The organism is Streptomyces sp. SS8, from assembly GCF_054072955.1.
The window spans coordinates 1-50139 of the sequence record NZ_JBSVCZ010000035.1 but is presented as its reverse complement, the minus strand read 5'-3'; the positions used below and the strand labels follow the sequence as shown (position 1 = coordinate 50139).

Here is a 50139-nt window from a genome sequence, read left to right as displayed (position 1 = left end):
GTCCAGCCCGCACGCCACCCGGCCTCCTCCCCGGTTCGCCCCGACGGGAACGCACTCCAGCCGGAACCGCGCCGCCGTGCGGAGGACGGCCTTCTCCACCTCGCCGCTGGACTGGCCCCGGAACCGGAACCGCGCGCCCACGTGCTCGTACCCGCCCACCCGCGGGACGACATGGCCGACGGCCGGGATCACGGACGCGTAGGGGCCCTCGCCGGGGCTCGGGGCCTCGGGAAGGGCCCAGGACGTCACGCGGCAGGGGGCCGGTACGGGCGAGGGCACCAGCAGCCAGCCGCCCGTACGCCAGCGGTCCGGCACGGGGAGCGCCGGGCGGCGGCCGAGCTGGACGTCGGCGGCGGCGTGCATCAGGTCGATGCCGTGCACCTCACGCCAGACGAACGGGATCTCCGCCCCGCCGACCCGGTAGCCCGCCTCCAGGAACCGGACCGTGCGCCGGCCGTCGGGTGACGTACCGACGAATGCCTCCAGATGGAAGACCCAGGGCTCCGGGCCGAGTGCGCGCGCGACCCGGTCCGTGAAGCCGGAGAGCGACGCGAGGAGGTCCGGATCGTCGACCTCGACCGAACCGAGTGCCTCGCCCCTGGTGAAGTCCACACAGGTGTTGACGTAGCGGGACGCCCGCCAGGGGCCGAGCCCGTCGCCGGTCCACAGGCCGTCGATGTGGAAGACCGCGTCGGCGCAGAACTCCTGCACCAGACGGGGCTCGGGAGGCAGGGCGCGCAGCGACGGCAGGTCGGCGGGACTCTCCAGGAGTACGACGCCCCGGCTGGCGGTGCCCCTGCGCGGTTTGACCACCACGGGCCAGCCGTGGCGGTCGGCGAACGCCCGGACCGCCGCCTCGTCGGGGGCGTCCGCGAAGGCGGGAACCGGTATGCCCGCGCCCTCGGCCGTCCGGTTCATGACCAGTTTGTCGCGGAAGCGGGCCAGTGTGCCGGGGGTCTGCCCCGCACAGCCGAGCCGCTCGCGTACGAGGGCGGCGGTGTCCAGATCGCCCTCGTTGAGGGCCACCACCCTCTCGGGCGGACCGAAGCGGGCGCGCAGCCCGCTCACGGCCCGCCAGACCGCGTCCGGGTCGTCGGTGGCCGGGACCACGTCGACGGCCGCCGCGCGGACGGGTACGGAGTCGAGCGCCGTCCGCGTGGTCACGTAGGTGACCCGGTGGGCGCGGTGGTCGAGATACTCCTCGTAGTGGGCGTGCCGGTCGCGCCAGCGGTGGATGACGACGATGTGCCCGCTCATGAGCGCTCCGCCTCGGCGGTCGCCATGTCCCGGACCCGGCCCACCGCGAAGGTCGCCGAGACCACCGCGGCGCGGGCCGAGCCGAGCGCGCCGCGGGCCGCCTCCAGATCGCCGCCCGGGAGCTGGGCCACGACGTCGGTCGCGCAGTCGATCAGGTGCAGAGCGGCCCGGGCGAGCGGCTGGTCGCAGGTGTACCGGTCCTCGACGAGCCGGCGGACGGAGTTCAGTTGGGCGACGGGATCCGGTGTGGAGCCCTCCGCCAGGACAGTGGAGGTGATCGTGTTCACAGGAGGTTCCATCCCAGGGAGCGTGAGGGTGCGGGGGCTTGCCCGGGCCCGGGCGGCCGGGCCCTCGAACGGGGCCCGGCCGCCCGGCGGGCACGGTGCGGAGGGGAAGCGGCGGGCGGCGGCCTTCAGCTGGTCCTGAAGCGGATCCTGTCGTTGGCGGCCTCGCACCTGGCGACGGCGTCGTCCGCGTCGCGCCCGGAGGCGATGACGTATCCGGAGACGCAGTCGGCGACGGTCAGCAGCGGCGGCACGGTCTCACCGACGCTCTTGCCGATCACCGCCGCCACCTCGGTGTCCGTGAACTCGTCCAGATAGGGCAGGAAGACGTGGAGCTTCTCGCCCCTGGGGACGTGGCGGACCTCGTCGGCCGCGTCGTCGGCCACCTCGATCCCGGTGATCGTGCCCGGCTCCGGGGTGAAGAACCGGACCGCGGCGCCGCCCAGGGGCTCGGGCGGGGTCTGCGGCAGTTCGTCGATGCCGAGCGGCACCGTGAGGAACATCCGGTTCAGGTCCAGCCCGAAGGCGCGGCGGACCAGCTCGGGCGCGCCGCTGCCGGCCAGCCGGGCGTGCGACTCGAGGACGCGCGGGCCCTTCTCGGTGAGGACGAACTCACTGTGCGAGGGCCCTTCGGTGAGGCCCACGGCGTCCAGGACCCTGGGGGTGAGGTCGCGGAGTTCGGCGAGCCACGGGGCGGCCTGGCGGCTGGGGGTGCTGACCTCCCACTCGACGTACCGGTCGTTCATGCGGTACTCGGAGTAGCCGATGGGCAGGTGCCGGCCCTCGTGCGAGAAGGAGTCCACACTGACGACGGGGCCGTCCAGGTACTCCTCGGCGATGACCCCGGAGACGTCCGCCTCGCTCAGTGCCCGCCAGGCCCTCTCCGCGTCGCCGGGGCCCTCCACGGTGTGGATGTGGAGGCTCGCCACGCCGTCCACCGGTTTGACGATGATCCGGCCGCCGGTCTCGGCCCGGAACGCCTCGATCTCGGCGGCGCCCTCCACCCTGCGGTACCGCACCGGGCTCAGCCCGTGCCGGTCCAGCAGCTCCCTGGTCAGCGCCTTGTCCTTGAGCGCGCGGGCGGTGGCCTCGGTGACGCCCGGCAGGCCCAGCGAGTCCACGACGAAGCCGGTGGACTCGGCGGCCGGCTCGGTGGTGGTGAGGACGCGGTCGAAGGGGCGCTCGTCGTGCAGCGGCTTCAGCGCGTCGAGGACTGCCTGGCCGTCGGCGATGGGGGCGTGCACGATGCGTTCGCAGTGCTCCGCCACGGCCACGTCGTAGGCGCCCTCCTCGTGGACGAGGACGACGTCGATGCCGAGTTCTCTCGCGCCCGTGACCGGTGCCGGCCTTCCGCCGACGACCGCTACGCGGTACTTGCCCATGACGTTCCCTCCGGTGGTGTGCGGTATGCGCGGGGTGTGGTGCGTTCGGTGTGTGGTGCGTGCCGGGCGTCAGGCGGCGTAGCAGCGGCGCAGCCAGCGGGCCCTCACGTGGGGGCGCGGGGTGAACGCCTTGCGGCGGTGCAGCACCCGGCGGTTGTCGAAGATCATGAAGTCGCCGGTCTCCAGGACCAGTTCGGCCGACGGCACGGTCGGCAGGACCGTGCACCACCGCTCCAGCGCCCGCTTGGCGGCGTCCGTGACACCGGCCGTCGTCCCGCGGTCGTAGCGCGCGCGGTGGCGGCCGTCCGGGCCGATCTCGAGGACCTCGGTCCGCACCAGCGGCCCGGTGGCCTCCCTGTCGTTGGAGTCGGGCGCGCCGATCTCGAACTCCGCGGCCGTCAGGCCGAGCCGGGTCTCCTCGTCGAGCCGTACGACGACGTCGTCGAGCGCCGCGATCTCCGTGGGCACCCGCTCCTCGTTGCGCACGGCGAAGAAGGTCAGGTACGGCGGTGTGTACAGCCGGGGGTCCGAGCCGGGCGGTCCGAACGGCTGGTGCGGGTTGTCGGTGTGCCAGAAGAACTCCGAGTCCGCACCCCAGGAGCTGGTCGTCCCGGAGGCCGCCGGATTGGGCACCACGTTGCGGACGAGCCGGCCGCCGTTCTCGTAGCGGACGGCGAACGGGGTGCACCCCAGGATCCGTATGAGACCCAGGTGGATCGCGTTGGTCACGGCGAGCTCGGTCTCGTCCCCGAAACCGCTCACCGGTGTGGGCGGGAACTCCTGCACCGGCAGGTTGGAGAGCAGCAGCGCGTGGGAGCCCGCCGCGGTGAACACCTGGATTCCCTGGAGGATGTCGCCGGGCAGGTGGCGCCGCAGGGCGTACGCGCCGATGCCGGCGAGTATGGCGTCGTCGAGGTCCGATTCCAGGCTGGTCTCCGAGACCCGTGCCGAGATCTCCTTGTCCAACAGGTCCCGGACGCCGTCCTCGACGCGATACCGGGCGAACTGGAGCAGGCTGGTCATCGATGTCTCCGTTCAGTCAGTTGCACGCCTTTGTGCGCCGCTCAGCGGACGGGCGGCGGGGCCGAAGGAATCCAGTACGTGTCCGTACTCCGGTTCCAGCGGCGGGCCAGGGGGTCTTTGACGAGCCGGCCGAGCAGGCCGGCGGGCGTCACGAGCAGGTAGTAGAGGATGAGGAGCAGGAAGGTGCGCATGGACGTTCCGTTCTCTCGGCGGACGGTGCGGGGCCGGGCCTGTCCGCCCGTGCGGGGCCGGGGCCCGGGGGCGCGACGACGGCGGGGCGGCGGGACTGCTTACGTCGCGGGGCCCGCTCGTCCGGCGCGGCTCCGCGGACGGGCAGCGGGATTCGTCAGAGAGGCCCTAGTCGAGCGGGATCTCGTCGCGCCAGTCGGACGCCTCCGTCCAGGAGGGCTGTGCGTGCTTCTCCAGCAGGAAGTTTCCGAGCGCCAGCATGTCGATGTCGGTGCGCATGAAGCAGGTGTAGGCGTCGTGCGGGGAGTTCACGATGGGCTCGCCGCGCACGTTGAAGGAGGTGTTGACCAGGACCGGGCAGCCCGTGCGGGCCTTGAAGGCGGTCAGCAGCCGGTGGTAGGCGGCGTTGCCGTGCTCCGTGACCGTCTGCACCCGCGCCGAGGAGTCGACGTGGGTGACGGCCGGGATGGTGGAGCGCCGCACCTTCAGCAGGTCGAGCCCAAAGGCGCCGCCGTCGTCGGCCTCCAGCCGCTGGGCGGCGGCGACCTGTGAGACCACCAGCATGTAGGGGCTCTCCTGCGGCAGGTCGAAGTAGTCCTTGGCGTCCGGTGCCAGCACCGCCGGCGCGAACGGGCGGAACGACTCCCGGAACTTGATCTTCAGGTTCATCGTCGACTGCATGTCCGGATTGCGCGGATCCCCGATGACGGACCGGGCGCCCAGCGCACGCGGCCCGAACTCCATGCGCCCCTGGAACCAGCCGACGATCTTCCCTTCGGCCAGCCCGTCCGCGACCGTCTCGGCCAGCGTGGTGCTGTCCAGCCGCCGGTGCGGGATGCCGTTGGACTCCAGGTACTCGGCGATCTCCTCGTCGCCGTAGGCCGGGCCCAGCAGCGCGCCGCTCATCGCGTCGCGGCCGGTGCGGGTGTGGTCGCGCCGCGCGCCGCGCTCCAGGGAGACGGCCTGGGCCGCGCCGAGCGCGCCCCCGGCGTCGCCGGCGGCGGGCTGGATCCACACCTCGTCGAAGATCCCGGCGTCGACGACCTTGCCGTTGGCCACGCAGTTGAGCGCGACGCCGCCGGCCATGCACAGTCTGGACTCACCGGTTCGTTCGCGCGCCGTCCTGGCCAGCCGGAGCACGACCTCCTCGGTCACCGCCTGCACCGAGGCCGCCAGGTCGAACTCCCGCTCGGTGAGCGGACTCTCCGGCATGCGCCGCGGTCCGCCGAAGAGCCTCTCGAAGCCGCGTCCGGTCATCACCTGGCCGCGCAGGTACTCGAAGTAGCGCATGTCCAGGCGGAAGGAGCCGTCGGGCTTGACGTCGATGAGCCGTTCGCGGATGAGGGAGGCGTAGCGCGGCCTGCCGTACGGCGCGAGGCCCATGAGCTTGTACTCGCCCGAGTCGACCTTGAAACCGCAGAAGTAGGTGAACGCCGAGTACAGCAGGCCGAGCGAGTGCGGGAACCGCAGCTCCGCCAGGGGCCGCAGTTCGGTGCCGCGGCCGTGCCACAGGGTGGTGGTGGCCCATTCTCCGACGCCGTCGATGCACAGGACGGCGGCGGACTCGTAGGGGCTGGGGAAGAAGGCCGACACGGCGTGCGACTCGTGGTGGCGGCGTACGGAGAGTTCGGGCACCCGGCCCCTGCCCAGCGCCGCGAGCCCGGCGCGCACGGTGTCCGCGGTGCGCAGCTTGCCCTCGCGGCCGAGCCAGGCGGGCAGGGTGTCGCGGAAGGAGGCGAAACCGGTGGGCGCGGCGCCGGCGAAGGTGGCCAGCACCCGGCGGAACTTCAGCCGCGGGTCCTCGTAGTAGGCGACGGCGGAGACGTCGTCCAGGCTCACGCCCTGCTCGTCCAGGCAGTACGCGATCGCGCGGGAGGGGAAGGAGGGATCGTGCCGCCGCCTGCTGAAACGTTCCTCCTGTGCCGCGGCGACCGGTACGCCGTCGGCGACCAGCGCGGCCGCGCTGTCGTGGTAGAAGGCGGATACTCCGATGATCAGGTCAGACATCGCCGTGTTCCTCCACCGGGATCGGGCCACACCCCTGTGTGGCCGGGCATGTGTACGTCGCCGCGCGCAAGGACCTCACCGCCGCCGCCCCGAGAGGCGGCCTCGGCGGGCCGCCAGGCGCGCGCCCACGCCACTCGGTGGATTCAGTGACCGGTAGCCCACCCGCACCCGCTCCCAGACGTCCGCCCGGTTGCCGGGCCCGGGCGCCTCGGGAAGCGCGGCCAGCAGGGTGTCCACAGCGTCGGCCGCCCAGGCGGAGTGCCCGGTCGCGACGTTGTCGATGGTGTTGTGGATGTCCACGAAGCGCGTGCTGAAGCCGTACTCCTTCAGGGCCAGCCGCGCCCTGCGGTACGTGCCGCCCACCCCCGACAGCTCCATCGCCAGGTTCAGTCCCAGCACCTCGGGCAGGAACGTCCGCGGGAAGCGCCCCACGCACAGCCAGTACACCGGCAGCTCGAACGACTCGTCCCGGAAGCCGGGCCACCGGGCGAACTCCGGCGAGGCCGTCGGCGGCAGTTCCACGTCCATCTCCCCGAGCACCTCGCGGTAGATGAGGGGATGGTTCAGACGCGGCTCGCCGTTGCCGAGCTCGTCCCAGTACGTCTCGAAGAGGGAGTGCCCGATGCCGGACGACGCCTGCTCGTAGTCGGTGAACCCCTGCAGCCAGCTGCCGTCGATCAGGGTCAGCGGCGCCGTCTGCACCGTGTCGTCGACGAGGGCCTCCCTGGACGGCAGCGGAACGGCCGCGTTCTCCTCGAACTCGGCGCCGTGGCGGTCGTGCTGGGCCTGCAGCCAGGGACGCAGCCCCTCGTGGCCCCAGCGCTCCGGCAGCGGCATGGTCCCGCGGTCCATGCCGTACCGGGAACGCGCCAGCCAGCCGGCCACGTACTCCATGGCCCAGGAGCGCAGTGCGGGGGTGTCGGTGCGGCGCATCAGCATGTGGTAGGCCTCGCGCGGGCCCGACGGCGCGCGGCCCTCGGAGCGCGGCCCCGCCCGCAGCGCGCCGGCCACGGCGGCCAGGGCGTCGCCGCCCGTCCCGGCCGCGCCGGGAGGAGCGCCGGAGGGAGCGTCCCCCGCGGACGCGCCGCGGGAGTCCGCGGACGGCCGCGCGGGCAGGGAGTCGATCCACCGCCGGACGACCTCCAGGTCCTCGGGCGAGAAGACCCGGAACATCGGCCCCCGCTCGCCCACCAGCCCCCGCACCAGCGAACTGGCCTCCGAACGCCCGGGCTTGACCAGCCTGCTGCGGGCCAGTGCGTCGAGCAGCGGCCCGGGATCGGTGCGGGACTCCGCCAGCCAGGCCGCCAGCGGCCTGCCCTCCAGCATGAACCGGTGGTGGTAGACGGCGCCCTCGCGCGACCGCATACGCATCAGCTCCGCCATGTCGAACGCGGGGTCCCCGGCCGCCACCAGTTCCGCATGGAGCGCGTCGGACCAGTCGCGCAGGACGGCCAGCGCCCAGCCGAAGCCCTCACGCACCGCGTCGGCGGCCCGGTCGCCCTCCTGCTCCAGCAGTTCCTCCACGGCGGCACGGCACTGCCCGGCCGGCGACGCCTCCTCCCGGCCCCGTCCCTCCGCCGGGTCGACGGCGGTCCAGTCCGTGCCCGTGGGCAGCTCCCTCCGGACCACCGCCAGGGCGGGCAGCAGCCCGACCGACCGCAGGCACAGGTCGGCCCCCAGGATCTCGCCCCGGAAGTCGTCCGGCCGCCGGCTCATCGCCAGGAGCAGCGCCGGGAGACGGAACGCCCCCTCCGCGATGCGCCGGTCACCGGTGATCCGCGCGACCGGCACCGCGTTCTCCGCCAGCCGCAGCCGGCGCAGCAGCCCCAGATAGGCACTGCCCCGGGAGGCGTCCGGGTGGCCCACACCCACGTCGGAGGCGTACAGGGCGAGGATCCTGAGCACCACCGGGCTCTCCGCGTTCCCCGGGGCGCTCAGCCACTGCAGCCACGCGCCGGAGACCAGGGACAGCGGGGCGCAGCCGAGGACGGCCCGGCGGACGAGCACCTCGCGGTACCCCTCCGGGGGACCTCCCCCCGGCTTCCGGTCCTCCCCGGACCTCCGCGCCTCCCCGTCCCCGGGGCCGGGAAGGGCCAGGTACCGCTCGCGCTCACCGGCCGCCCAGGCGGCGGCCCGCCGGACGAGCGCGTCGAGCGAGGCGTCCTCCCCGCGGCGGGCGTGGCGGCGCAGCTCGGTGCGGACCTCCTCGACGAACCCGCCCTCGGGGACGGACGCCTCCGGATCGGCGGCGTACGCGTACACCGCCCGCGCGGAACCACCGCCTCGCGGCGGCCCGGGCGGCCCGCCCGTCCGCTGCCGCGCGGACGGCGTCGCCGAGGCGGTTGCCTCTTGGGCTTGCATCGTTCCCCTCTCCTCTACGTGATCGAGCTCCCGGCCGTGCGGAGCACGTCCGGCCGTCCGGTCAGAACATGGGGTAGATGGATGCGTCGTTCTTGGTCTTCCGCTTGCGCCTGAACAGCTTCGCGACGATCCTTCGCACGAACGACATGGCTGGATGCCCTCTCTCGGATGCGTGTGGTGCTGTCTGGTGGGCGGGGACGCTAGGAAAGGCCGAGGGAGTCGGCGAGCAGGCCGGACACGACCTCCGTACCGTGGTCGGTGAAGTGCGCGCGGTCCACGTACAGCCAGTCCCGCTCCGTCACCGATCCGGCGATCACCGGGCTGATGTCGAGGAAGCGCACGCCCTGCGCCTCGCATGCCGTGCGGAGCGCCTCGGCGTACTTCCGGCCCGTCTCCATCGTGGCGATGTCGCCGTACAGCTCCCAGAAGTTGGAGATCTCGTCCAACTCCCCGAAGACCGCCCTCTCCTCGGGCGAGGGGGACTCCCGCACCCAGGTGGCGAGCGGCTGCAGCACGTAGGTGACGCGCGCGCCGGTCGGCTCCGCCAGCAGACGCAGGGAGGCGAGGTGCCGTGCGGTCAGCTCCACCGCGTAGGCGATGCGCTCACCGAGCGGGGGCACCACGTGCTCCTCGTGCTCCTCGGCCCCGGCCGCTGCCGAGCGGCGCCCGAATCCCCGCTTCGGCTTGCGGTGCCTGGCCCGCAGGTCCTCCATCTGCTCGAAGTACTCGCCGCAGTTGAAGAACGCCCCGTGCTCCCCACGCTGCCACTGCGGAAGCCTGCTGAGCGCAAGGTCGTTGAGGCCCGAGAAGACGACGATCTCCTCCAGCTCCGGAAGCAGGTGCCGGTGCATCAGGAAGAGCAGCAGCTCCTGCATCGAGTTGTGGCTGCGCCCGGCGAAGTTGAGCCACGGGACCGATGGCGCGTACTTGGACCACAGACGCGACGCCATCGTCGCGGCGTCGCTGGTGGCGCCGATCCCGAACGGGGTGGAACTGCCGGCCAGCAGCCGCACCGGCCCCTTCGGCGGTTTCTCCACGGAGCCCTGCTCGGTGGCTCCGCAGGAAATCCGGAATCCCAGCCGGTCGGTGTTCACCGTCTCGGAACGGTATCCGGCCCGATGGAAATACATCAGGTAGGGCAGATAGCGGGTCTCCGCGCGGTCGTCGAAGTCGTCGTACCGCAGCATCTGCGGCGTCAGGAGTTCACGCTGGGAGCTCAAGACTGGGACACTCCTCGGTTGGATGGGCCTCGGTTGGATTGACCTTGCCGAACCGCCTCCGGCCGGCGGGGTTCGCCGCACCCGGGGCCTCCGGAGCGGCCGGGGGCGTGGACGGGGGCGGCGGCACGGCGCGGCGGGCGCGCGGACCTGTGCCGACCTGTGCGGGCCGCTCCACCGCGGCCCGGCCGCACCGCCACCGTCCCCCGGGTCACCGCGCAGCGCCGCGGGCAGCCGGGTCGCGCGCCTCGCGGAGAAGCGGTCCGCGGTGGACCCTGTGCTGCGCCGCCTGGGCGAGGGGGCGCACCACGAGGTGGTCCACGTTCACGTGCTGGGGCAGGCCGACCGCCAGCGCGACGCACTCGGCGACGTCGTCCGCCGTCAGCGGACGGTCGACGCCCTCGTACACGGCGGCCGCCTTCTCCCTGTCGCCGCGCAGGCGGTTGAGGGCGAACTCCTCGGTCCTCACCATCCCGGGGGCCACCTCGACGACCCGGACCGGCTCACCGCACAGCTCCAGCCGCAAGGTCTCGCTGAGCGCGTGTTCGGCGTGCTTGGCCGCGCTGTACCCGCCGCCGCCCTCGTAGACGGTGAAGGCCGCGGTGGATGTGACGGTCACGACGGTGCCCCCCGCCCCCTGCCTCAGCAGCGGCAGCAGCTCCTGCGTCATCCGCAGCGTGCCCAGCACGTTGACGGCGAACATCCGCTCCCAGTCGTCCACCGAACCGGCCTCCACACTGTCCGCCCCCAGGGCGCCGCCGGCGTTGTTGACCAGGACGTCGCAGGACTCCAGCTCGCCGGCGAACCGCCGGACGGCTTCGGCGTCCGTGATGTCCACCGGGCGGGCCCGCGCACCCGTCTCCTCCGCCAACCGGCGAAGCCGGTCCGCGCGCCGGGCGACGGCCACCACGTCGAAACCGTCCTTCGCCAGGCGGCGTACGGTCGCCGCCCCGATCCCGCTGCTCGCCCCGGTCACCACCGCTGTGCCGGCCACCGGACACCACCACCTCTCCGTTACCTGCGCGCTCCGCCGCGCGGACGACCACGCGGAGTCCGCGCAGGGGCGACCACGGCCCGTGCGGCGAATCCACCCGTGTCTGCGATGCCGGCCATCGACGGCAGTCGCGGAATGCGCTTCCTGTGTGCCACCACGGCTTTCCGCACGTCCTTCCGCGCCCTTGGAGCATCTCCGGACAGCGGCACCGGCTGAAGGGGACGGCGTGGTCGGGAACACGCAGTGCGGATTCCCGAAGAACGGACACAGGGAGCGAGCGCGAACAAAAGCCGCACCTCCTCGGACTCCGCCGGCGGGCCGGGACCGGGGGCCCGCCCCCGACCGGGCCGGGACCGGACCGGAGCCGGGGAGGCGGCCCGGGCGCCGCCGCTCCACCCCTCACCATCCGTTAGACTGTCCCCGGCACCTCTGCCGCCACGGGGAGAGGACCGGGGACCCACACCACGGGGACTCCGTCCACCCGCGGTCGGCGGCAGGCACCGACTGCGTGCAGCGGTCCCGGCGGGGTTTCCCGCGGGGATCCCAACGCACCCCGCCTTCGTAGCTCAGGGGATAGAGCACCGCTCTCCTAAAGCGGGTGTCGCAGGTTCGAATCCTGCCGGGGGCACGGGCCGGAGGGTCGGCCCGGGAGGTTTGCCTCCCGGGCCGACCCTCCGTCGTGTTCGAGGCCGCGCCGCATGCGCGCTGCACATTCCTGACCGAGGGCTCGGAACAGCTCACCCTCCAGGAAGCCGCCGCGGAGGCGGGGCTGGGGAACGCCAAAGCGGCCGGAGGTCAGTGGAGAACGCGCGCCGCCCCGCGTCCGGCGTCAACAGAGTGAATCGTGACCCCGGGGACCACTACAGCTTCTCCTCCCACGGGTTGACCACCAGGGCCCCGGTCCGGGCCATGTGCTTGATGTTGCGGGTAGCTACGGTCCAGCCGTTGGCCAGGGCGGTGGCGGCGATCAGGGCGTCCGGTGGGTCGATGCCCGCACCGGCGGCCTTGAGTGTCTTGTGGATCGTGAGGTAGGCGGCTGCTTCCGGCCCGCCGATCGACGCGATGCGGTCGTGGTATTCGTGCCGTACCGCGGCGAGCGCTCGGGCGTAGCGGGCCTGTCGTACGGGATCAGGGGTGGCGGCCACCCCTGCCTCGATCTCGGCAACGGTGATCACGCTCAGAAAGCGGTTGGGCCTGGCCGTGGACCGGAACCAGGTCATGACGCGTGGGTCCGGCCTCGCCCGGGTGGTGAGTTCGGCTACGACGTTGGTGTCGAGCAGGTAGATCACTCGGTGTCCGTCTGTTCGTCGTAGGAGCGGGCGCCGAAGTCCAGCCCCTCGAAGGGGGCGGAGAGCAGGAATTCCTCGAAGCCGTCGTTGCTCAGCGTCACCCAGCGGTGGAGCATCTCGGGCAGCGCCTCGATCTCCGTGTCGGTGAGTTCCGTGTCGAAGTGCCGACGCTGGTCCTCGGGCAGGGACTCCCGGATGTCACGGATGGTCCGCAGCGGATGCGACGACTGGGACGGCGGGTGGGGCCCACCGCTGGGAGCTGTGGTCATCGGCATCCCCTCCGCGCTGGTCGGGTGGCGTAGCGCTGTCGACCCCAGGCTACGGGTTTCCGCCCGCCCGCTCACAGCTTTGCGACCGGAGCGGGCATCCGCCCGGGTTCGGGACTCCGCCTTCGACGGGGTGGTCGCCCGGAACGGATTGCACACACGAGGCCGGGAACCCCTGCGAACACGTGAGAACCACGGAGGGGAGTTCCCCGGTCCAGAGGCCCTGTGGGCGACGTTTCCGCAGGTCACATCCTCGCCGCGAGGAAACTCCTAAAGCGGGTGTCGCAGGTTCGAATCCTGCCGGGGGCACAAGCGCAAAGGGCACCTGCTCAGTCGAGCAGGTGCCCTTCGGCATCCACTGCTGGCATCAGCGGCCGCGGCCGGCAGACCCCGGAGTCGACGGATCAGAACGGCTCGAAGCTCGGCTCGACCGGGCCGATCTCGCCGTCCGCCGCCAGTTCCTCCAGGTCCTCCGGATCCAGGAACTCCAGGGCCTCGGGCTCGATCCCGTGATGACGGTCCAGGCTGCGCAGGCTGTCGACGAAGGACAGCACGAAGCTCGTGAACGAGCCGTCGAAGGTCTCGCAGCCGACCTCGTGCGCCATGGTGACGACCTTCCACCGGTCGGGGTCGGTGTCGCAGGGGAGGAAGAAGTGCTCGTCGCCGCTGTGGTCGTAGCCCCAGGAGATCAGGCCACCGGACGCGGGGTGGAAGGGGTGGGGGTAGTGCTCAAGACCGCTGCTGTCGGCCAGCGCCTTCCGACGCCGCTCGGTGAACGTCCGATGGACCTCGCGCATGCGCGGCAGCAGCGGCCTGGGACCGCGAGGGTGGAAGACGACGAGTTCGCCGGATATCACTCCGGTGCCGTACGCACCCATGAAGGCCTTGAAGTCGCCGGGCAGCGGGCTGCCGACGTACTGCTCCCCTCGCTCCAGTCCGCCTTCTCCGGCCTGCGGGCAGGCTCGCCCAGGAGGGCCCGCAACTCACCCGACGTCGTCATGCACTGCTCCAGACCGGCCGACGGGGATCGAAGCACCAACCCAGCCCCGTGACGGTCTTCCGTTGGGGCTGCCGTCCAGGGTCTTTGCCAGGCGTCCAGCGGCGGGAGAGTGGGCACGCCTCGCCGTCCGGCTCGAAGCGCGTCCCACGCGTTTGAATCCTGCCGGGGCACGGGGAGACGGGCCGGACCGTGATCGGTACAGGCCGTTTTTGACGCCGGGGTTACGCGGCGGCCGCCTTCAGGTTCGACTCGGAGGGGAAGGCGTACGGAGCCTGCTACTCGCGGCGGGCTGATGCCCTGGATGATCCGACCTTCGGTGATCGCGCTGTCCGCGACGGCGCATTCGCCGCTGTCCGGTCCCATCAGGCCATCGAAACCCACCCCTGTCACCGCGCACAAGGATTTTGTTCCCGCGCCGTGGCGCGCGACGGAGCCGGGCCTACGGCCGGACGGTTCCGTGGTCCGCGTCGAAGGTGTCGCCGGTCAGTTTCGTCTTGGCGAAGCTGATCAGCGAGGACACCTTGCCGCCGGGGGTGTCCCAGTACTCGGCGCGCTCCACGTCGACCCGGAGGAGTACCGCGTCCGGGTTCTCGGGACCGCCGGGCAGCCATGCCTCGGCGAAGGTGTTCCACAGTTCCCCGAGCTTGGCGCGGTCGTCGACCACCTGCGCGCGTCCGGTCATCGCCACCCAGGAGTCCCGGGAGGAGAAGGTGAGGGAGACTCGCGGGTCCGTCCCGATGTCGCGGACGTGGCGGGTGTCCCGGGCGGTGATGAACCACAGCTCGGCGCCGGGGTCGACCTCCTGGCGCGCCATGGGGAAGCCGTGCGGGCCGTCCGGGCCGTAGGTGGTCATCATCGCGATGGGCATGTCCCGCATCAGCTCGACCAGCTTCTTCCGCTCATCGGACATGGGCGCCTCTCCGTACGTCGTCGGGGCCGGACAGGGCCCCTCCCGCAGTACCCGGATCGGCGCATCCGACACGGCCGCCGGCCGCTCTCCCCCGCCGGGGAGCGGGCCCCACCGTGCACGCCGGAACCACGACCGCGCGGAATGCGTCCCCGGCGGTGGTCGTGGCGCCACCCGCCGCGCCGCACTCCGGGGCACGCGGTCAGGGGCGCGGCTCGCCGTACCAGCGCCAGGTGGCCGGGCGGGGGCGGCCGGGCAGGTCGGCGCGGCCGGTGCACCACAGCAGGACGGGCCAGGGGTCTGTGGGTACGTCCGGGCCGGCGGGGGCGTCGGGGAAGAGGCGCGCCAGGGCGCGTGCGCACGGGCCGGGCGGCGGCTCCCAGGGGAGCCCGAGCCCCTGGGCCACGTCATGGGTGTGCACCAGGGTCTCCACGACGCCCATGGCGGCGAAGCCCTCCGGATCCGAGGCCCCGTACACATGGTGGGCCCGGACGTGCGGGGGCGTGGTGCGCACCATGGCGGTCAGCAGCGCGCCGCAGGCCTCCAGCACCTGGAGCAGCCCGTCCGGGCCGGCCGCACGGTCGGTGTGGACGGCGTTGGCCGGTCCACCGGGCCTGCGGCTCTCCCAGGCGAAGGGGACGTCGGTCGCCGGCGGGGGCCTGCGCGGGCCCAGCTGGACGGCGTACGCGAAGAGGTCGTCGGCGAGGTGCTCGACGGTCTCCCAGCAGTCCCACTCCAGGGTTCCGGCCATGCGTCCCCAGCCGTCCGCGGGTGCCGGGCGGAGGGCTTCCACGGCCCGGTGCACGGTGAGCTGGAGGTCGTCGGCGGTGACGGGGGACGGGGCGGGGCGGGAGGGGCCGGGTTCGGCGGGCGGTGGCATGGCGGGCACCGTACAGCGGCCGGAGGGGACCGCCCCAGCGGACAACGCGGCCGTACGGCAGGCCCGTCGGCGGGTGGACGTCCCCGCCCCGCGCCGGGCGGGGCGGGGACGTCCACCCCCGGGGGGTCAGCTGTTGGCCGTGTCCCGGACCTGGCCGTAGACCGTGGCGTCGCTCAGCAGCCCGGAGTGCGACAGACAGGCGGTCCTGGTGTTGACCGCGCCCGACAGGGCGACGCTGCTGTCGGGGTTGATGACGGTGTCGCAGGGCGACCACCAGGTGGCGTAGCGCGCCGAACCGGGTGTCTCGTCACCGGAGTTGAGGGAGTTCAGGAAGTTCGACCCGATGCGCATCTCGGTGCAGGAGGTCTGGAAGCACCAGTTGGCCGTGTCGGTGCCGTGGTTGGGGCCGCCGAGGGAGACCCAGGCGTCGATCTTCGCCGCGCCGCCGAGGTTCTTGGCGTAGTAGCGCGAGGAGAGGCCGCCCATGGAGTGGGTGATCACATCGACCTTGCTCGCCCCGGTGGCGGCGAGCAGGCGGTCCACCTCGGTGGCGAGCTGCTGGGCGGTGGTGGCGTTGGACTGGCCGGTGTTGTACGTCCACTGCTTCAGGTGACTGGTGGGCCAGCCGTCGGCGCGGAAGCGGTCGGCCATGGTGTTCCACGTGGATCCGCTGCTGTTCCAGCCGTGGACGAAGAGGATCGGGTTGCTGCCGGGGCCGTAGGCGGAGGGGGACGCCTCGGCCGCCGCGGCCGGGGCCTGGAGGGTGAGTGCGAGCACGGATGCGGCGGTTGCCGCGACGGCCAGTGACTTCTTCTTCACTTCGACCTCAAGTGGGTGCGGGGGGAAAGGGGTTGAAGAGCGGTTGCACCGTGGGGGGGATCGCAGGCTACTGGCCGGTCACCGGCGCCGGGCAAGACCCGTGCACGCCTTATCTGTCGCGTACACGACTTCTCTACGACTGCTCGCCCGCCGGCCCGACGGCCCTCCTCCGCGCACGCAGTACGCGCAGCACATGACCGGGCGACATCAGCCGGGCGGGCGGCTGGAGCATGTGGGCCACCGACAGGAACGTCCGGCCCAGTACGGGGTCGGCGGAGGCCGCCGCGCGGTAGCGGGTGAGGTACCGGTCAAGCAGCCCGTCGGCCGGGCCGCGCCTCCCCTCCGCCTCGGGGAAGCGCAGGTCGCCGCCGGCGGCCAGCAGCCACGGGGTGCCGACGACCTCGGCGGCGGCGCGGAAGAAGCGCCGGGGCAGCCCGTCGGCGTCCCGGCCCGGGCCCCGCTCCCGGCCCCGCTCCCGGGCGAGGAGTGCGCGCAGCACGATCGCCTGCTGGGCCGCCGCCGTCATGCCCTGGCCGTAGGTGGGGTTGAAGCTGCACAGGGCGTCGCCGGTGACGAGGAAGGCGCCGAGGTGGCGGTCCAGCTTCTCGTAGTGGTGACGCACGCTGGCCGGATAGCGCATCCTCACCGGCTCGTTCAGCGGCTCGGCCGTGCGCAGCACCTCGGCCACGTCCGGCCCGGGCAGGGACTCGGCGTAGGCCAGCATGCCCGCCTCGTCGGCCGGGGGCTCCTCGCCCAGCAGGCCGAAGAGGACGACCGCGAACCGGTCCTTCCGTTCCGAGACGATGGCCCCGCCGCGCGGCATCCCGGGGAAGGGCACCAGCGCGACGCCGCTGCGGCCGCCGATGTGGTGGGGTTCGCGCCGGAAGTGGCGGGTGACGTAGACGACGTCGGCGCGCACCCGCGTCTGCCGGGGCCTGGGGTATCCGAGCTCCTCCAGCCAGACCGGGGCCCGCGAGCCCCGGCCCGAGGCGTCCACGACCAGATCGGCGGGGATCGTCTCCTCCCCCGCGCCGTCGTCCTTCCCGGCGCCGGCCTCCCCCCTGCCGCCGGCGAGCGGGCGCACCCGGACCGCGGTGACCCGGCCGCGGTCGGGCGTGGTGACCGGGCCCAGCACCTCCGTCCCCTCCCTGATCGAGACGCCGGGGAGCGCCGCGACGCGCGCGCGTACGTGGTGCTCCACCCGGGGCCGGCTCGCGCCGTACGAGATCACCCCCGAGGGTGCCGGGCGCAGGAGGTGGCCGTCGAGGTACCAGTGGGCCTCGCCCTGGGTGTCCGCGCGGGTGGCCCCCGCCGCGAGCAGTTCCTCCAGGAAGCCGGGGAACAGCTCCTCCAGCGCCTGCGCGCCGCGGGCGAGCAGTACGTGGAGCTGCCGGCTCTGCGGTACGCCGCGGCGCGGGGCCGGGTCGGCGGGGAGCGTGTCCCGGTCGAGCACCGTCACCCGCTCGTAGGCGTCGGCGAGCGCGCGGGCCGCCGTCAGGCCCGCGAGGCCGGCGCCGATCACCACGGCGTGGGACCGGTCCGCCGCCCTGGCGGGTCGGGGGGTGGGGGCCATGGGACAACTCCGTTCCGTGCGGGGCTGGTTCGGCCCCTGGGGCGTCGGGCGCGATGCGGATACGAGGGTAACGACTCCCTGTGCGCGGGCCGTTCCCTTCCGTACCCGGACCCGCCCAACCCCGCCCGCGCGGTCGGCGTGATCGCGGTGCGAATGCGGCGCGGGCGGGTATGGGGCGGGCGGCCGGAGCGCTCAGCCTCCGGTGAGCTGCCAGGCGCCGAGGGCCAGTCCGCCCACCGCGGCCAGGGCGGTGATGCTCGCCAGCGGCCACCGGGAGCGCTCCAGCGCGTCCAGGCGCGCCTCGTGATCGGCCAGTTGCCTGTCGTTCTGGTCGCTGCGCTGGACCATCAGCGCGAGCGCTCCGTCCACCCGGGCGAAGCCCGCCTCGACCGTGCCGCGCAGCCGCTCCAGTTCCACGGCGACGGCGACGGGGCTGTTCGGTTCGGTGTCCGTCATGCGCGCTCCCCTCCGCCGTCCGCCGCCAAAGGCCCCTCGGGGGAGGTGCGCAGCCAGGCCGGCAGCAGGGCCTGCACCCCGGGCACGGCCATCAGCCGCGCGAGCCCGCCGGCCGCGGCCAGGGCTCCCGCCACCCAGGGCAGCGTGCGCGGGATCCCGGCCGCGTCCACGGCGGCGGGGAGGACGACGGCCAGTCCCACGGCGGTCTGCACGATCGTGCGCAGGGCGCGTTTGGCCTCCTGTGACATGGTGTTTCCTTTCTTGCGCGTCCTCCGCGACCCCGCACGGGGAAGTCCATACGGGGTCGCGGGGCGGGGTCGCGGGGCGGTGTCGGTGACCGCGGCGGCAGCGGTGACCGCTGCGGTGCGTTCAGGACACCCGGGGGACCCGCAGCGCCCGCCACGAGGTCTCCCCCGGCCAGCCGTCGGCGTCGGCGCCGGTGAACCCGAGCCTGCGCTGCCATGCGGCGTACGAGCGCCGGTCCGCGTCCGTCCACTGCGGCCCGGGGCCGACCGCGTACTCCGAGCAGCCCTCGGCCACCAGGCGCCGCCCCATCGCGGTGACGATCGGCGAGCGGGGCCGGGTGCGGAACCACCGCGCCCCCGGGAACGGCTGGTGGGCGGGCGGGGAGGCGGGGGCACGGTCCGCCGCGCCGCCTCCGGCGGACGGGGCCGCGGCCAGGAGGCGGGCGATGCGCGAGCGCATCCGGTCCATGGAGAAGCCGCGGGGGTCGATCTTGGTGCGGGTCCACTCCCTGTGGGCGATCACGGAGCGCTCGTTCCAGCCGTGGGCGCGGCACAGGGCGGCCGCGGCCCGGGCGATGGCCTCCAGTTGCTCCTCGGGCCACGGGTCCTTCCCGTCGCCGAGGTTGACCGCCTCGAAGCCGTAGAAGCGGGCGTTGCCGTCGGTGTCGTCGCCGAGCGGGCGCGGGGTGGCGGTCTCGGCGATGACGGAGCGCAGGACGCGTCCGTCGCCGAGCCCGGCGTGGTTGGCGCGGCCGGCGCCCACCAGATGGACGGTGCCCGCCTTGTCGATCACGCCGTGGCACAGCGGGCCGGGCAGGCCGGCGTAGCCGTCGTAGCACAGGTCGACGGTGGCGGCGGTGCCGCGGGTGACGGTGTGGTGGATCATCACTCCGTTCACCGGGCCCCAGGCGCCCTTGTGGTTTCGGTGGTGGCGCCGCCAGTCGCGGTGCTCGGCGGTGTGCAGGCCCTCGTCGCGCAGTGCGGCGAGGAGCCGGCCGGGGGTCAGGGGTACTGCCATGGGTGCCTCCGGTACGGAGAGGAGCCCCGCGCCGGGCGGCGCGGGGCTCGAGCGGACGGTCGGGACGGACGGCAGGGGGGGAGTGCTCAGGACAGGGCCGCCCAGATCGCGTTGGAGTCGGCGACCACGCTGGTCGGGTTGAAGGAGGCCGGCAGCGAGGTCTGCCCGGTGCTCGACAGCCGCCCGTGCCGGATGAACGCGCCGGGCATCCGGGCGCTGCCGGCCGGGGCGTTGCCGATGCTGGCGCCGCGGGCGAAGGCCGGCCCGTTGTTCTTGTCGGCCGGGCCGTTGACCAGCAGGGCGATCCAGTAGTTGCCGGGCTGGGCGGCGTAGGGGGCGCCGAGCGGGATGACGATCGTGCGCCCCTCATTGGCCGGGATCACCTGGGACAGTGGCGCGGTGACCCCCACCCGCTGCCCGGCTCCGGTGTACAGGCCGGCCCAGGAGTTGGCGCCGAGCGTGCCGCCGACGTATCCGGGTGTGTAGAACACCACGTTGGAGACGGTGTGCGGGGCGTGCAGCGGGATGCCGATGAGGTACAGCCAGCCGTTGATGCAGTACTGGGCCGAGGTCGCCGCGGTGGCGGCCGGGTCGAAGGACCAGCCGGCGAAGCCCATGGCGGCCGGCGACCAGGTGCCGGCCGCCGAGACCGCGTCGACGTAGGAGCGGCGGGCGAGCTGGTCGCCGGTGGCCGGGTCGGCGGGGACCGACGGCGGGACGGTGAACGTCTTGGCGCCGCCGACCGTCTGGCCACCGTCCAGCAGGACGGCCCGGCCGGCGGGTACGGCCGAGACGTCGCCCGCGCTCAGCTCGACCGTGCCGGTGCGGCCGTTGACGGAGAGCACCGGCGCGTCGCCGGCGGCCAGGTAGCGCCCGTCGGCGGTGGCCTGGTCCAGCGCTCCGACGTCGGCGGCCGTCAGCACCACCTCGCCGGTCTGCCCGTTGACGGAGGCGACCGCGCCGCCGGTGCCGGCCGGAAGCTGCCCGGCGGGCACCAGCCCCTGGTCGTCCAGCGTGGCGACGCCGCCGGGGGCGCCCGCGAAGGCGGCCGGCACGGCGGCCACGTCGGCGGCGTCCAGGACGATGTCGGCCTCGGTGCGGCCGTTGACCGACCGTACGGCGCCCGGCTCTCCGGGCGGACCGGCCGGTCCCGGTTCCCCGGGCGGGCCGGCCGGGCCGGGGACGGCGACGTAGTCGGGGGCGGCGGGGTCCACCGGGGCGACGTCGGCCAGGTCCACCTGCTGTTCGGCGGCGGGCAGCACGATCCGGTAGCTGCGCTTGCGGCCCACTCCGGAGAGTTGTTCGGTGACGGTGTAGGCCCACCGGACCGGGTTCCAGCCCTCGGCGTCGGTGGCGGGCAGGACGGTGCTGATGCGGCCCTCGGCGTCCAGGGGGGCCACGGTCGGCCCGCCGAGGATGACGTCGGTGGCGGCGTGGGTGAGCAGTGCGGGCGGCCGGAACTCGACGGTGCCGGTCATCGGCCGCCCGTCGGGGGTCAGGTACCGCGCGGTGACGGTGACGACGGGTATGGACTCGGGCAGCATGCGGATGCCTCCTTGCTTGTCGTTGCGGAATGCGGCGCGGGTACGGCGGACGCGGCGGCCGGTCAGGACTGCACGCCGTACAGGGCCAGCGGGCGGCAGCGCACGGTGCCCCCGGCCGCCCCCGCCCTGGCCTGCACCTCGAAGGTGACCGTCGCGCCGTAGTCGGCGCCCAGCACCTCGGTGAACTCCAGTCCGTCCGGCCCGCCCGCCGGGCCCACCTGCTCGCCGTCGCACAGCAGCCGCACCTCGGCGCCCTCGGGTCCCTCCGCCGCGATGCGGCAGTGCAGCCTGGGGTGCTGGACGATGCCGGGGCCGCGGAAGAGGGTCGTCCAGGAGGTCGCCGCGGTGGACTCCCAGCGGCTGACCGCCACCGGCGCGGGCAGCGGGTAGGGCACGTAGGGGCGGGCCAGCCCGCGGCGCCGGGCGTCGTCGGCGACGACCACGTTGCCCTTGCGGTCGAGGATCTGCACCGGCTGGTCGGGCAGGGTGTCCGGGCTGCCGGTCCACACCGTCAGCGCCAGGGAGCCGTCGTCGCGGCGCACCACCAGGCCCTGCTGCGGCTCGCCGCCGGCGCGGTCCGGCTGGACGCGGCCGAGGTAGAGCAGGTCCTCGCCGCCGGGGGTGCGCACCCGCAGCCGGCCGCCGTCGCCGATGACGACGTCGCCGCCGCTGATGCGGTTCATCGGCGGGCTGCTGTTGGCGCTGCCCATCAGGTCCCGCACCTGCCTCTCCAGCTCGCGCAGCCGGTCCAGCAGGTCGGTGGGGATGATCGCCACCGGTCAGGCTCCTTCCAGATAGAGGGTCGCGGTCTCGGGCCCGGTGCGCTGCGGCGGGGTGACGGCCAGCCCGACGATCCGGTACCGGCCGTCGGCCCCCTCCGGGTGCCACAGGTCCCGGATGCGCAGCCGCAGCCGGGCACCCAGCAGGGCCGGGGAGATCCGTCCGTTCATCAGCACGGTGATCTGCGGGATGGTCTCCGGGCGGCGGTGCCGGGCCAGTTCGGCGCGGGCCAGGGAGTCCAGCACGGCCTGGTCGCGTACGGAGGTGTGGTCGGAGCTGGACTCCAGCCGCGGCCAGCCGCCCGCGATGTCGTCGGCGTCCACCCGCCGCGCGGTCAGCGGCACGGACTCCTGGGACTGGTCGGAGTTGTCCGACTCCCCTCTGGCCACCCATACGTTGGCCTGCACGGTGGCGTCCGAGGGCAGGCTGTAGGTGAGCACCGCGCCGGGGTGGTCCAGCACGATGTCGGCGTGCCCGGTGTGGATCCTGGGGTGGCCGAGCTGGAGCCGTTTGACGCGGCGTCCCTGTGCGTCGCGGTGGCAGTGCACGCGCCACTCGAAGCCGTCGTCCAGCCTGGCCAGCTTGTCGATCAGCTCCCGCACCCGGGCCAGGTCGGTGTGGGCGTGGGCGAAGTCCCGCCGCACCCCGGAGGTCTCGCTTCCGTACCGCAGGCCGATGTCGCCGCCCGGCTGCGCCTGTACGTGGTCGACGAGCGCGCGCACGATGTCGAACTGGTCGGTGGCCGTGCCCACCACGTCGCCGGAGAGGATGCGGTGGTCGAGGTAGGAGTCGAAGGTGGCGGCCTGGAACTCGGCCTTCATCCGGCCCTGTTCGTCGGACTGCGGGGTGCACGTCCACAGCACGCCGCCCCACCGCACGTCCCCGTCGCGTTCCAGCCAGACCGCGGTGCGGCCGGGCCGGAGCGCGGCGCGGGCCCGGCGGGCGAGCGCCTCGTCCGGCAGCGGGACGGTGGCGGTGAGCGAGCCGGGCTTGCCGATGTAGTCGTCGTACTTCGCCTCGGTCAGCGGCAGTACGTCCACCACGCGGTCGGTGCGCAGGTCGCAGAAGACGGCGCGGTGGACGGCGGTGCGCCCGCTCACTCGGCCGGCTCCGCGGACTCGTAGACCAGCGTTCCGGCGATCTGCATGTAGGAGCCGGAGGACCAGTTCCACGGCGTGACCGCGTCCACCAGGCCGCTGTGGGCGGCCGCGGTGCCGTCGACGTCCCCCGAGGAGACCTCCAGCTCCAGGTGGTCGGCGGTGGTCAGGCGGATCCGGGCGATGCGCCGCGCCCGGGAGCCGTTCTGCAGCCCGGCGAAGCCGACCGCCTGGCTGGCCCCGGACGCCCGGACGGGCAGCGAGAAGCGCCAGTTGTCGCCCGTCCCCCCGGTGCCGAAGACGGTGGTGGAGCCGAAGTAGACGTTGAAGGAGGCGTGCACCAGGGTGCCGGTGTGCACGTAGCGGCACTCGACGGTGGCGTTGCCGAACGAGGGGGTGCCCGCGCCGGTGTTGGTGGTCCAGCGCGGTGTCCACTCCTGCCACCTGGGGGTGGGCGGGTAGGGCTGCCAGGCGGTGCCGTCCCAGCGCTGGAGGCCGCCGGCGCCCACGTCCCGGTACTGGCCGGGGTAGCTGCCGGGGATGTCCCGGGGCCAGTCCTCCGGCACGATGCCGCCGACGGCGACGGTGGCGCGGCGCAGGTCGCTGACGGCCGAGTTCCAGTCGATGCCGCCGGTGCCCTCCGAGGCGCCCGCGGGCACCAGGACGGCGGCCAGGGCGAGTGCGGCGCGCGGGGTGGCGGGGGCCTGGGGGGTGGCGGCCGGGGTGCCCTGGACGATCTCCACGGCCGCCTCGGTGCGGCCCGAGGAGGTGTCCTGGGTCTCGTCGTACACCCGCAGCACCACCAGGTCGATCCGGGGGTTGTCGGGGTCGCCGTCGGCGAAGGTGACCGGGGTGTACTCGGTGAGGGCGACGGGGTAGGCGCCGGCGGACTCGTCGCCCTGGACGACGGCTCGGCCGGAGGCGACCGTGGCGGTCATGCCGGCGGACTGGCCGTAGACGTAGAGCCCGGACAGCGCCCACGCGCCGTCCGGGGAGCCGGGGATCACACCGTCGCGCGAGGCGAGCTGTCCGGCCGGGGTCATGGTGCCGGTCGGGGCCAGGCGGGTGTCGGCGCGGGACTGGCCGGCGCCGTCCTCGGTGCGGTTGAGCAGCCATGCGGTGCGCACGGGCATGGGGATTCCTCCTGTGGATCGTGCGGATCGTGGTGGGTCGTCGTGGTGCGGGCGCGGCGGCGGGCCGCCGGTCACGGGTCGCCGGTCACCAGTGGGCGTCGCGCCAGCGCACGGTGGCGGTGGCGCCGGGGCCGGGGACGGTGTCGCCGGAGCGGAAGGCCAGCGGGGTGGCTCCGGGCTCCAGCAGGAACAGCTGCTCGGGCGCCGAGCGGGCGGTGGCGGTGTACAGCCGGGAGGCTGTCCCGTTGAGGACGACCGTCCCGGCCTGGGTGTCCACGGTCAGCACCTCGCCGGCGGCGAGGGTGGTGCCGTAGCTCAGCCGCAGCCCGTCCGTCAGCCGGGTCAGTGACGGGCGGTGCACCGGGCCGCGGAACTCGATCACCGGGTGCGCGGCCGTCTCCCCGGAGTTGTGGGCGGTCACGGTGCCGGTGGAGCCGGTGGTGCCCCAGTCCAGCGGCCAGGCCAGACCGGCCTCCGGCCCGGTGTCCGGCCCCGGTTCCGGGGCGCCGGGGGCCGTCCACGCCAGGCCGCTCTCCGGCTGCGGCAGGCGCAGTACGGCGCGCTGCTCGCGGACGCCGAAGCGGCGCGGGTCGGTGGCCACCCACTGCAGTTCGGCCCTGGCCGCGCCCTGCACCACGTAGCCGCGGTCCTGGGGGACGACGCGGCGGCTGACGCGGGCGCGGCAGGCCAGTGTCTCGCCGTGCAGCCGTACCGCCAGCCACCGCTCGCCGCCGTCGGGGACGGTGGCGGCGCGGAAGCCGCGCATCGTGCCGCGCGCCTGCCCGGCGGTGTCCGGCAGCAGCCAGACGGTCGCCGAGACGGTGCGCGGCTTGGCCCAGCGTGCGCCGGGCCATGCGCCGTGGCGGTCGGGCAGGGCGACGTCGCCGGTCTCCAGGTCCGGCAGGTCGTCCCAGCCGGTGATGCCCTTGGCGTCGATCTGGTAGGGGGTGCCGGGGCCGAAAAGAGCCCCGGCCCACTGGATCTGCCCGTCGCGGGTGATCAGTGAGCCGGGGGGAGCGTCCTGGCCGTTGTGGAGTTGTCCGGTGTCGATCACGTTCGGTGTCCTCGCTTCCTGTTCACGGTGCCGCTCCCGTCCCCGCGATCGCATCCGCGACCGGCACCGCGGCGCCCGGCTGCGCGGGGCGGGCGGTGCGGGCGAGGAAGAGCAGGTCGTCGGCGACGCCCAGCGGCCCGCGTTCGGCGGGTTCGGTGTAGTGCTCGATCCGTCCGTCCCGCATCCGCGCGGGGGCGGTGTGGCGGGCGGCGCGGTCCATCAGCCGGCGCAGCGCGGGCAGCGGCAGTACGGCCTCGGCCTCGCCCGCCTCGGCGACGACCGCCGGCACTCCCCCGCTCCGGGGCAGGGCGACGCCGCCCGCGGCCAGTTGCGGGATCCTGGAGATGTTCACGCCGAACTTCTTGCCGAGGACGCTGACACTGAGGCTGTTGAGGCCGTCGATCAGCCAGTTGGCGAAGGCGATCAGCCCGTTGATCGGCGCCTTGAGGACGTGCAGCACCAGTTGCATGCCCGACTCCAGGAATCCGGCGATCCCTCCCAGGACGCGGCGCGTCGCTCCGGCGACCCGGTCGAACCCCTTGCGGGGCCCGGTCGTGAGCCAGTTCAGCGCCGAGCGGACGGCGCCTCTGATCCGGCCCATGGTGCGGTCGGCGATCGAACGCAGCGCGCCGCCCGCCGAGGAGACGGTCCTGCGCATGGTGCCCATGGGGTCGCGCACCATGTCCGCCAGCCACTTCACCACCGCGGTGACGACCGTGAGGTAGCCCCGCACGTAGCCGGTGGCGATCTTCACCACCGTCCGCACGGCGGGCTCGATCACCTTGGCGACCGTCCGCACGCCCTGCGCCAGGGCCGCGCTGCCCTGCTGGATGATCCGCTGTCCGGCCTCGGACCGCGCGGCGGCGTCGACCAGGTAGAGGACCAGCGGGGCCACCAGGGAGAGCGCCAGCCCCCAGGGGTTGGCCCTCATCACGGTGTTGACCAGTTTCATCACCCCGGCGCCCAGGCGCAGTCCGACGCCGAACACGCCGCCGAGCCGGCCGAAGAGGCCGGCGCCCTTGGAGATGCCGCCGGAGAGCGTCGCCGCCTGCGCCGCGCCGCTCCTGATCCGTTTCAGCTCCCGGTTCGCGGCGGCCGCACGCGGCCGGGCCGCGGTCAGTTGCGGGTGCGCGGCGCCCGCCCGGCGCCCCAGGCCCGCCAGCCCCTGGCCGGCGGTGCCGGCCGCGGGGAGCGTACGCCGCAGTTCGGCCGCGGAGCGCTGGGCGGATCCGCGTACGGCCGCCGCCGCCCGCTGCGCGGCCCGCACCGCCCGGGTGTTGGCGGCCAGGGACTGGCGGGCCTGCCCCAGTGCTCCGCCGAAGCCGGCGAACGCGGGCCGGGCCAGGGCCAGTTGGTTCAGCGGCACGGCCCTCCACCTCCCTCCGGGTCTCCCGTTCTCCCCGTTCCTTCCGCTCCTTCCGCTCCTTCCGTCCCCGGGTGTGGTGCGCGTCCGGCCCTCATCCGCGGGCCTTGGCCAGGAGCATCAGCGCGTCGGCGGTCCGCTGCGGGTCGCCGGTCTCGGCGGCGTAGTAGTGCTCGATGTGCAGTCCGCCGGCTCCGGCCGCCGCGGCTCCCGTGCCGTAGGGGCCGGGTGTGCCCCGGTCCGCCCGGGCGGCGGTCGGTCCCAGCAGCGACCCCAGCTTGGACAGCGGCAGTACGGCCTCGGCCTCGCCCGCCTCGGCGAGGATCGCGGGCACACCGCCGGATCGGGGGGTGACGACACCGCCCTCGGCGAGTCTGGGGATGGTGGGCAGGCTGACGCCGAAGGTCTTGCCGCCGACCATCGGCACCCAGCCGGGGATCGACACCTTGATGCCGTTGATGCGCCGGATCGCCCGGTTGATGATGTCGATGACGCCGTTGACCGGCCCCCTGACGCCGTTCTTGACCTTTCCGAAGGCCCGTGAGGCGATGTCGGAGAGCCGGCCCCAGATCTGGCTCATCCTGTCCCGCACGGCGCGGAACGCGGCCGGGATCGTGGTCCTGATCCAGTTGACGACGGGCTGGACGACCCTCTTGATGCCGTTCATCACGGCGCCGATGGTGTTGCGGACGGCCCGGACGGCCGTGGTGATGACGGCCTTCCAGATGGCGAAGTAGGTCCTGACGACCTTCACGATGGCCTTGACCACCACGGACACGGCCGTCCTGATGCCGTTGAAGACCGACTTGAAGATCCTGCCCAGGCTGCTCAGCAGCGGCCCGATGACCTTCATGGCCTTCTTGATGACCTCGCCGACCACGGTGAAGACCTTCTTCATCACCCGCTGCATGGTCTTCGACTGGGTGGCCATCGCGACGATCTTCTCGATGACCGGTGTGAGCAGCGAGAGCAGCATCCCGAAGATGTTGCCCTTCATCTCCTTGTTGAGCTGCTTGAATCCGCCGGAGGCCTTCTTGGCCCCCTGCTGCATCCGCGTCATCTGCGGACCGCTCCTGGCTGCCTCGCGGCCCAGCTTCGAAACGGAGAGGGCGGCCTGGTCGGCCGCCCTCTTCATCGTCGTCAGTTCCCTGTTGGTGTTTCTCGCGCCGGTGGTGATCCGCGTGACGCTCCGGTCCGCGGCGGCCGCCTGCCGGCCCAGGCCGGCCGCGGCCCGTCCGGCCGTGTCCGAGGCCGATTTGAACTGCCGCAACGTGCCCGAGGCCCGTTGCAGCGCACTCGCCAGAGCCATGTGGTGCTCCTCGTTTCTGTCTCTCCCGGCGGAATCCGGTTCCTTCCTCGCGTCATCCGAGCGCGGCGGAGAGGGCATTCACCCTCGCCCGCACCCTTTCGAGGTCCTGGAGCACTTCCGTGTACTTGGGTCGGCGGGAGTTGGCCACCTGTTGGGTGGAAGTCGCCTGCACCGCTCTGCGTGCCGCCCCCTGCTGACGGTCCAGCCTGCGGTGCGCGTCGTCGGCGCGGGCCTGGGCACGATAGGCCGTGGCCAGCGCACGCCCGGTCTGGCGCCCCAAGGAGTTGCTGGTGCGGCGGATCCGTTGCACGGATTCCTCTGCGGCCTCGCGTGCCGTGTCGGCGGTCCGCTCTGTGCGTTCGATCCTTGTGAGCAGTTCTCCCCGGATCTCGCCGTCCGCACCACCCCCGCCGTCTCCGCCCGTTCCACTCCCGTCTGCGCCGGCCACCCCCCCGAACGTCGATGTCATCCATCTCTCGAGGCCGCTGACCCACGGCCATTTGAGCGTGGCCCCAGCGAAGGTGACGCCCTCCAGATCGACGCTCACCATTTCGGGCGTAATGGCCAGGATGCTGGGATCCACCTTGAATGCCTGAGTACTCCAGTAGACCGCCTGGTTGGCTGTGGCGGAGTGCTCCTCGCCGACAACTTCCTTAACCTTCTCGGCGAGCGAGTCCGGCGCGGACACCACGGCATCGAATGCTTTGACGATCAGCTCTTCCATGGACTGGAGCATTTCGGAACCGGGATTAATGATCGTCTCCCTGATCAGCCTCATTATTATTTCTTCTTGCGTCATAACCAACCAATCGTGTTTCCCGGGACGCCTCCGGTTCGACCGCGGACGGCCTTCCCGGAGCATTGTCATCGGCTGTAGGATCGGGGAATGTTCTTCTTGGGGGGAGTCGCCGCTCTGCTGTCCGTGTACTTCCTGCAGGGCGGGATCCGGCGTCTGGTGTTCATCGTCCGGGAGCGGCACGGAGTGCGGCACGGCGAGACGACCGTCGGTGTCTGCACCGGCTACCAGTGGACGGTCAACGGCGGCGTGCTCGGTGTGGTGCGGTACGAGGACGCCGGGGGACGCAGCCGGGAGGCGCTCACCGGCCCCAGCTCACGCCCTCCGCTGAAGGTGGGGGAGACCGCGCTCGTCGCCTACAGTCCCGGGAATCCGGCGCACCGGGGGGTGGTCAACGGCGAGTCCAGGCCGGTCATCGTGGACGTGCTGGATGTGTTCAGGTTTTTCGTGGGCACCGGGATTGCGGCCTTCTTCTCGGTCGTCTTCTGGGCCCCCGCCCCCGGCGCGTAACGGCCGGGCCGCCCTCCCCCGCCTGCCCGCCGCCGACCGACAGCGCGGGCCCGGGCGGCCGCCCCAGGGTTCCAGGGCGGCCGGCCGCCCCCCTCACCCGGCCCGCTCGCCCCCGGCGGCCTCCATCGCGTCCTGCCAGCCGGCGGCGTAGGCGCGGGCGTCGCGGGCGTCCAGCTCCGCGCGGACCGCGAGGAGCAGTTGCTCCGCGGCGGGCCCGTCCAGGCGCCGGAATATCCCGCCCAGCAGTCGCTGGAGCTCTCCGGCGGCCTCCGCGCGGGTCGTGTCCTGGCCGGTCTCGTAGCTCTCCGTCGCCACCCCTATCACCCTCTCCGGCTCGTGGTGCCATATGACCTGCTTGGATGCGTACACGGGGGTCACGGGCGCGCAACGGAGGTGGGGGTGTTGCGTACCCAGCGTCATCATACGGCCGCACGGAGCAAAAAATCGAACACAGTTTTGTTTTGGTACGGACCGGGGCCGTCCCCGCCGCCGGGAAGCGGGCGGGGACGGCCCCGGTGGGCGGCCTCCGTCAGCCGAAGAAGCGGGCCAGCTCGCGCGCGGAGGGACCGGAGGCGGGCGCGCGCTCCGGTGCGGCGCCGGGCGTGTCGCCCAACTCCCCTTCGCCCGAGCCCTGTTCCTCCGGTTCCGGCTCGTCCGGCCCCTCCGGCCGCTGCCCGGGCCGGGGGACCGGCTCCGGGTACTCCGGCGGCTCGTCGTCCTCGTCGCGGTGGAGCGCGGCCGTCATCCAGTTCGCCGCCGCCAGATGGTCCACGGCGGCGGCCAGCAGGTGCTCGGCCGCGCCCCACTGGGCCGCCTCCCCGTGGTCGGCGAGGTTGACCGCGCTGTCGCGCGGCAGGTGACGGATCAGGACGGCCAGGCGGCGGGAGGAGAGCCCGCCGCGGTACCAGTCCAGGAGATCGACCCCGTAGTACCGCAGCAGGTCGGCTTCCAGTGCCTCGGCGTGTTCGTCGACGAACGCGTCGAGGCTCAGCCTTCCCCCAGGCCTAGCCCGGTGGCCTTCCCGTACGCCTCCAGGATCGCGGCGACGTCCTGCATGGAGACGTCGTGCCGGTCGAAGCGGTCGAACTGCTCCTCGCCCAGCAGTAGGCGCAGCAGGCCGTCGATGTCGTTGTCGTCCAGCTCGCGCAGGGCGCGGGCGGTACGGCGGCTGAGCTCGCCGGGCATCTCGAAGGTGTCGCCGTCGATGGTGAAGGTCCAGGCGCGGCCCAGGGCCTCCGTGCGCTGGGCGCGTGCGGCGTTGACGTCGAACGTGGTCATGTCTGGTCGGCTCCTTGCCGGGGTGTCGGGGTGTCGGGGTGCCGGGATCGGTACGGAAGCGGAAGGCGCCGGGCCCGAGGGCCCGGCGCCGGTGCGGTGCTTGCCGTGCGGTTCCGCGTACGGGACCGGTCAGGCCGGGGTGGTGCCGGCGAAGTCGGGGTCCTTGACCAGCCAGGTGGCCAGCGGGGTGGCGGAGTCGACCGCCATCGCCGTGAAGGTGACGCCGAGCTTCAGCGAGCCCTTGCGGTTCATCTCGACCTCGTCGGTGTCGGTGACCTGACCGCGCGGCAGGACGAAGCGGTAGACGACCTCCTCGCCGTCGGTGAACTCCAGGCCCAGCGACCGCTCGTCCGGGATCGGGTCGGAGAGCACGTCGTACTGGTAGACGCCCGAGCCGGCCGCGGTCTCCCTGACCTCGCCGCCGCCGAAGTACAGCGGCAGGGTGTCCGGGTTGAACTGGAGCATGCTGAACTTCACCGTCATGTCCCGGTCCTCGTAGATGAAGCGGGCCGGGCCGACGGACTGCCAGGTGTCGACCTGGGAGGTCTTCTCCTTGCGGCCGAACTTCACGCCGTCGGAGCTGGTGTAGCCGACGTCGGTCCAGCCGGTGCCCCACTCGGAGGCGGTGTCGGCCGGGGCGGTGGTGCCCACCGGGGCGACGAGGATGCGGCCGTTGCCGGCCACGCGGATCTGGTTGGGGTTCATACCTGCCATGTGAGGCGACTCCTCGGTTCGGAGCGCGGATCGCGTCTTCCGCGCTCGTGCGAAGGGCCCCGCTCCGTGCGGGGCCCTGTGACGGGGGGGTGCGGTGTCGGTTCGGCTGTGTTGGTTCGGCGGTGCCGGCGCGGCGGTGCCGGCGCGGCAACCTTCAGCCGGTCTGGACCGGAGTGAGCGACAGCCGCACCGTGGTCAGGTAGCGGTTGGCGTCGAGCCGGTTGTAGTCGGGCAGCCAGCGGACGCCGTCCGCCTCGACCACGTCGGTGACCGTGGCCGTCCCGTGGGTGGTGCCGCGCAGTTGCAGCAGCGCGGCGCGCATGCCCAGCGAGTCGGTGTGGGCCGTGGTCTTGTCCGGCCCGTAGACCTCGAGTTCCACCAGGGGGTTGTCGAGGTGGAGGTCGTCGACCCACGCCCCGCCCACCCGGGAGACCAGCACCACGCGCTGGGTTCCGTCGAACCCGGCCGGCGGGACGTTGTCCACCGTCACTCCGGTGAGCTCCGGCCGGTCGCCGAGGAAGTCGACGATCAGACGCTCGACGTCCGGGAACGCCAGCAGCGGATCAACCACACGCCTCCTCCTTCCTTGAAGAGGGCGGGCGGGCCGCAGGGGCCCGCCCATGACGAACGGCGGGCCGCGCCCGGGATACGGGCACAGCTCCGCCGCTGCGTCCAAGTGTGAACCAGATCGTGCGAGCGCGCAACTAGGAAGGCGTGGCGACTTTCCGGAGAGCCCGCGCCACACCGTCCGGGAGCGGGGCGCGAAGCGCGTAAAGGGGGTACCGCGACCGGCGGGCGGCGACCGTCGCCGACGGCCGTCATCGACCCGTACGACAGTCCGGCCCGGCCCCGCGTTTCCCGCGGGGCCGGGCCGGAGGGAGGGATCGCGCGGCGGCGCGGTCAGGCGCGGCGGCGCACGGGAGGCTCCGCGGGGCCACCCTCGGGCAGGAACTGGCTCGCCACCCTGACGAACATCTCCCGCTGCCCGGCCGGGATGCCCAGCAGTTCGGCGGCGCGCTCCAGGGTGAGTGGTTCCTCCGCCCCGCCGTCCGCGCGACCCCCGGCGGACGGCGGCAGCGGCAGTTCGTCGGCGGTGAGCTGACCGGAGCGGACGAGCATCTCCCGCACCGGGACCCTCAGCACCCGGGCGAGCCGCCGCATGGTCTCCAGATCAGGCATGCTGTGCCGCTGCAGCAGCCGGGTGATCGCCGCGCGGTGGACGCCGGCGGCGTCGGCGAGACGCGACTTGCCGCCACCCCGCGGGCTGTCGATGTCGTAACCCCGCTCCCGGATCAGCCCTTCGATCCAGGTCGCGAAAGCTTCCAGATCCTGCGCTGCGGCCATGGCTCGCCCCCTTCGTGGACCCTCAGCATAACGTGCTTTCGCGCGCGGCATTACGTGCTATCGAGCGCGAAATGGCGGATCCGGCGAACCTCGACGGATATTTGTTGCGCGCCAGCGCGCAACGTAGGATCATGTATTCCCGCACCGAACAGTGACACGCACCAAGGGAGTCGCCCATGGCATCCGCCACCCGCACACCGGCGGGCCCCGGCCGCCGCGAGCCGTTACGGCACCGGCCGGCGCCGATCCGGAAGGAGAGGACCGCATGAGTGGCACCGTCCGTACCGAGACCGCCCGCCGGCTGGGCGCACTGCGCCGCCAGTTCCCCGAGCTCCTCGCCGAACTGGCGCCCGGCGGCCGCAGTCCGGCCGTACCCGGCCCGACCCCCGGCCCCGCCGGGGGCGCCCGGTCCACCGCCCCGCTGCGCCTGCACATCTCCGACGCCATCCGCGACATCACCGACGGCGTCACCGAACTGGAGGAGGCCGTGCACGACAGGCTCGGCCTCCCCCGCCCGCAGCGCGCACGGATCCCCCGGCGGATCGGGCGCCTGCTGGGTCTGCTCGACCGCATCGGCCGCGATGCGGTCCTCGCCGAGCACGTCCTGGACGAGGCCCGCAGGATGAGCCGCCGCTGCTCGCGGGCGCTGGGCGGCAGCGAGGCGATGACGGCCGTCGACGGGCGCTGCCCGTGGTGCGCCTCCGTCTCCCTGCGCGCCTTCCCCGAGCGCCGGGCCGTGCTGTGCATCAACCCCGGCTGCCGCTGCGACGACCCCGGGTGCGACTGCCGCACCGACCCCGCCCACCGGCACTCCTGGCCGCGGCACACGCTGCCGCACGAGCCGCCGGACGGACCGCGGGGCGGTGGCGCCTGATGCTGGTCACCGCGGCGATGGCCGCCCGCGAGGTGTCGGTCACCCCGGCCACCATCCGCAAGTGGGTGCAGCTCGGCCGCCTCGCCCCGGCGGGGCGGCAGGGGCGCGCCCTGCTCTACCGGCTGGAGGACGTCTTCGCCGCCGAACGCTCCGCCCGCCGACCCGGCGGGTGACCCGCCGGCCTCCCCGGACACATCCCCGCCCGCCCCGGAGACCGTGCCGGGTGGCGCGGACCGGCCGCGGAAGCCTCCGGCCTCCGGGAAAGCACGCGGGCGGCGGACACGGCGGTGCGTCTCCGTCCCGCCGTGACCGCTCCCGCGCCCCGGCCACCGCCGGACACCGCCGTACCCCGCACACCCCGGACGCCGTGACGAACGGGTGAGGCCGGGTTAGCGGGCGGTGAGCGGAGGTACTCGGAGTGCTGACCCATGAGGGGAGCGCGACGACGATGAGCACGATGCAGCGGATGGACGGACACAGGCGCGGGCACGGCCCGGGAGAGGAGCACTCCGTCGGCGAGCTGGTGGCACGGGCCACCGCGCAGATGTCGCAGCTCATGAAGGAGGAGCTGCAGCTCGCCAAGATGGAGATGGCCGAGAAGGGCAAGCGGGCCGGGATGGGCGGCGGCATGCTCGGCGGCGCCGGGGTGGTCGCGCTCTACGCGGTGGGCGCCGGTGTGACGGCCGCGATCGCCGGTCTGTCCGTGGTGTGGCCGGTGTGGCTGTCGGCCCTGGTGATCATGGCGGTGCTGTTCCTCGTCGCCGGAGTGCTGGCGGTCCTGGGGCGGCAGCAGATGCGCAGGGCGACGCCCGCCAAGCCCGAGCGGGCGCTGCGGGGAGTGCACGAGGACCTGGACGAGATCAGGGGAAGGGCGCGTCGATGAGCGTTTCGAGGGACACCAGTCAGGCGCAGGTCCCGGACACCCCGGGCATCCCCGCCGATCCGGACACCCCCGCCGAGCTGCGCGAGCGGATCGACCGCACGCGCCGGGAGCTGGGCGACACCATCGAGGAGCTGGCGGCCAAGGCCGATGTCAAGGCCCTGGCACAGCGCAAGGCCTCGGGGGCCGTACGGGCGGGCCGGCGCAACGCCGTGCCGCTGGCCGTGGCGGGCGGGGCCGTGCTCGCCCTGGCCGTGGCCGCCGTGGTGCTGCGGCGGCGGCAGGCCCCGCGGCAGCAGCGGTACCCGCTGCGCCACGACCCGCGGACGTCGGCGTCAGTCCGCCGCCTTGTCGAGCGTATGGCCGCGTGAGGCGTCCGGCTCCGGGGCCGGTTCCGGTTCGGGGACCTGGCCCGGGCCCGGCTCCCGTTCCGGAGCGGTGCGGGCGGGATCGCCCCCGCGCCGCTGCCGCCTGAGGCGCCGCAGTCGCAGCCGCAGCGAACGCGGCCACTTGGCGGTGTCGCGCGGCTCCACATACGGCTCCTCCCCCTTCGGCAGCCCGTCCGCGTACGCCCGCCGGCGGGCCAGTTCGGCGTCCAGTTCCAGGCCGAGCAGGATGGCCAGGTTCGACAGCCACAGCCAGACGAGGAAGACCACGGCGCCGGCGAGGGTGCCGTAGGTCCTGTTGTACGAGCCGAAGTTCGCCGTGTAGACGGCGAAGCCCGCCGAGGCGGCCAGCCACAGCAGCACGGCCACCACGCTGCCCGGCGCCATGCGCAGGCCCCGCAGCCGGGCGTTGGGGGCCGACCAGTACAGGATGCTGATCATCGCCGCGACCAGCAGCACCAGCACCGGCCACTTGGCGACCGACCACACCAGCAGCGCCTGCTCGCCCATGCCGACGGCCTTCCCGGCCTGCTCGGCCAGCCCGCCGGTGAAGACCACGATCATCACGCTGACGGCGAGCAGCACCATCAGCACCAGCGTCACGCCGATCCGCAGCGGCGTGAGCTTCCACACCGGGCGGCCCTCGGGGATGTCGAGGACGCGGTTGGCCGCGCGGATGAACGCCGCGACGTAGCCGGAGGAGGCCCACACCGCGCCCAGCAGGCTGACGGCCGCCACGAGGCCGCCGCCGCTGCCGCGCTGGATCTCGCCCACCGTGTCGCTCAGGATCTCGCGGGCCGGGCCGGGGGCGAGTTGCCGGAGGTTCTCCAGGATGTACTGGGTCGCCGTCTCGCCGACCGCGCCGAGCAGCGAGACGAGCAGCAGCAGGGCCGGGAAGATCGACAGCACGCCGTAGTACGTGAGGGTCGCCGCCCGGTCCGGGATCTCGTCCTCGAAAAACTCCTTGGCCACGCCCCGAGCGACGGCCCACCACGTCTTCGCCATGGCTTTGAGGGTTACCGCCGCGGGCCCGGCCATGTGCGGGCCGGGGGCACGGCTGGGTAACGGCGGGCGCGGCCGAACGCGCGCGGGGCGCGGTACGGACGGAAGGCACCGTCCGTACCGCGCCCCGCGTACGGGCCCCGCGGCCCGCGCGTCACAGGACGCGGGTCAGCCTCGTCCCCACGCCCGGTTCGGCCAGCTCGCCCCGGACGGCCACCGGGACCTTCACCTGGCCCGGCCCGCTGCCGACGGTCAGGGTGCCGACGGTGTCGCCCGGGGCCGCCGTGTGCGGCACGCCCTTGCCCCCGTCGGTCAGGGCCAGCTCCACCTTCAGACCGGACCAGCCGACCGCCGAGACGTCCTCGGTCGCGATCAGCGGCGTACGGCCGCCGAGGCCGTCGTCCACGTAACCCACCACGTCGCCCCTGGCGACGATCTTCTCCGACTTCAGGACCTCCTGCGCGGAGACCAGCAGCTCACGGCTCTCGGCGATCACCGTGTCGATGATCGGCGGCTTGTGCTGCCCCAGCATCGCGCCGACGATCAGCTGCGTGGTGCCGCCGACCTCCTTCTCGCCCGCGAACAGCAGGTTGCCGCCGGCCGCGGTGGTCGTACCGGTCTTGATGCCGACCGCGCCGTTGTACGGGACGAGCCCGTTCCAGTTTCGGTGGCCGACGCCGTTGCGGTCCTCGTACGAGGGCTTCTTGACGATCTCCCGGAACACCTCGTAGTCCATGACCTTCTTGCCGAGCTTGACCTGGTCGGCGGCCGTGCTGACGGTGTCCTTCCGCAGCCCGCTGGCGTCGGTGTAGGTGGTGTTCTCCATCCCCAGCTCCTCGGCGGCGGCGTTCATCTTCTCCACGAACGCCTTCTCCGAGCCGCCGGAGTCCCAGCGGGCCAGCAGCCGGGCCACGTTGTTGGCGGAGGCGATCATCAGGGCGTGGAGGGCCTCGTTGAGGGTTATCTCCTCGCCCTCCTCCACCTCGACGGTCGACTCGCCCTGGGCGCTGAGCCCCGCGTCCTTCTCGGCCTGCGCGTCGACCGGGATCTTCGGCCCCTCCTCGCCCGCCTTGATCGGGTGGTCGCGCAGGATGACGTAGGCGGTCATCACCTTCGCCACACTGGCTATCGGCACCGGCTTCTCCTCGCCGTACGAGCCGAGGGAACCGAGCCCCTCCACCTCCAGGACGGCCTGGCCCTCGGACGGCCATTCCAGGGCGGGCCTGTCGCCCTCGAAGGTGTGGGTGGCGGAGGCGGTGAGCACCAGCTCCGGGGCGGGCAGCGGGCGCATGAGCTGCGCGACCGCCAGAACGACCACCAGCAGCAGGACCAGCGGCGACCAGATCTTGACGCGCCGCAGGGCGACCCGCGCCGGGGTCTCGGGCGGGGCGGGCTTGTTCGTCAGCTCGGCCAGCAGCTCGAGGGGCCTGTGCGGCGGCAGCGGCTGCTGCCTGGTCCGCTCGGCCTCCGGCAGCTCGGGGCCCGGCGTGTGCGGCGGCTGCTCGGGCGACACGACGGCCGGGGGCACGCGCGGGGCGTCGGCGGAGCGCAGCGGTACGAAGCGGCTCGTCCGCTCGGCGTCGCTCTCCGCCGGCTCTCCGGTCTTCGCGGAGACACCGGCCTTCTCCGGCTCCTCCGGCTCCTGGCCCTTCTCCGCCTTCTCCGGATCCCCGGTCTTCCCCGGCTTCCCGGGGTCCGCGGTCTTCTCCGAGCGCTCCGGCCCGGGCTCCCCGGAGGCGCTTTCCGGGCGCACCCGGAACATCGCGGTGGGCTGGTCGACCGGCCGGTCGGCCCCGGCCTCCTCACCGCCCTCGTCGTCCCCGCCGTCCCCGGCCTTCTCCTCGGTCCCGTTCCCGGCCTTGTCCCCGGGGGCGCGGAACACCGCCGTCGCCTGGTCCACCGGCCGGGCCCCGGCTCCGCCGTCCTCGGCGGGCTCGCGGTCCTCGGCGGAGTCGGTGCCGCCGTCCGCCTCCTCGTCGTCGTCGGTGCCGACGGCGCCGACGGCGTCCGTCTCCTCCTCCTCGTCGGCGCCCCGGTGAGCCCCGCTTCCGTCGGTCTCCGCCTCGGCGGCGTCCTCGCCGGCCTCGTCGGTCCTACCGGACTCGGCCTTGTCCCCGGCCTTCTCCGCAGCACTGTCCTCGGGAGCCCGGAACACCGCCGTCTCCTGGTCCACCGGCCCGGCCCCTGCCCCGGCCTCCCCACCGGCGGGCTCGTCCCCGTCGGGGGGCTCCTCCTCACCGGCGGGCTCGTCCTCACCGGCGGGCTCGTCCTCACCGGCGGCCTCCGGCTTCCCGGTCTCCTCCGGCTCCTGCGTCTCCGGTTCCCGGACCTCCGCCTTCGCCGTGTCGCCGCCCTCGGCGGAACCGGCCTTCCCGGCCGCTCCCGCCGGGCCGTCGCCGTTCGGCGAGGGCTCCTCGCCACCGGTCCCGGCCTCGTCCCCGGGCGCCTCGTACAGCGCCACGCGGGGGTCACGCGCCCGCTCGGGAACCGTTCCGGCCTCTCCGGTCGTCTCCCCCAACGAAGTCTGCCGTTCCGAACTGTCGGGGGACTTGCCCGCCACCTATGCCTCCCGCTTGGTGTCCGCCACTCGTCATATCAGTAAACAGTGTCCTGAACGCCGGTCCTCCCCCGGCACTCCGGCCCTGTTTCGCGGCCGTGAGGGCCCGCTAAATTGCCAGACGGTAACGACATACCTACTGGTTCCATGACAAAGCACCCAGGCGCTCTCGACAGACCTCTGTGAGAGGGGTCACCCTGTCATGCATCCACGCGGGGAGGCATGGATGGGCAGGAGCCGCAGAACAATTCCGGAGGAGCTTCTGCTGCTGGCCCTGGACCCGGCCACGGGTACCACGGCGCAGCCGCAGTCGCTCGACCTCGGCCTGGCCGGGGCCCAGCTCGTGGAGCTGGCTCTCGCAGGACGGATAGCCCCTGACGGGGATCGCATAGCCGTGGTGCTGCCACGGCCGACCGGAGATCCAACCCTGGACTCCGCGCTGGAGCTGCTGCGCAGACGCGGCAGCCCCGTCCGCGCGGTCCACTGGATCGGCGGGCCCAGACTCGGGCTGCGCCAAACCTATCTCACACACCTGGAGCGCTGCGGCATGGTCCATGCCGTATCCAGCCAGATGTGCGGGGTGTTGCCGACGACTCGCTACCAGGCGACGGACACGGCCGTGAGCCGGGAGATCAGGGCCCGGCTCGACAACGCGATCCGCACCGGCGTACCGCCGGACCCGCGGACCGCGGCACTCGCCGCGCTGGCCCATGCGGTCGGCCTCGGCAAGCACCTCTACCCCGGCAACGAGGGACGGTCATCCCGTTCCCGGCTGAGGGATCTGATCAGGCACGACCCGATGGGCGGCCTCGTCGCGCACGCCGTGATGGACGTGCAGAACGGCGTGGCCGCGCAGCCCCGGCGCACCGCCCCCGGCAGGGGCGCGGGCGGGCCGGGAGGCGGACGGGCCGCGGCACGGTCCGCCGCGCCGCAGCCGCTCGCCGGACAGGCACGGCGGGGCGGGATGGCCCGCGCGGGCGCCCACTGACCCTGCCGGGCCCCCACCGGCGGACACTCGGAAGGCACCCGGCGGACGCCCGGCGGATTTCCCGAACTCGGCCGAAATCCGACCCGTCGGCCACCCCGCGCGTGCGTGTGCGCACCCTGTGTGGCGGTTTTCCAGCGCGGACGCGGCCATTGGTGGCAATCTGCTCCAGGAGCGGTCTCATTGGCGTAAGCGGAGGTGTGCGCACCGTGGCATCCAGTGTCAATCCCACCGTCAGGCGGCGCCGGCTGGGTCAGGAGCTGCGCCGGCTCCGTGAGCAGAGAGGCATGACGGCCGAGGAGGTGGCCGACCGGCTGCTGGTCTCCCAGTCCAAGATCAGCCGGCTGGAGAACGGACGCCGCAGCATCAGCCAGCGCGACGTCCGCGATCTGTGCGGCGTCTACGAGGTCGACGACCAGCGGATAGTCGACTCGCTGATGCAGATGGCCAAGGAGTCCAGACAGCAGGGCTGGTGGCACGCGTTCGGCGACATCCCGTACAGCGTGTACATCGGGCTGGAGACGGACGCGGCGTCCCTGCGCGTGTACGAGCCGCAGGTCATGCCGGGGCTGCTGCAGACCCCCCAGTACGCGGAGGCCGTCGTCGCGGGCGCGCTGCCCGAGGCGTCGGCGGAGGACGTGGAGAAGCGGGTGCAGGTGCGGCTGCGCCGGCAGGAGCGCATCCACGACCGCAAGAGCCCGCTGCGCCTGTGGGCGGTGATCGACGAGGCCGCGCTGCGCCGGGTGGTCGGCGGTAAGCAGATCATGCGGGACCAGCTGGAGCATCTGCTGGAGCTCTCCCGGCTGCCCCATGTGACGGTGCAGGTGCTGCCCTTCGGGATGGGCGCGCACCCCGGGCTCAACGGCCAGTACGCGATCCTGGAGTTCCCGGACGCGGCGGACTCGACGGTGGTCTACCTGGAGGGCGTCACCAGCGACCTCTATCTGGAGAAGGCCGGCGACGTGCACAGCTACAGCGTGATGTACGAGCACCTCAGGGCGCAGGCGCTCAACGTCGAGCAGTCCCGGGAGTTCGTCGAGGACATCGCCAAGGAGTACATCCGGGGCTGAGGCCGGCACCGGTGACGTACCGGCGACGCACCGGTGGCGAGGGGACGACGCGCGGGCGGCGCGGCAAGCTACACCTGGTGGCGCGTCGATGTGAAGAGCTGTTTGGAATATGCCATCCGGTCGAGTGAACGGCGTTAATAAAGGCCCCAGTTGGGGGGTACCGTCTGCCGCACGCCGGGCCCAACCGGCGATTTTCACCGTCTGGGAGAAAACGGAGCAGACATGGCAATCCGACAGGGCATGACCGACAGGTGGACCAAGTCCAGCCACTCCGCCGGGAACGGGGCGTGCGTGGAAGTGCGGTCCCCCGAGCAGCGGGCGGTCGCCGTGCGCGACTCCAAGGTCCCGCAGGGACCGTCGCTGGACTTCGTCCCCGGTTCGTGGACGGCGTTCGTGGGGGCCCTCGGCCGGGGTTCGCTCGCCCGGCGCTGACCGCCCCCGCCCGCCGCACCACGGCGGCGCCGTGCCTCGCCGTACCGCGCGGCACCGCGCCGAAGCCCTCTCGACTGGTTCGCCGTCCCGGCCGAGGGGGTTCGGTGCTTCCCGGGCCCCGCGTGCGGGGCCCGGTGCCGTCAGGCGCGCGGGTAGCGGGTCAGCCAGCCCGGCGAGCCGGCCGGGGTGGCCGGGCCGTGGAGGGCCGGCCCCTGGGTCATCTCCATGGCGAAGTCGTCGGCCAGTTCCAGGATGGTGGCGCGGCCCTCCAGTCCGGCGACCCAGTCCGGCGGCAGGGCGGTCTCCCCGTGCATCACGCCCAGCAGGTTGCCGCAGACCGAGCCGGTGGAGTCGGAGTCGCCGCCGTGGTTGACCGCCAGCAGCAGGCCGTGGCGTACGTCCTCGGCCACCAGCGCGCAGTACACGCCCATCGCCAGCGCCTCCTCCGCCGTCCAGCCCTCCCCCAGCGACTCCACGCGCTCGGCGGTCGGCAGGCCCTGGCGTACGGCGCCGAGGGCGTGCTTGAGGGCGTCGGTGGTCTCCTCGTGGCCGGAGTGGGCCGCCAGATGGGCCAGGGCCCGCTGCACCGCCGCGTCCAGGCTCTCGCCGCGGGCGACGGCGTGGACGATGACGGCGAAGGCGCCCGCCGCCAGGCAGCCGGTGGGGTGGCCGTGGGTCTGGGCGGCGCACTCGACGGCGAGCTGGAAGACGAGCTGCGGCTCCCAGCCGACGAGCAGGCCGAAGGGCGCGGAGCGCATGACGGTGCCGCAGCCCTTGGAATCGGGGTTCTTCGGTGCCTCCAGTGTGCCCATCCGGCTGTCGGCCAGCCCGGTCAGGCAGGCGCGGCCGGGGGCTCGCCGCGAGTACAGCCACTCCTGGCGGGCCAGCCAGCCGTCCTCGGTGCGGCGCTCGTCGGGCCCCCAGTCGCGCTGGGTGGCGGCCCAGCGCAGATAGGCGGCGTGCACGTCGGTCGGCGGGTGCCAGGCCCCGGTGTCACGCCGGACGTGGGCGCGGATCAGGCCGTCGACGGTGAACAGGGTCATCTGCGTGTCGTCGGTGACGGCCCCGCGCCGCCCGTAGGCGGGCACGTAGTCGGTCACCCCCTGGGGGCCGTGGGCGGCCCGGATGGCGTCGAGCGAGTCGAACTCGACTCCCGCGCCGAGCGCGTCGCCGATCGCGCCGCCGAGCAGGCAGCCGCGTACCCGGCTGCGGAAGTCCTGCTGCTCGGTGCGGCCCCAGATACCGCCGCCAGGTGTCGCGGTCACCGTGCCGTCCCCTCCCGTTCGCCCCTCGGCTCTCGTCCGTCCCGGTCCGTTCCCGTGTGCCGTGTGCCTTTCCCGCCGGTTCGGACCGCACTTTAAACGACGGTGCCCGGGCGGAGGCGGCCCGGAGGTGGACGGGGGCCGGAGATCCCGGGAAGACGGCCGGAAGTCGCCCAGCGCCCTTCCGGCCTTCCCCGCCCGTCCGTCCGTCCGTCCGTCCGTCCCGCGAGGGTTCCGGGCGCGCCCCGGCCCTCAGTCCTCCAGCACCGGCAGCAGCTCCGGCAGGCGCCCGCCGGACGCCTCGGCGGCCCGTACGCGCTCGGCGGGGACCTCGCCGTAGGTGGTGGTGCGGGGGCGGGACGGGCGTCCGGCGGCCTCGGCGATGGCGACCAGATCCCGGACGGACTTGTAGGAGCCGTAGGAGGAGCCGGCCATCCGGGAGATGGTCTCCTCCATCAGCGTGCCGCCCAGGTCGTTGGCGCCCGAGCGGAGCATCTCGGCCGCGCCCTCGGCGCCCAGCTTCACCCAGCTGGTCTGGATGTTGGTGATGTGCGGGTGCAGCAGCAGACGGGCCATGGCCGTCACCGCCCGGTTGTCGCGCACCGTCGGCCCGGGACGGGCGATGCCGGCGAGGTAGACCGGGGCGTTGGTGTGGACGAACGGCAGCGTCACGAACTCGGTGAAGCCGCCGGTGCGCTGCTGGATCCGAGCCAGCAGCCGCAGATGGCCCAGCCAGTGCCGGGGCCGGTCCACGTGCCCGTACATCATCGTCGAGGACGACGGCAGGCCCAGCTCGTGCGCGGTGGTGACCACCTCGACCCAGGTGGCGGCCGGCAGCTTGCCCTTGGTGAGGATCCAGCGCACCTCGTCGTCGAGGATCTCGGCGGCCGTGCCGGGGATGGAGCCGAGCCCGGCCTCCTTGGCCGCCGCCAGCCAGTCGCGCACCGGCATGCCGGTGCGGGCGGCGCCGTTGACGACCTCCATCGGGGAGAAGGCGTGCACATGGATGCCCGGCACGCGCTCCTTCACCGCCCGCGCGATGTCGAAGTAGGCGGTGCCGGGCAGGTCCGGGTGGATGCCGCCCTGCATACAGACCTCGACCGCGCCCACCTCCCACGCCTGCGCCGCCCGGTCGGCGACCTGGTCCAGGGAGAGGGTGTAGGCGTCGGCGTCGGTGCGGCGCTGGGCGAAGGCGCAGAAACGGCAGCCGGTGTAGCAGACGTTGGTGAAGTTGACGTTGCGCGTGACGATGTAGGTCACCTCGTCGCCGACGGTGTCGCGGCGCACGTCGTCGGCGATGCGGCACACCGCGTCCAGGGCCGGACCGTCGGCGTGGAGCAGCGCGAGGGCCTGGTCGTCGGCGAGCCGGGTGGGGTCGTCGGCGGCGGTGGCCAGGGCGGCGCGTACGTCGGCGTCGATCCGCTCGGGTGCCATACCGGGCGCGGCGCTCTCGCGCAGCGCCTCCCAGTCGCCGTACACCTCGTCGAAGTCGGCGCGGCGGTCGGCGGTGCGGCCGGTGGTGTCGATGGTGCGGTGCAGGTCGGTGCGGCCGGCGGAGGTGGCGGTGAACGCCTCGTCGGGCTCCTGCCAGGGGCGGCCGGTGACGGTGGCGTCCTCGCGGGCCAGGCCCGTTTCCGGCTCGGCCAGGGCGGTGACGTGGGGCAGCAGCCTCGGGTCGAGCCAGGGCTCGCCGCGCCGGACGAACTCCGGGTAGACGGTGAGTCGTTCGCGCAGCTCGAAGCCGGCCGCGCGGGTGTGGCCCGCGAGTTCGTCGATCTGGGGCCAGGGGCGCTCGGGGTTGACGTGGTCGGGGGTGAGCGGGGAGACGCCGCCCCAGTCGTCGATCCCGGCGCCGATCAGCAGCGCGTACTCCCCACCCACAAGGTTCGGCGGGGCCTGGATGCGGGCGGCGGGCCCGAGGACGTGGCGGGCGACGGCCACGGCGGCGGCCAGCTCCTCCAGTTCGGCGTCGGGCATGCCGCCCATGGCGGTGCCGGGCTTGGCGCGGAAGTTCTGCACGATGACTTCCTGGACGCCCTGGTACGCCCGCTGGACGCGGCGGATCGCGAACAGCGACTCGGCGCGCTCGTCGTACGTCTCGCCGATGCCGATGAGGATCCCGGTGGTGAAGGGGACGGACGAGCGCCCCGCGTCCTCCAGTACCCGCAGCCGGACGGCCGGCTCCTTGTCGGGCGAGCCGTGGTGGGGGCCACCGGGCTCGGACCACAGCCGGGTGGCGGTGGTCTCCAGCATCATGCCCATCGACGGGGCGACGGGCTTGAGGCGCTGGAAGTCCGTCCACGTCAGCACCCCGGGGTTGAGGTGCGGCAGCAGGCCGGTCTCCTCCAGCACCCTGATCGCCATGGCGCGCACATAGGCGAGGGTGTCGTCGTAGCCGTGCGCGTCCAGCCACTCGCGGGCCTCGGGCCAGCGGTCCTCGGGCCGGTCGCCGAGGGTGAACAACGCCTCCTTGCAGCCCGTCGCCGCTCCCCGGCGGGCGATCTCCAGCACCTCGTCCGGGGAGAGGTAGGGGCCGTGTCCCTCGCGGCGCAGCTTCCCCGGCACGGTGACGAAGGTGCAGTAGTGGCAGCGGTCCCGGCACAGCCGGGTGAGCGGGATGAAGACCTTGCGCGAGTAGGTGATCACCCCGGGGCGGCCGGCCGCCGCAAGGCCCGCGTCCCGTACGCGGGCGGCCGAGGCCGTCAGATCGGCCAGGTCCTCCCCGCGCGCCTGGAGCAGCACGGCGGCCTCGGCCGCGTCCAGCGCGACCCCGTCCCTGGCCCGCCGCAGGGCGCGCCGCATGGCGTTGGCGGTGGGTGCGGTGGGGGCTGCCTGCCCGCTCGGCGAAGTCATGGTGCGAGCATACGAGCGCCCCCGGCACCGGCCGGGAGGCGGGCAAGGGGTCGCCGCCCGGTGTCCCCACCCGCCCTTCCCGCCGCCGGCCCCGCCCCGACCCGCCGTCACGCGGTGTCGGACGGGTTGTCCACAGGCCTTCTCCCGTCCGTCACCCATGCGTGGAAAAGTGACCGGCACCACATCGGAGGCGACAGGGCGGGGGCTTTCATGGACCGGCGCGAGGTACTGAGGCTGTCCGCCGCCACGGGGGCGGCGAGCGTGCTCACGCTCCGGGGCGTGAGCTTCGCGCACGCGGAGGAGAGCGGGGACGGAGGCGGGAGCGGCGAGGAGAGCAGAACGGTCCGCGGCCATCTGCCCAACGGCGCCCCGGACTTCGTCCACCTGCCCGTTCAGGTGCCGCGCGGGGTGCGGGAGCTGGCCGTCTCGTACTCCTACGACAGGCCGGCCGTGCCCTCCGGCACACCGGGCAACGCCCTGGACATCGGGATCTTCGACGAGCGCGGCACGGCCGCGGGCGGACGCGGCTTCCGGGGCTGGTCGGGCGGCTTCCGCACGGAGTTCGCCATCAGTGCCGAGCGGGCGACGCCCGGGTATCTGCCCGGCCCGGTGCGGCCGGGCACCTGGCACGTGGTGCTGGGCCCGTACACCGTCGCCCCGCAGGGCATGGAGTACGAGGTCACCGTCACCCTGCGGTACGGGGAGCAGGGCCGCGCCTCCAGGCCGGCGTATCCGCCGGAGCGGGCCGGAGGGCGCGGGCGCGCCTGGTACCGGGGCGACTGCCATCTGCACACCGTGCACTCCGACGGGCGGCGCACCCCGGCCGAGGTCGCGGCGGCGGCACGGGCCGCCGGGCTGGACTTCATCGCCACCACCGAGCACAACACCACCTCCGGGCACGGCGCCTGGGAGGGGTTGTGGGGAGATGACCTGCTGATCCTGTGCGGTGAGGAGGTGACCACCCGCAACGGCCACTACCTGGCGCTCGGCGTCGATCCGGGCACCTTCGTCGACTGGCGCTACCGGGCGCGCGACGACGCGTACGGGCGGTATGTGCGCAGGATCCACCGGGCGGGCGGGCTGGTCGTCCCGGCGCACCCCAACTGCCCGTTCGTGGGCTGCCAGTGGAAGTTCGGCTACGCGGAGGCGGACGCGGTGGAGGTGTGGAACGGGCCGTGGACGGCCGACGACGAGCTGGCCCTGGCCGCCTGGGACAACATGCTGGTGGAGTCCTGCCGCCGGGGAGGCGGGGGCGGGCGCGGGCGGTGGACACCGGCGATGGGCAACAGCGACGCCCACCGCGAACCGCAGGCCGTCGGCCTGCCGCAGACGGTCGTCCACGCCGGAGACCTGTCGCGCGCGGCCGTGCTGGAGGGCATACGGGCGGGCCGGAGCTGGCTGGCGGAGTCCTCGGGGATCGGTCTGGAGCTGTCGGCCACGGGCCCGCGCGGCGAGCACGCCGGGATCGGGGAGCGGCTGCGCCTCGCGCCGGACACCGCGGTGGCGGTGCGGCTGGAGGTGTCGGGGGTGCCGGACGGCACGGTGCGGCTGCTGACCGACCAGGGCGAGATGCGCTCGGAGCGCCTGCCCGCCTCGGGCTCCGGCACGGTCCTCTGGCGCACCACCGCCTCGCTGGCCGCGTATGTGCGAGCCGAGGTGCGCCACCCGGACCGGGGCGGCGGCACCGGGCTGCCGGGGCCGATGGCTGCGATGACCAACCCCCTGTGGCTGGAGGTCCTTTGACGTCCGGTGACCCGACCGATGGTCAACTCCCATGACGGACAAAGGTTTTGATCGTGTTCGGACATCTCCACATCTGTCGGGGCATCAGCTATCGGTTCCGTCGCGGGTTTGCGGTGACTGTGAGGAGAGGCAGGGGCACGGCTGACGTACCGACCCTTGACAAGGCACACTGTGCGCTGCGGGTCGTCACACTTCGCAGGGGGCACCATGGACGGCGAGGGGCACACCGGACGCGAACGACTGCGGCAGCCGGACAACGATCGTCACCGGCTGCGTTTCGCCGTGCTCGGACCGGTGCGTGCCTGGCGTGACGGCGAGCCGGTCGGCGTCGGCTCGCCCCAGCAGCGCGCCCTGCTCGCCGCCCTGCTGCTGCGCGGCGGGCAGACGGCCACCGCGCAGGAACTGGTGGACGCGCTGTGGGGCGAGGAGCCGCCGCAGCGCGCCCTGGCCGCACTGCGCACCTACGCCTCCCGGCTGCGCAAGGCGCTCGGCGCCGAGGCCCTGATCAGCGAGTCCGGCGGCTATGCGATCGGGCTGGGGCCCGGCACCGAGCTCGACGCGGACACGGCCGCCGCCCACGCTCTGGAGGCGGAGAAGGCCGCCTCCGGCGGCGACCGCCACCGGGCGCGCGAGCTGTACGGCCTGGCGCTGGCGCAGTGGGACGGCGAGCCCCTGGCCCACCTCCCCGGACCGTACGCGGAGAACCAGCGGACCCGGCTGGAGGAGTGGCGGCTGTCCCTGCTGGAGCACCGCCTCGACCTCGACCTCCAACTCGGCTCCCACGCCGAGGCGGTCAGCGAGCTGACCGCCCTGACCGCCGAGCACCCGCTGCGCGAGCGGCTGCGCGAGCTGCTGATGCTGGCGCTGTACCGCAGCGGCCGCCAGGCCGAGGCCCTGGCCGTCTACGCCGACACCCGGCGGCTGCTGGCCGAGGAGCTGGGGGTGGACCCCCGCCCGGAGCTGGCCGAGCTCCAGCAGCGCATCCTGCGGGCCGACGAGGAGCTGGCGCAGCCCGTCGAGGAGTCCGCGCCGCCGGGCACGGCCACATTCGTACGGCCCGCGCAACTGCCCGCGACCGTACCGGACTTCACCGGCCGCGCCGCCTTCGTCTCGGAGCTGGGCGACCAGCTCGTCACCGCCGAGAGCCGCGTCATGGCCGTCTCGGCGGTCGCGGGCATCGGCGGGGTGGGCAAGACCACCCTGGCCGTGCACGTCGCCCACGCCGCCCGTGACCGCTTCCCCGACGGCCAGCTCTACGCCGACCTCCAGGGCGCGGGCCCGGCCCCGGCGGAGCCGGAGGCGGTCCTGGGCGCGTTCCTGCGGGCCCTTGGCACTCCGGACTCCGCGATCCCCGACGGGGTGGAGGAGCGGGCCTCCCTCTACCGCTCGACACTGGCCGGGCGCCGCATCCTGACCCTGCTGGACAACGCCCGCGACGCCGCCCAGGTGCGCCCCCTGCTGCCGGGCACCGAGGGCTGCGCGGCACTGATCACCAGCCGGGTGCGGATGGTGGACCTGGCCGGCGCGCACCTGGTGGACCTGGACGTCATGAGCCCCGAGGAGGCCATGACGCTGTTCACGAAGATCGTCGGCGCCGACCGGGTGGGCGCCGAGCGCGAGGCCGCCATGGACACCGTCGCCGCCTGCGGCTTCCTGCCCCTGGCCATCCGCATCGCCGCCTCCCGCCTGGCCGCCCGCCGCACCTGGACGGTCTCCTTCCTGGCCCGCAGGCTCGCCGACGAGCGCCGCCGCCTGGACGAGCTCCAGGCCGGCGACCAGGCGGTCAAGGCCACCTTCGAACTGGGCTACGGACAGCTGGAGGCGGAGCAGGCCCGCGCCTTCCGCCTGCTGGGCCTGGCCGACGGCCCCGACATCTCCGTACAGGCCGCGTCCGCCATGCTGGACCGCACCCCGGAGGAGACCGAGGACCTGCTGGAGTCGCTGGTCGACACCTCCCTGCTGGAGTCGGCCGCCCCCGGCCGCTACCGCTACCACGATCTGGTCCGCCTCTACGCGCGCACCTGCGCGGAGCGCGACGAGGACCCCGCCTCGGAGCGGTCCGCCGCGCAGTCCCGGCTGCTGGACTTCTACCTGGCCACGGCGGCGGGCGTGTTCACCCTCGCGCGCCCGGGGGAAAGGACCGTGGCCCATCTGACGGCCACCGAGCACCCCGGCCTGGAGTTCGATGACCACGCCGCCGCACTGGACTGGCTGTTCACCGAGGCCGACTGCCTGTTGGCCTGCGTTGAGCAGTCGACGGAGAACGGCGCACTGCGCCGCGCGGCCGACCTGCTGATCGCTTCCAAGGACTTGGCCGACTCCGGAGTCCACTCGATGCGCTACGAGAGGGCCGCCGCCGCCCTGTGCCGGGCCTCCCAGGCTGCTGAGGACGCCTGGGCCGAGGGGCGTGCCCAGATCATGCTTACCCATGTTCATACCGTGGCGGGCCGCTTCGACCAGGCCGACGACAACGCACGGCGTGCCATGGAGCTGGCCGAGCGCACCGGCGATCCTGTGACGGGAGGCTACGCTCTCAACGACCGCGGCATCAGCGCTCTCTCCCGTAGCCGGTACGAAGAGGGCGAGAAGTATTTGGAACAGGCCATCGAGGTGTTCCGCGCGGACGGCAACCGTCCCAGTGAGGCCAGCGTGCTGTGCAACCTCTCACGGACTCACCTGGGTCTGGGGCGGACGGACAGCGCCATCCGGCTCGCCGAGCAGGGTGTGGCCATCTACGCCGACATGGGGATGACCATGCGGCTCGCGAACGCCCAGTACGCCCTGGCGATGGCCCTGACCGGTGCCGGGCATGCCACGGAGGCGCTTGACCAGCTCAACCAGGCCCTCCCGCTCTTCCGGGAGAGCCGCCAGCCGATGTGGGAGGGTGCGACCCACCTGCGGATGGCCGAGGCCTACATGGCGGCGCGGCGCCCCGCACAGGCGGCCTCCCATGCGGAGCAGGCCCTCGCACTGCGCGTGGTCGGTGGAGACTGGCGGCGCGGAAACGTACTGACGGTGCTGGGACGCGCTCTGGACGCACTGGGTCAGACGGACCGGGCGCGGGCGTGCTGGCAGGACGCCCTGGAGATCTTCGAGTCCTTGAACTCTCCGGAGGCCGCTGTAGTGCGGAAACTGCTGTCACCGGCCGTCGCCGCGTAACAGGGCGAGCGGGTCCGCGATCTTCGGCGGTGGGCGTTCATCGATTGTTTATCGCCGCCCGCCATGCTTATACATGTCGATCCGCCGCGTCGGGGGGCAGGCGAGTCGACGGCCTGGCATCCCCTGAACCAATGGGATGAGCAGCCCGAAGAGCGCGTCCGGCGGCCCACGGGGGAGCCGCCGGACGCGCTCTGGACCTCCCGCCACCAGAAAGAGGAAGTTGGTCCACATGAGCGACACCGGCAAGAAGATCGCGAAGGACGGCCCGCAGCTCGAGAACCACGCGCCGGCTCCTGGCGAGGACGGTTCCACGTCCCAGGAGAACCACGCCTCGGGCGGTGAGGTCACCACTCTGGAGAACCACGCGCCCGGGGACAGCGCCAACTAAGCCATATCTCATGGGGGATGCACGGGACCGGTCCCGGCGGCGAGGAGGGGGAGCCGCTGCGACCGGTCCCTGTCATGTGCGCCCGGGCGATTACCGGACAGTTGTGTGCGGAAGAACAGGACCGTACCCCCTGCGAGATATCTTCGCCTCCGTGAACCGCGAACCTTCAAGCCTTACTTCGCACCAAGGAGTCCGCATGACCCGCGTGAAGAGAATCCTGACCGCCTTTGCAATGGCTGTAGCGATAACGGGTGTCAGCGCGGTCCCAGCGCTGGCCGAGAATCACACGCCGATCCCCTCGCCCTCCCAGCCGGCAGGGAACTGAGGCGGGCCCGGAAGGAGACTTCCGGGCATCGGTCGGGGTGGGGCGGGGGGGGGGGGGGCCCCCCCCCCCCCCGGGGGGGGGGCCCCCGCCGGGGGCCCGCCCGGGGGGGGGGGGGGGGCGCGGGGGCCCCCCCC

48 protein-coding genes and 1 tRNA gene are annotated in these 50139 nt (G+C 73.5%); 12 read left to right on the top strand and 37 right to left on the bottom strand.

The genetic code is table 11. The annotated features are described in order from the left end of the window. From ACW69E_RS25520 to ACW69E_RS25480, 9 genes are all read right to left on the bottom strand, one after another. Positions 1-1257: ATP-grasp domain-containing protein (locus tag ACW69E_RS25520; protein WP_457500644.1), on the bottom strand; the 1257-nt coding region annotated here is incomplete at its 3' end. After that, complete coding sequence (locus ACW69E_RS25515) at positions 1254-1556, bottom strand: hypothetical protein (protein ID WP_457500643.1); 303 nt, start codon at positions 1554-1556, stop codon at positions 1254-1256. The genes ACW69E_RS25520 and ACW69E_RS25515, both read right to left, overlap by 4 nt. A gap of 113 nt (positions 1557-1669) precedes the next feature. Next, positions 1670-2923, bottom strand: a complete 1254-nt coding sequence (locus ACW69E_RS25510; protein WP_457500642.1) for an ATP-grasp domain-containing protein — start codon at positions 2921-2923, stop codon at positions 1670-1672. Positions 2924-2992: 69 nt separating this feature from the next. Beyond that, positions 2993-3946, bottom strand: coding sequence for a TauD/TfdA family dioxygenase (locus ACW69E_RS25505; RefSeq protein ID WP_457500641.1), 954 nt, complete (start codon positions 3944-3946; stop codon positions 2993-2995). Between the two features lie 41 nt (positions 3947-3987). After that, positions 3988-4137 carry a hypothetical protein gene (locus ACW69E_RS25500; protein ID WP_177214000.1) on the bottom strand — a complete coding sequence of 50 codons (150 nt, stop codon included), beginning with the start codon at positions 4135-4137 and terminating at the stop codon, positions 3988-3990. Positions 4138-4303: 166 nt separating this feature from the next. Further along, on the bottom strand, positions 4304-6142 hold the full coding sequence (locus tag ACW69E_RS25495; protein ID WP_457500640.1) for a carbamoyltransferase family protein: 1839 nt from the start codon (positions 6140-6142) through the stop codon (positions 4304-4306). Between the two features lie 75 nt (positions 6143-6217). Beyond that, positions 6218-8503 carry an iron-containing redox enzyme family protein gene (locus ACW69E_RS25490; RefSeq protein WP_457500639.1) on the bottom strand — a complete coding sequence of 762 codons (2286 nt, stop codon included), beginning with the start codon at positions 8501-8503 and terminating at the stop codon, positions 6218-6220. Positions 8504-8703: 200 nt separating this feature from the next. Then, a complete protein-coding gene (locus ACW69E_RS25485) occupies positions 8704-9723 on the bottom strand; it encodes an Inducer of phenazine A (RefSeq protein WP_457500638.1) in 1020 nt (339 codons plus the stop codon). A 208-nt stretch (positions 9724-9931) separates the two neighbouring features. Then, positions 9932-10714, bottom strand: coding sequence for an SDR family oxidoreductase (locus ACW69E_RS25480; protein ID WP_457500637.1), 783 nt, complete (start codon positions 10712-10714; stop codon positions 9932-9934). A 555-nt stretch (positions 10715-11269) separates the two neighbouring features. Here ACW69E_RS25480 and ACW69E_RS25475 point away from each other — a divergent pair. After that, positions 11270-11342 (top strand) — tRNA-Arg (locus ACW69E_RS25475). Between the two features lie 232 nt (positions 11343-11574). Here the strand turns inward: ACW69E_RS25475 and ACW69E_RS25470 are convergent. The 18 genes from ACW69E_RS25470 to ACW69E_RS25385 all read right to left on the bottom strand — a co-directional run bounded on the left by ACW69E_RS25470 (position 11575) and on the right by ACW69E_RS25385 (position 28225). Continuing rightward, positions 11575-12003 carry a PIN domain-containing protein gene (locus tag ACW69E_RS25470; protein ID WP_457500636.1) on the bottom strand — a complete coding sequence of 143 codons (429 nt, stop codon included), beginning with the start codon at positions 12001-12003 and terminating at the stop codon, positions 11575-11577. Then, the gene (locus ACW69E_RS25465) at positions 12000-12272 is read right to left on the bottom strand and encodes a hypothetical protein (protein WP_206346984.1); all 273 of its coding nucleotides are present in this window, start codon (positions 12270-12272) and stop codon (positions 12000-12002) included. Before ACW69E_RS25465 ends, ACW69E_RS25470 begins: the two co-directional genes overlap by 4 nt. A gap of 401 nt (positions 12273-12673) precedes the next feature. Further along, positions 12674-13147, bottom strand: coding sequence for a hypothetical protein (locus ACW69E_RS25460; protein ID WP_457500635.1), 474 nt, complete (start codon positions 13145-13147; stop codon positions 12674-12676). Positions 13148-13708: 561 nt separating this feature from the next. After that, positions 13709-14179, bottom strand: a complete 471-nt coding sequence (locus ACW69E_RS25455) for a pyridoxamine 5'-phosphate oxidase family protein (protein ID WP_457500634.1) — start codon at positions 14177-14179, stop codon at positions 13709-13711. A gap of 199 nt (positions 14180-14378) precedes the next feature. Continuing rightward, on the bottom strand, positions 14379-15056 hold the full coding sequence (locus ACW69E_RS25450) for a hypothetical protein (protein WP_457500633.1): 678 nt from the start codon (positions 15054-15056) through the stop codon (positions 14379-14381). Positions 15057-15182: 126 nt separating this feature from the next. After that, positions 15183-15875 carry an esterase/lipase family protein gene (locus tag ACW69E_RS25445; protein WP_457500632.1) on the bottom strand — a complete coding sequence of 231 codons (693 nt, stop codon included), beginning with the start codon at positions 15873-15875 and terminating at the stop codon, positions 15183-15185. A gap of 133 nt (positions 15876-16008) precedes the next feature. Continuing rightward, the gene (locus tag ACW69E_RS25440) at positions 16009-17448 is read right to left on the bottom strand and encodes an FAD-dependent oxidoreductase (RefSeq protein WP_457500631.1); all 1440 of its coding nucleotides are present in this window, start codon (positions 17446-17448) and stop codon (positions 16009-16011) included. Between the two features lie 192 nt (positions 17449-17640). Further along, positions 17641-17904 carry a hypothetical protein gene (locus ACW69E_RS25435; protein ID WP_093846762.1) on the bottom strand — a complete coding sequence of 88 codons (264 nt, stop codon included), beginning with the start codon at positions 17902-17904 and terminating at the stop codon, positions 17641-17643. Next, complete coding sequence (locus ACW69E_RS25430) at positions 17901-18152, bottom strand: hypothetical protein (RefSeq protein WP_457500630.1); 252 nt, start codon at positions 18150-18152, stop codon at positions 17901-17903. The genes ACW69E_RS25435 and ACW69E_RS25430 overlap by 4 nt, the downstream gene beginning before the upstream one ends. Positions 18153-18273: 121 nt before the next feature. Beyond that, the gene (locus ACW69E_RS25425; RefSeq protein ID WP_457500629.1) at positions 18274-19167 is read right to left on the bottom strand and encodes a peptidoglycan-binding protein; all 894 of its coding nucleotides are present in this window, start codon (positions 19165-19167) and stop codon (positions 18274-18276) included. 86 nt (positions 19168-19253) lie between these two features. Next, positions 19254-20711: a phage tail protein gene (locus tag ACW69E_RS25420; protein WP_457500628.1), complete on the bottom strand. Its 1458-nt coding sequence runs from the start codon at positions 20709-20711 to the stop codon at positions 19254-19256. Positions 20712-20773: 62 nt separating this feature from the next. Then, entirely contained in the window at positions 20774-21487 is a 714-nt protein-coding gene (locus ACW69E_RS25415) for a hypothetical protein (protein ID WP_457500627.1), read from the bottom strand. Between the two features lie 3 nt (positions 21488-21490). Continuing rightward, positions 21491-22591: a hypothetical protein gene (locus tag ACW69E_RS25410; RefSeq protein ID WP_457500626.1), complete on the bottom strand. Its 1101-nt coding sequence runs from the start codon at positions 22589-22591 to the stop codon at positions 21491-21493. Then, positions 22588-23721, bottom strand: coding sequence for a hypothetical protein (locus tag ACW69E_RS25405; RefSeq protein WP_457500625.1), 1134 nt, complete (start codon positions 23719-23721; stop codon positions 22588-22590). Before ACW69E_RS25405 ends, ACW69E_RS25410 begins: the two co-directional genes overlap by 4 nt. A gap of 85 nt (positions 23722-23806) precedes the next feature. Beyond that, complete coding sequence (locus tag ACW69E_RS25400; protein WP_457500645.1) at positions 23807-24772, bottom strand: phage distal tail protein; 966 nt, start codon at positions 24770-24772, stop codon at positions 23807-23809. A 25-nt stretch (positions 24773-24797) separates the two neighbouring features. Continuing rightward, entirely contained in the window at positions 24798-26141 is a 1344-nt protein-coding gene (locus tag ACW69E_RS25395) for a hypothetical protein (protein ID WP_457500624.1), read from the bottom strand. A gap of 91 nt (positions 26142-26232) precedes the next feature. Then, positions 26233-27447 (bottom strand): phage tail protein, encoded by a 1215-nt coding sequence (locus ACW69E_RS25390; protein WP_457500623.1) that lies wholly within the window; start codon positions 27445-27447, stop codon positions 26233-26235. 52 nt (positions 27448-27499) lie between these two features. Then, complete coding sequence (locus ACW69E_RS25385) at positions 27500-28225, bottom strand: hypothetical protein (RefSeq protein WP_412719738.1); 726 nt, start codon at positions 28223-28225, stop codon at positions 27500-27502. 108 nt (positions 28226-28333) lie between these two features. Between ACW69E_RS25385 and ACW69E_RS25380 the strand changes: the two genes are divergently transcribed. Further along, complete coding sequence (locus ACW69E_RS25380) at positions 28334-28753, top strand: hypothetical protein (RefSeq protein ID WP_457500622.1); 420 nt, start codon at positions 28334-28336, stop codon at positions 28751-28753. A gap of 93 nt (positions 28754-28846) precedes the next feature. Here the strand turns inward: ACW69E_RS25380 and ACW69E_RS25375 are convergent, their stop codons facing one another. From ACW69E_RS25375 to ACW69E_RS25350, 6 genes are all read right to left on the bottom strand, one after another. After that, positions 28847-29122: a hypothetical protein gene (locus tag ACW69E_RS25375; RefSeq protein ID WP_158239067.1), complete on the bottom strand. Its 276-nt coding sequence runs from the start codon at positions 29120-29122 to the stop codon at positions 28847-28849. A gap of 160 nt (positions 29123-29282) precedes the next feature. Further along, the gene (locus ACW69E_RS25370) at positions 29283-29525 is read right to left on the bottom strand and encodes a hypothetical protein (protein WP_457500621.1); all 243 of its coding nucleotides are present in this window, start codon (positions 29523-29525) and stop codon (positions 29283-29285) included. A gap of 215 nt (positions 29526-29740) precedes the next feature. After that, complete coding sequence (locus ACW69E_RS25365) at positions 29741-30031, bottom strand: hypothetical protein (protein ID WP_093846786.1); 291 nt, start codon at positions 30029-30031, stop codon at positions 29741-29743. A 129-nt stretch (positions 30032-30160) separates the two neighbouring features. Beyond that, entirely contained in the window at positions 30161-30745 is a 585-nt protein-coding gene (locus tag ACW69E_RS25360) for a phage tail tube protein (protein WP_457500620.1), read from the bottom strand. 154 nt (positions 30746-30899) lie between these two features. Further along, the gene (locus tag ACW69E_RS25355; RefSeq protein WP_093846789.1) at positions 30900-31316 is read right to left on the bottom strand and encodes a hypothetical protein; all 417 of its coding nucleotides are present in this window, start codon (positions 31314-31316) and stop codon (positions 30900-30902) included. A gap of 329 nt (positions 31317-31645) precedes the next feature. After that, positions 31646-32089: a helix-turn-helix domain-containing protein gene (locus tag ACW69E_RS25350; RefSeq protein WP_457500619.1), complete on the bottom strand. Its 444-nt coding sequence runs from the start codon at positions 32087-32089 to the stop codon at positions 31646-31648. A gap of 265 nt (positions 32090-32354) precedes the next feature. Between ACW69E_RS25350 and ACW69E_RS25345 the strand changes: the two genes are divergently transcribed. From ACW69E_RS25345 to ACW69E_RS25330, 4 genes are all read left to right on the top strand, one after another. After that, entirely contained in the window at positions 32355-32963 is a 609-nt protein-coding gene (locus ACW69E_RS25345) for a hypothetical protein (RefSeq protein WP_457500618.1), read from the top strand. Then, complete coding sequence (locus tag ACW69E_RS25340; protein ID WP_165869658.1) at positions 32963-33136, top strand: helix-turn-helix domain-containing protein; 174 nt, start codon at positions 32963-32965, stop codon at positions 33134-33136. Before ACW69E_RS25345 ends, ACW69E_RS25340 begins: the two co-directional genes overlap by 1 nt. 275 nt (positions 33137-33411) lie before the next feature. After that, positions 33412-33846, top strand: coding sequence for a phage holin family protein (locus ACW69E_RS25335; RefSeq protein WP_457500617.1), 435 nt, complete (start codon positions 33412-33414; stop codon positions 33844-33846). After that, positions 33843-34214, top strand: a complete 372-nt coding sequence (locus ACW69E_RS25330; RefSeq protein ID WP_457500616.1) for a DUF3618 domain-containing protein — start codon at positions 33843-33845, stop codon at positions 34212-34214. Before ACW69E_RS25335 ends, ACW69E_RS25330 begins: the two co-directional genes overlap by 4 nt. On the opposite strand, the gene ACW69E_RS25325 is transcribed toward ACW69E_RS25330, so the two are convergent. Beyond that, positions 34179-35234 carry a YihY/virulence factor BrkB family protein gene (locus ACW69E_RS25325; RefSeq protein ID WP_457500615.1) on the bottom strand — a complete coding sequence of 352 codons (1056 nt, stop codon included), beginning with the start codon at positions 35232-35234 and terminating at the stop codon, positions 34179-34181. The genes ACW69E_RS25330 and ACW69E_RS25325 overlap by 36 nt on opposite strands. A gap of 151 nt (positions 35235-35385) precedes the next feature. Then, positions 35386-37749, bottom strand: coding sequence for a serine hydrolase (locus tag ACW69E_RS25320; protein WP_457500614.1), 2364 nt, complete (start codon positions 37747-37749; stop codon positions 35386-35388). A gap of 265 nt (positions 37750-38014) precedes the next feature. On the opposite strand from ACW69E_RS25320, the gene ACW69E_RS25315 reads away from it, so the two are divergent. The 3 genes from ACW69E_RS25315 to ACW69E_RS25305 all read left to right on the top strand — a co-directional run bounded on the left by ACW69E_RS25315 (position 38015) and on the right by ACW69E_RS25305 (position 40275). Next, positions 38015-38776 carry a GOLPH3/VPS74 family protein gene (locus ACW69E_RS25315; protein ID WP_457500613.1) on the top strand — a complete coding sequence of 254 codons (762 nt, stop codon included), beginning with the start codon at positions 38015-38017 and terminating at the stop codon, positions 38774-38776. A 206-nt stretch (positions 38777-38982) separates the two neighbouring features. After that, the gene (locus tag ACW69E_RS25310; protein WP_457500612.1) at positions 38983-39843 is read left to right on the top strand and encodes a helix-turn-helix domain-containing protein; all 861 of its coding nucleotides are present in this window, start codon (positions 38983-38985) and stop codon (positions 39841-39843) included. A gap of 222 nt (positions 39844-40065) precedes the next feature. Further along, entirely contained in the window at positions 40066-40275 is a 210-nt protein-coding gene (locus ACW69E_RS25305; RefSeq protein WP_457500611.1) for a DUF397 domain-containing protein, read from the top strand. A 140-nt stretch (positions 40276-40415) separates the two neighbouring features. Here the strand turns inward: ACW69E_RS25305 and ACW69E_RS25300 are convergent, their stop codons facing one another. Further along, on the bottom strand, positions 40416-41540 hold the full coding sequence (locus ACW69E_RS25300) for an ADP-ribosylglycohydrolase family protein (RefSeq protein WP_457500610.1): 1125 nt from the start codon (positions 41538-41540) through the stop codon (positions 40416-40418). Positions 41541-41789: 249 nt separating this feature from the next. Continuing rightward, entirely contained in the window at positions 41790-44390 is a 2601-nt protein-coding gene (locus tag ACW69E_RS25295) for a bifunctional FO biosynthesis protein CofGH (protein WP_457500609.1), read from the bottom strand. A gap of 210 nt (positions 44391-44600) precedes the next feature. Between ACW69E_RS25295 and ACW69E_RS25290 the strand changes: the two genes are divergently transcribed. The 3 genes from ACW69E_RS25290 to ACW69E_RS25280 all read left to right on the top strand — a co-directional run bounded on the left by ACW69E_RS25290 (position 44601) and on the right by ACW69E_RS25280 (position 49680). After that, the gene (locus tag ACW69E_RS25290; protein ID WP_457500608.1) at positions 44601-46133 is read left to right on the top strand and encodes a CehA/McbA family metallohydrolase; all 1533 of its coding nucleotides are present in this window, start codon (positions 44601-44603) and stop codon (positions 46131-46133) included. Between the two features lie 207 nt (positions 46134-46340). Further along, positions 46341-49292 (top strand): BTAD domain-containing putative transcriptional regulator, encoded by a 2952-nt coding sequence (locus ACW69E_RS25285; RefSeq protein WP_457500607.1) that lies wholly within the window; start codon positions 46341-46343, stop codon positions 49290-49292. 229 nt (positions 49293-49521) lie between these two features. Next, positions 49522-49680: a sigma-like protein gene (locus tag ACW69E_RS25280; RefSeq protein ID WP_457500606.1), complete on the top strand. Its 159-nt coding sequence runs from the start codon at positions 49522-49524 to the stop codon at positions 49678-49680. The last annotated feature ends 459 nt before the right edge of the window (positions 49681-50139 follow it).

Bases quoted from the DNA above. Each gene is read 5' to 3' on its own strand.
- ACW69E_RS25425 (WP_457500629.1), bottom strand. From the start codon at position 19,167: ATGGCAGTACCCCTGACCCCCGGCCGGCTCCTCGCCGCACTGCGCGAC.
- ACW69E_RS25495 (WP_457500640.1), bottom strand. From the start codon at position 6,142: ATGTCTGACCTGATCATCGGAGTATCCGCCTTCTACCACGACAGCGCG.
- ACW69E_RS25455 (WP_457500634.1), bottom strand. From the start codon at position 14,179: ATGTCCGATGAGCGGAAGAAGCTGGTCGAGCTGATGCGGGACATGCCC.
- ACW69E_RS25305 (WP_457500611.1), top strand. From the start codon at position 40,066: ATGGCAATCCGACAGGGCATGACCGACAGGTGGACCAAGTCCAGCCAC.
- ACW69E_RS25345 (WP_457500618.1), top strand. From the start codon at position 32,355: ATGAGTGGCACCGTCCGTACCGAGACCGCCCGCCGGCTGGGCGCACTG.
- ACW69E_RS25515 (WP_457500643.1), bottom strand. From the start codon at position 1,556: ATGGAACCTCCTGTGAACACGATCACCTCCACTGTCCTGGCGGAGGGC.
- ACW69E_RS25490 (WP_457500639.1), bottom strand. From the start codon at position 8,503: ATGCAAGCCCAAGAGGCAACCGCCTCGGCGACGCCGTCCGCGCGGCAG.
- ACW69E_RS25365 (WP_093846786.1), bottom strand. From the start codon at position 30,031: ATGACCACGTTCGACGTCAACGCCGCACGCGCCCAGCGCACGGAGGCC.
- ACW69E_RS25330 (WP_457500616.1), top strand. From the start codon at position 33,843: ATGAGCGTTTCGAGGGACACCAGTCAGGCGCAGGTCCCGGACACCCCG.
- ACW69E_RS25280 (WP_457500606.1), top strand. From the start codon at position 49,522: ATGAGCGACACCGGCAAGAAGATCGCGAAGGACGGCCCGCAGCTCGAG.
- ACW69E_RS25360 (WP_457500620.1), bottom strand. From the start codon at position 30,745: ATGGCAGGTATGAACCCCAACCAGATCCGCGTGGCCGGCAACGGCCGC.
- ACW69E_RS25380 (WP_457500622.1), top strand. From the start codon at position 28,334: ATGTTCTTCTTGGGGGGAGTCGCCGCTCTGCTGTCCGTGTACTTCCTG.
- ACW69E_RS25505 (WP_457500641.1), bottom strand. From the start codon at position 3,946: ATGACCAGCCTGCTCCAGTTCGCCCGGTATCGCGTCGAGGACGGCGTC.
- ACW69E_RS25435 (WP_093846762.1), bottom strand. From the start codon at position 17,904: ATGACGGACACCGAACCGAACAGCCCCGTCGCCGTCGCCGTGGAACTG.
- ACW69E_RS25405 (WP_457500625.1), bottom strand. From the start codon at position 23,721: ATGCCCGTGCGCACCGCATGGCTGCTCAACCGCACCGAGGACGGCGCC.
- ACW69E_RS25315 (WP_457500613.1), top strand. From the start codon at position 38,015: ATGGGCAGGAGCCGCAGAACAATTCCGGAGGAGCTTCTGCTGCTGGCC.
- ACW69E_RS25510 (WP_457500642.1), bottom strand. From the start codon at position 2,923: ATGGGCAAGTACCGCGTAGCGGTCGTCGGCGGAAGGCCGGCACCGGTC.
- ACW69E_RS25290 (WP_457500608.1), top strand. From the start codon at position 44,601: ATGGACCGGCGCGAGGTACTGAGGCTGTCCGCCGCCACGGGGGCGGCG.
- ACW69E_RS25465 (WP_206346984.1), bottom strand. From the start codon at position 12,272: ATGACCACAGCTCCCAGCGGTGGGCCCCACCCGCCGTCCCAGTCGTCG.
- ACW69E_RS25430 (WP_457500630.1), bottom strand. From the start codon at position 18,152: ATGTCACAGGAGGCCAAACGCGCCCTGCGCACGATCGTGCAGACCGCC.
- ACW69E_RS25450 (WP_457500633.1), bottom strand. From the start codon at position 15,056: ATGCCACCGCCCGCCGAACCCGGCCCCTCCCGCCCCGCCCCGTCCCCC.
- ACW69E_RS25385 (WP_412719738.1), bottom strand. From the start codon at position 28,225: ATGAGGCTGATCAGGGAGACGATCATTAATCCCGGTTCCGAAATGCTC.
- ACW69E_RS25295 (WP_457500609.1), bottom strand. From the start codon at position 44,390: ATGACTTCGCCGAGCGGGCAGGCAGCCCCCACCGCACCCACCGCCAAC.
- ACW69E_RS25460 (WP_457500635.1), bottom strand. From the start codon at position 13,147: ATGGGTGCGTACGGCACCGGAGTGATATCCGGCGAACTCGTCGTCTTC.
- ACW69E_RS25340 (WP_165869658.1), top strand. From the start codon at position 32,963: ATGCTGGTCACCGCGGCGATGGCCGCCCGCGAGGTGTCGGTCACCCCG.
- ACW69E_RS25350 (WP_457500619.1), bottom strand. From the start codon at position 32,089: ATGGCCGCAGCGCAGGATCTGGAAGCTTTCGCGACCTGGATCGAAGGG.
- ACW69E_RS25285 (WP_457500607.1), top strand. From the start codon at position 46,341: ATGGACGGCGAGGGGCACACCGGACGCGAACGACTGCGGCAGCCGGAC.
- ACW69E_RS25500 (WP_177214000.1), bottom strand. From the start codon at position 4,137: ATGCGCACCTTCCTGCTCCTCATCCTCTACTACCTGCTCGTGACGCCC.
- ACW69E_RS25325 (WP_457500615.1), bottom strand. From the start codon at position 35,234: ATGGCGAAGACGTGGTGGGCCGTCGCTCGGGGCGTGGCCAAGGAGTTT.
- ACW69E_RS25390 (WP_457500623.1), bottom strand. From the start codon at position 27,447: ATGGCTCTGGCGAGTGCGCTGCAACGGGCCTCGGGCACGTTGCGGCAG.
- ACW69E_RS25335 (WP_457500617.1), top strand. From the start codon at position 33,412: ATGAGCACGATGCAGCGGATGGACGGACACAGGCGCGGGCACGGCCCG.
- ACW69E_RS25440 (WP_457500631.1), bottom strand. From the start codon at position 17,448: ATGGCCCCCACCCCCCGACCCGCCAGGGCGGCGGACCGGTCCCACGCC.
- ACW69E_RS25420 (WP_457500628.1), bottom strand. From the start codon at position 20,711: ATGCTGCCCGAGTCCATACCCGTCGTCACCGTCACCGCGCGGTACCTG.